This is a genomic window from Bacillus sp. ME78 (genome assembly GCF_903970865.1).
Classification (GTDB): domain Bacteria; phylum Bacillota; class Bacilli; order Bacillales; family Bacillaceae_G; genus Bacillus_A; species Bacillus_A cereus.
This window is the reverse complement of record NZ_CAJCKK010000005.1, coordinates 1-57,480: the sequence shown is the minus strand read 5'-3', so window position 1 is coordinate 57,480 and position 57,480 is coordinate 1. Positions and strand designations below refer to the sequence as shown.

Sequence of the window (57,480 nt, the reverse complement as noted above, 5' to 3'; positions counted from 1 at the left end):
AGCTGTTAAAAACCTTTTTTCCATTGGCTGCGGAAAAAAGAATGAAGAAAAAAATAAAACCGCGGTAAAAATATACATCAAAATACGTCCTTGTTTAAACATGTGTGATTACTCCTTTTTTTCAGGTTTCAAGAAAAAACCTCCTCCAAAACCTTCGTATGATGCATAAAAACCTTTCTCTTGACCCATGTGAAGCTTATACCCATAAGTCCCTACTCCCAATTCTAAGCGGATTGTTATATCGTGATCACTGAAATACGGAATAATATCCGGAACATCAATTTTCTCTAAAAGCAATTCATACTTGCGCGAACTATATTCCGCACCTACCTTGGCTGTATACTCATCATAACCTACAATACTACTAAAATCGTGCATTTTTTGAGTTACAGTTATATCTTCCATATAAGGAATATCCGTTCGTAAAGTTTATTAGTACCAAGTGCACATACCCCTAAAATAAGAACACCTATAATAAAGCCAATCTTTTTAGGTAATTCATAAGGAGACATAATAGCGACTACAAGTAATATAGCAATTGCAACATATGTAATATATTTTCCGGCCTTAAATGATTGCATATTAATATGCCCCTCTCTTAATCCTTCAATTTATTAGTATCACCTATCCTATAACCATCTCTAACGTATAATCCCGTTTCTTTCCCTAATTAATATTGAATTACCTCTATCCTTTTTCAAACTTTATTATTGTTTAAATTTGTTATGTATTCGTCCTACCACTTTATTCGCCCCCAATGAAATAGCTCCTATAATTAAAACAAAAGTAATAAGAGCAATCTTTTTAGGTAGGCTATATGGCAATAACATAGAAAATATAAGAATAGACGATGTATCGATAATTAAAAGCCGATTTAAAATCGGCTTTTATACATACTCATTTTCTTTTCTCATGCTTTCGCTTCCCTCATTCAGACTATTATACTCACTTCAAAGTCATAATTACCTGTCTTTCAACAAACCCAAACTCTTCGTACATCTCTTTTGCAAAATTCCCAGCAAATACATTCAACCTAATTTCTGAATATTTCTCCTTTAATTCCTTAATACCAGCTTCCATCAGTTCTCGCGATAATCCTCTCCCGCGATATTCTGGGAAAACGTACAATTCATATATAAATCCAAGTTTTTCACGAGAAAAATAGTCTGTATTTTCCCCTATTAATATCCATCCCATTACTTTATTTTCTTCTTTAATGATTAAATAATATGCTCCTTTTTCTACAATCGGCTTTGTAATTTCAATCGCTTTCTCGGTACTTAATTGACAATTCCCTCTCGTCCCTTCAAAAAGCGATTGAGCCGCATATTTTAATATTTCATTGGTATCTTCTTGATTCGCCTTAATTATCATTTTTTACAACTCCCCTTGAATAATAGGCATTACTATCCCTTGTTCAAGATTCTCCGCTTCCATAACAATTGCCGTTAATCCTTGTTCTGTACTTGTTTCATGGAGCTCTCCCTTCTCCCAAAACACAGCTTGTCCCGCCTCTACCTTTATCTTTTCTTTATTTGCCCCACATACATATCCTGCTCCGTCCACAATAAGAAGCAGTTGAGATACAACTGCTTCATGATTACCGATGATTCCATTCTCGTGTAAATGCATAGCACCGATATGTACATTTCCTTGATGGTTTACTATTTTCGACATTATGAAATTAGATTGAAATACTGATATGTGCTTTCCTACTTTTCACTAAAATCAAAAATTTTCATTGCTAGTCCTCCTTATACGTATAAAACCATCCTTACTGTCTGCATCATATGTCCTTCAAAGTCTTCTTCAAATTGCTCTAATTCAGCAAAACCTTTCGCTTCATAAAAGCGTTTTCCTTTTTCATTTGCTGCTTCTACATGTATGTACAATTTACGTATCCCATTTAATTCCTTAATCCCTCTTTGTAATAAAGCACTTCCGATCCCTTTTCCTTGCTGATCTGGTAACAAATAAATCGCACCTAATTCCGCTTCATTTTGTAGTCTAACAGGTGAAAAGTTAGCAAATCCTATTACTTCTCCCTCTTCTTCCGCAACGAATAAATGTGTATTTTTAAGACGATATTTCATTTTTTCATCAGAATATGCCTCGTCTAAAAAACTGTCTTGAATTTCTCTTGGAATAATGCCTTCATATGTATCATGCCAAGCTATTTTTGCTACTGATTGTACAGCGTGAATGTCTTCTTGCTTCATTTCTCTAATTACATATGTCATCTCGATGTCTCCATTCTCTTTAAATTATATTCTGCTAATATACTAGAAGAAATGGCAGAACCATTTTTATAATTCACCTTAATTAATTTTAATTTCTCAATTGAAGCTGTTGCAAAATCAAATTTTTCATAAATATATTCCATTACACTTAAAAACTGCTTTGTATGTAATCTATTTGCAATCGTACAATGCGGAACCCATTTTCCCGGTACGTAATATGAATTTGGATTGTCATGAAAATTTTAAAAATAATCATGATAAGAATGATGAAGTTTTAACAATTCATCGGTAACAATCGGTGCTAGAAAGACCGTTCCATTAGTAGGAAAAATTCCAACAGAAGGAAAAGTTACTGCGTCCATATTTTCTTGAATAGCTACAAACTCCCCTAGTTTCTCCGTATACAAATGAACATCTAACTCATTATAATCCGCAATCGTGATATGAGGTTCTACTCCAGCTAATTGATTTGTTCCCATTATATTCGTTAATTCATTTTGCAGTTCTGTAATTTTATTAGTAAATACACGATCAAATGTAGCAATAATAGCGTACAGTCTTTCTCACCCCTTCGTTACACATAGTGCTTCCCATTCTTCACGAATCATTCCCATTCGAATAGAATCATAGTATGTTCCTTTATAATAACGACACTTTCGCATTCTACCTTCTAAGCTCATTCCTATTTTCTCCGCTACTTTCATCATTCGTTCATTGCCAGACCAAGTCGTGATTCCTACTCTACCAATCTCCATTTTTTCAAATAGCAAATCTCTATATAATGTCAATGTTTCTGTACCGTATCCACCATTCCAGTATGTTGGGTCATAAATCACAAGCCCCATCTCTAACCAACGCGTCGGTTTATATTCCCAATAAAACCCGACTGTCCCAATGATTTGACCGTTATTTTCTATAATTAAATTTGACAGTGGTTCTTCTTTCAAACGAGTTTGCATCTTCTCTTTATAGGAAGAGTATTCTTGCATTGAGAACGGGAAATATGGCGCATCCCATTTCTTCCATTCTGGGCTTTCTTCTTTAAATATGATATTCCATAATGTTTCTATATCCGATTCTTCTATTGTACGAATTGTAACTTTCTTCCCCTTTAATACAACGTTTTGCATAATTCCCTCCTGCATTCACCTTTATTTCATATATAATTATAATATTTTTTCAGAAAAATCAAAACTAATATCATATATTATATTGTATAATTTTGTTATAAGATACCAATTATTGATTTAGAAAGCTGGTGATTCAATGAATAATCAATTTAGTATTGCTTTATTTCTCACTATTATTACGACAAATATTATTCTATATTTCTTCTTACCATCAAATATTGTTACGAAATGGGACTTCAATGGAACGCCTACATCAACAATGGATAAAAGCACTTTTGTAATCGTAAATATAATTATATGTTCCTTCTTATTCTTTGTATTTTTAGCTTTATCTAAAGCAGCGAGTAACCAGAAATTTCTCCATTGGATCGGCAACACAATGTTACTATTCTTATTTTTTGTCGATATTGTCATTGCCCTCATCGCTCTTGGCTTTTCACTTCCTCTTGATCATTTCATATTTTTAGCATTAGGGCTTTTATTTATATTAATAGGTTATTTCAGTTCCAAAATTGATACGACTAAATCAACCATTTCATTAGAATGGAATGATAAGCACCTCGAAAAAAGAGCTTCAAATATTAGTAGTATTTCAATGATGATAGCAGGTATTTTCCTAGCGGGGCTTCCACTTATCGTTTCTGCTCCGTATAGAGGTTATCGCATACTAGCGATTATTTTAGGAATGACGCTTATCATTCTACCAAGTACGATTTATTTACTTATTAAAGACAGCAGGCAGTCCACTCATTGAAAAGGTTAATAGGGAATAAAAAATAGGAGGTTACATCCCTCCTATTTCAGCTCAATATATTACTTTCCTTCTTATTCAGCTCAAGCAAAATGCCTTTCTCTATCCACCCCTCTACACCATCTTTTTTAATTAAATCATATCCTGAACAACTACCATCAATGAGAGAAACGATATCTCCTTTTCTAACGCTTATTTGCGCACAAGAAATATCAGTTTTCACTGTATATTCACCTGACTCAAGTTGTTTCATGTATTCATTTTTTACAGTGAGTAATTTATTTGTTTCCTTTTGCTTACATATTGTGTAATCTTGCATCTTCTCGATAGGCTCTATGTAATAATACGGATATGTCACTCCGCCCTGCATTTCTGAATTCGCATTAAAATCCGCTATTACTTCGTACCCTGGAAAATAGTCTACATATGTATAAGAAAACGTATCGCCCGTTTGTTTCCTCTGAATGATAAATGCATTTAATTGTCCTGCTTCTTTAATTGCATTTCCTCCATCTATTGCAATAATTTTTTTCTCCTCATCAATAACTGGATTGTTAGACGGTGCTTCTTCAGAATAGTTCACGACAGGCCAATGACCAACTATTACATACTTATTTGCTTTATGTGATTTATAAAAAAACTCTGGCATTGCTATCGCATTTTTGCGCTCTGTTTCTTTCCAATCTACTCTATCTTCTAGCCCGGCATGCACAAAAATATAATCTTCTGTTTCAATCGCTGTCGGTAACTCCGTTAGCCAATGTATTTCTTGTGAAAATTCACTTTGCAATGCTTCTCTCACTTCACGAATTGAAGTGCCTTCATGAACTGAAAAATCCAATTGCTCTAGCCATTCATTAAAAATCGAATGCTTTCTCGTACATAAATAATTAATAAGACGAGGATTTTCATTTAGAAGAGCATCAACTAAAACTTCACAATTTCCTTCAACAACGTGAACCTTTGAATTGTTCTTTACAAGATTCATAACATAGTTTACTACGCCTACGCTATCTCGTCCTTTCTCGCAAAGATCTCCATTAATAATTAAATAATCTTCATCTTTAAAGTTAACTTTATGTAGTGCTTCTTTTAAAAGATTTAATTCTCCATGAATATCAGATATGACGATAACTCTAGCATCATTAGGGATTGATAGTTTCTTTATTTTCTTCAAGTATAAGCGCTCCAATCATTCTCTTTATTAAATTAAAATAATTCGACAAAATACACTATATAACCTTTTCAAATACATATACCATAACTTACAACCTATTTACGGTTTAATAATAACTTAAAAAATAAGAAGAAGCTGTTCCCAACTTTTGCGGGACAACTTCTTCTTATTTTTTATAATTCTTTATGAAAAGAATAACTCACTTTATCATACCCTTCTCTTTCATAAAAACGATGCGCATCAATTCTTGCAAATGCTGATGTGAGGACGATAGATTCACATCCGTTTTCCTTTCCCCAGTTCTCTATATACGAAAGTAATACATTTCCATGTCCTTTTGAACGATGTGCGTCTGCCGTTACAAGGTCATATACGAAAACGTGCTTCTTATTATAAAAGTTCGTACAAATCGCTACACCTGCAAGGCTAACAACTTCATCCTCCTCATTACGCAGCGAAAATAGTTTATAATTTTCTTCTTTCATATTTCGAAATAAAGAGCTTGTTTCCTCTTTTGAAAGTTTCGTTCTTAATTGCTGTAAAACAGGTAATACTTCATATAATTGCTCTTCTGTTACTACTTCTTTAACATTCATTTTTAACTCTCCTCTAACTATTTATTTAATTTTCTAAATGTTGTATCATTATTATAGAAAGTAACTGCCCTTTACTTAAGTGACAGTTTAAGTATTTTTTATAAGGCCAGTTTTAAAGGAGAGTTTTATATGGATTTTACTATCCCATTGCAATTACAAAGTAACACACCTATTTACTTGCAAATTTACGACTATATAAAAGCTGAAATTATACAAGGGAGTATTTCTGTTGGCACACGTCTACCCTCACACAGAAATTTAGCATCACAACTTAATATTAGCCGCATCACTGTTGAATCAGCTTATCAACAATTATTAGCTGAAGGTTATGTAGAAAGTAAACCGAAACTTGGTATTTTTGTAGCAAATTTCGATATTGACGTTATCCCAAACAAAAAACGAAATGCAGCAATGAAGACGAGCAATTTAATAGACGAAAAATTCGAATATGATTGTAGCCAAGGGCTTATTGATCAAAATACATTTCCGATTACAAATTGGAAACGAGCATTACAAGAATCCATTCTTACATACGAAAATGCACTATTTGCCAAAGAAGACCCTCAAGGTGAATTCGCTCTTCGAGAGCATATATCAACATATTTATATCATTCTCGCGGTGTACATTCTTCACCTGATCAAATTGTGATCGGTGCCGGAACGCAGCCACTTCTCTGGCTACTACTTCAACTGCTTGGCCCTACAAAAGAATACGGCATTGAAAACCCTGGATTTCACCGTATACACGCAATCATTAAAAGCTGTGATAGACAAATTCATCCCATACCATTGGATGAAAAAGGTATTGATATTTCTAGCTTATATAATACAAATGCCAATGTCGCATACGTTACACCATCACACCAATTTCCACTCGGGATTATTATGCCTTTATCTAGAAGAACAGAATTGTTAAAGTGGGCTAATGATTGCAGCGGATACATTATTGAAGATGACTATGACGGTGAGTTTCGCTACGCTGGTAAGCCGATTCCTTCTTTGCAAAGTCTTGATTCAAATGAACGCGTTATTTATATGGGGACTTTCTCAAAATCTTTTTTACCTTCTTTACGAATGGGATATGTTGTTTTACCACCACATCTTTTAAAAATATATCAAGAACTGCATGGAATTTTTAAACAAACAGTCGCTACAATACAACAACTTGCTTTTGCTAACTTTATACAAAGCGGGAATTGGGAACGTCATCTTAACCGGAGTCGTACACTATATAAAAGAAAACATCATACGTTAGTAAAATCCATTATGAAAGAAATGGGGGCTAATGTTCAAATTCTTGGCGAACAGTCTGGACTTCATATTGTTTTATGTGTAAATAACAGTATGAATGAAAACGAACTGATTGAATCCGCTAAAAAACAAAGCGTTAAATTATACCCGCTTTCTCCATATGATTTCGTGAATGATTTACGTAAGGAATCATACGTATTACTCGGTTTTGGTAGCATTCCAGAAAATAAAATTGAAACGTTGGCTATATTATTGAAAAACGCTTGGTTCCCTAGTTGCAAGGAAACTTGTTAACAGTGGGTTTAACTTGTAACATACTAACAATTCAACAAAATAAAAAAGAAGGCTGTTCCAAAATAACTTTTTGGACAGCCTTCTGCTAGTTATTCACCTGACCTAGCTTTCCTTCCCGGACGTTTCACACCAGTCGTTTCTGTTGAATAAGAAGCTTCAATTATAGCGGTTGGATCTACAGAGAGAACGAGATCTTTCATTTTCGGATAAATGAATCGGTTTGTAATGCAATAAATGATTCTCTTATGCTCCCCTAAAAAACCACCTTCTCCATGTAGATACGTAACAGATAGTTGCAATTCTTTCATAAGTAAATCGCCTATTTCTTTATTCTTACCAGAAATAATCATAACGCTCTTACCTTGATTTATACCATCTAATATAAAATCAATCATTTTCGTAACAATATAGAAAATGGCTAATGAGAACATCGCTTGTTCGATTGAAAATAAAATGGCAACAAAGATGAAAATAACTGCATTTACTGCAAGTAAAAATGTACTAATCGGTACATTAAAGTGTTTATTCATCCAAACTGCTAACATTTCCGAACCGTCAATTGCTCCACCCATTTTAACAACAATCCCAACACCAATTCCGAACAGCACTCCACCATAAAGTACAATTAATAACTCAGAAGTCGTAATTGCTGGAAATGGTTTTAAATAAATTAATCCGAGTGTTGTAACTACATTCGCATAAGATGTACGGATAAAAAATTTCTTTCCCATTACTTTTGCAGTAAATAATAAAATTGGGATATTAATTCCTAAGAACACACCATAAAGCGGCAATCCTGCGACTTTATTTGCCATAATAGCAATAGCCGTTACCCCGCCATCTACTAATCCATTAGGTGCTAAAATAAGCTCTAATGAACCTGCTACTATAATTGAGCCAATTGTTAATAATACGTATTCAAATACTTTCTTCATTCATTACCCCCAAAACTTATATATTTTCTTAGTATTATTTTAACGTAATTTTACTACTAATTCAAAGGTATCGATTTATATACAAAAAAGTTTCACCTTTATCGCTATTTTTATGTAACACGTAATACTAGAAACACACTTACAAATTAAAAGTAAGTGTGTTTCTAACATCTATTTAATCTTTACGTATGGCTTCATTTTTAATTCAAATATTTCCTCAACTGCCCTTTGATATCCACCAGCATTTCTAAGCGAATCTCCCACTTTACGACTATTTTTCTTAAACGTCACATCATTCATTACTTTCTTTACAGTCTCACGTAACAATTCAGAAGTTAACTCGTTACGATTAAGTGTTATGCCTGCCCCTACTTCAGTCAATCGTTTTGCAACGAATGGCTGATCTCCTGTTACCGGAATTACAACTAATGGGACACCGTAATATAACGCTTCACTCGAACTATTCATACCACCATGTGTCACGAATACATCAGCATGCTGTAATACTTCTAATTGCGGGACATAATTATACAACTTAAAGTTTTTCGGAATATTTTCAAATCGACTTATATTTATCTTCTTACCAACGACTAATACGACTGTCGCATCTACATCTTTAAACGCTTCAAAACATTTGTCATAAAGAGCAGGTTGTTCATTAAAAACTGTTCCCATAGAAATGAAAATCACTTTTTTATTTTTTAAATCTTCGGTAGGAAAACTCCCCACTTCTTTTCGAGTAGCAATTGATGGACCGACAAATTTATACGATTCATCAAATACATCTGAACGCGGCTGATATTCTTTTGAAGTATATACAATCGTAATATCGCCAGGATGGTTCATAATATCATACATACTATTACATTTCATTCCATACTGCTTATTCCATCTTTCCATTCCCGATAAACAAGATTGATATAATGGATTCATTTCATCTACTTGTCTCGATTCTTGCCCATCATGAAAATTAATGTACTGATTAACAGCAAACGTTGTACAAGATGAAACGCTTGGTAATTGTAAAATATTCGCTATAATACGTCCTACTGGAAAATGATTATCATATATTAAATAATCATATTTTTCCTCTTTTGTTTCTTCTACAATTTGAGTAACAATACGCTCTGATGCTTCAATCATATGAGATAGCATCATCAAAGGGCTCCCACCTTCATTTACTCGTTCCATAATATTAATTTGAGAGAGAAAATTCTCAAACACTCGGAATTCCGCACCTGTTGCTTCAATCTTCTTTCTATAATCTTCAATACAATACGAAACAACTGTTTCTCCTCGTTGGATTAACTCACTTACAATAGCTAAAGTCGGATTAATATGACCTTCCCCAGGGAAATTTATTACGAGTACATTTGCCATAATATTCTCTCCTATCCAGTCAATCTTATAAAGTTAACAATTAATTATATTAATTAATTTATGCCTATTATAAATGAATGCATTCTACTTCTTCATGCTTTTCTCTTCATTTTATTATTGAGAAATATTTTCTATAATCTACATTATTTTGATTCACAATCTTATAAATGAATGCTTAGTTTTACTTTTACTCTTCATAGATTTAAAGATATGAGTCTTACATTCAAGTCTTACTACTATAATTTTTAGACAATTCACACAAAAATGTAGAAATATAATGTTTTTAATGAATTTTCGCTATAAATGTAACTATGCTTTCAATCTTTTTATCTTTATCCTCATAACACATCATCTGTTATATAATAAATTTATAGAATTTACAGAAAAAGGAGTCCTTTCATGCTACAACAACTATTCAATTCACCTATTCTATCCGTTCAGGCCTTGCACCCAGGTTATGAAGATCATGCAAGTGATGTTTTTCTCGTTCAAACAGAAGATACAGAAGTTATCGTTCGTACCTCTAAAATGAATGAAGAACCAAATAATGATTTTTGGTGGGGATGTAAAAATCTATTTGGAATTGATCCAAGGAACGTCCATCATTTAGAAACTGTACATACATTGCTGCAAGAACATACGAATCTTCCTATCCCAACAATATTAGAAAAACATGTTTTAAATGGCCGTGAATTTGTGGTGGTCGAAAAGTTAGTAGGTAACACAGTTCAATCTTTTATCGAGCAACCAGATTCTATTTTATTTAGCCTAGGAAAAGGACTTGCAGAAATACATAAGTTTAAAGCCGATTTTATAGGAAATCCGTCAGGCACGTTCAAAATTCCACTAAATGAATTCCAATCACATATTTTAAACGTGAGTAAAGAGCTTGTGAATATGTTTTATTCCGATGATGAACGCATACAAGATGCATTTCCTACCTTTGAATCACAGCTTTCTTCCCTGTCCGTACCAAAAGAAGCTACACTCGTCTTACTTGATATGGACCCTACCCAATTTTTATATGACGGTACAACTATTACGGGTTTAGTAGATACTGAAGCTTACGCGGTTGCCCCGCGAGAGTTTGATTTTATCGGACTAGAATATGTACTTACTGAAAAAGAAGCACATGCCTTTCAAAGTGGTTACGAAACAATTATGCCTATTCCTCATCTTGTAGAATGTAGACAACCATATCGTTATTTATACCGACTGTTATCTGTGCAAGGTAGTGTGGAATTAAAGGAATGGTTAAGTTACCCATCCTATTTTTAAATACAAATGAGAGGGAGTATACAATGGATATTCAGAAAAAGCGTTCTGTAACAGAAAGTGAAATACAGCAAATGAAGGATTTGGCTTATATTTGCGGGCAACAAGACAATCTTGATTACTCTTCAGATTTACATATCAACTTTTTAAAAAATCGAAATGAAGATCATATAAACGATTTTCTTCTTTATAACGGTACTCAATTAATTGGCACTTTAAATATGTATGATTTCGAAAGACCAACAAAGCTTGAACTAATAGGCTTTGTACATCCTCATTTTAGAAAACAACGTTTCGGAACTACCCTTTTACAAACTGCAATGAAAGAAATACAAAATAGAGAGACAGATGAAGCTCTTCTTATTATCAATGGGGATTCTATTTCTGGGAATGAATTTATAAAACATATGAAGTTACCGTATTTATATAGTGAATATAGTATGGAGTTCAAAATAAACGAAATTCAAAAAACAACAGATAATAATATACAGCTTACTCTTGCATCTTCAGAATCACTGCTTGACCTTATTGAGATTTCTAGTAAAGCTTTTGGTGATTCAGTAGACAATACGGCTACATGGTTACAAAAAATGATGACTTCACCTTCTCATAAAGTTTACAGTGCTCTTATTAACGAAAAAGCTATTGGAACAATTACAGTTACTGAGCAAGAACAATCTACTACATTATCAGGATTCGCTGTTCATCCTTCTTATCAAGGTAAAGGATATGGAAAAGATATTCTTAGTTATATGGTACATACCCTTATTACAGAAGGAACTTCAACAATTGAATTAGACGTCGAAACGAAAAATAACCATGCTTTAAAACTATATACACAATGTGGTTTTAAAATTAAAACGAAGCATGACTATTATAATTTAATGAATAGCACGGAGAATATTTATGTCTAAAAAACTTATTTATTCTGATTATGATATTTTCGCATCTATTTATAATAAACATTGGGGACATTTTGCCGAACACTCCTATCTAGCTTTTGAAAAACTCGTTTTACAATATGCACAACCACATTCTCATATTTTAGATCTTTGTTGCAGGACTGGTCATCTTACTAGGAAACTACTTGATAACAATTTTGTAGTAACTGGTATAGATGGTTCTACTCAAATGATTGAATATGCACGTGAAAATGCGCCAGATGCAACCTTTTTCGTCGATGACGCTCGCTATTTCAATATAAATGAGCAATTCCACTACGTCATCTCTGCCGGTGATAGTTTAAACCATATTATGAATTTAGATGAACTAAAAAGTGTGTTTCACAACGTTTACTCCGTATTACATAACGAGGGTATATTCGCATTTGATATGAATATGGAAAAAGGATTTCTTGAAAACTGGATTGCTTCGTTTCATATTTCAGAGAAAGAATATGTTTGTACGATTGATTCTACATTTGATAATAAAAACAAAAAAGCAGAAATGAATTTCATATTATTTACGCGTGATACAAATGATATTTGGAAAAGAAGTGACTTTTCTTTTAAAGAAACATGTTACACTAAAGACGAAATTACTCATGCATTACAATCTGTAGGTTTTAAAAATATTCAATCGTACGGTACAAATAGAGCATTTTTCACTTGCCAAAAATAAAAAAACTGAATCTAAATGATTCAGTTTTTTCTTAATATATTTACAACTGCAGTTGTTTCGTCATTTTCTTTATAAACACGCGGAATTCTTCTATCTAGCATACATGTAACTTCATAGTTTATTGTACTTAACATATCCGCTATTTCTTCTACTGTGATATTTTCTTCACCTTGTTTACCGTAGAATACTACTTCGTCTCCTACTTGTACTGGCATCGCTTTTGAAACATCCAACATTAACTGATCCATACAAACACGGCCAATTACAGGTACTCGAACCCCGTTAATTAACGCATAGCCTTTATTAGATAATTGACGATTATAACCATCAGCATAACCAATTGGTACAGTCGCAATCCATTCTTCACCAGTTGTTACATACGTATTCCCATAACTTACACCACGATTTTTCTTCGCATGTTTAATATGAGCCACTTTTGATTTTAACGACAACGCAGGCTGTAAAGAAACGACTGAATGATCCACCTCTTTTGATGGATACATACCGTACACTCCTATTCCAACGCGCACCATATTTTGAAATGTGTTACTTAATTCCATTGATCCTGCACTATTTGAACTATGAATATATGGTATTTGAATTCCTAATTCTTTCGCTGTATTAACAGCTTTTTCAAATAAACTTGTTTGCATATTCGTATATGATTTATCGATTTCATCTGCCGTAGAGTAATGCGTAAATATCCCTACTACTTCTATATACTCCATACGGTTTAATTCTTCTAAAAATGGTTTAACTTCTTCTTCTTGTAAACCGATACGACTCATTCCTGTATCAATTTTCACTTGAATTTGTACTTTCTTTTGAAGACGGTTTGCAATTTCATTTATACCATGTAAATCTTCTACTCTATAAACAGTCATCATAACGTCATATTGAATTACATCTTCTACAGCCGCTACTGGTGTGTATCCTAAAATTAAAATCGGCACAGTAATTCCTGCTTCTCTTAATTCTATTGCTTCATCTACAAATGCAACTGCAAGTTGATTTATTCCAGCTTCAATTGCAGCTTTGGCAACTTCAACTGCCCCATGGCCATACCCATTCGCTTTTACAGCAGCCATCATCTTAATTTCTTCATCATTTACATGTTTTTTAAATTCTTTTACATTATGTTTTACAGCATTTAAGTCAATTTCTACAATTGTATCTCTTCCATATTTCAAACTCATTGGTCTAACTCCTAACTCAATAATTGCATTCCATTCTATTTCACGTTTCATATGACCTTTTACAATATAATACTTTTCATTATGCTAGTCAAACTACTAGAATTTTCAGAATTTTGAGTATGATATAATATCCTCAAGAAACTATTATATACGGAGACGAGGAGAATTACAATGTTTGTTCAATCTGCATTACATCAACTAAAAGTTGCTATTGATACTTCTATTTATATGCTTAACCAATATAGTGAAAACGATTTAAAAATACAACCGATTCACTCAAAACGATCATTATTTGAAATGTGTACACATCTTTCTCTTATTTGTCATGCTGATTTGCTCATTTTAAATGGTATTCCAGAAAAAGAATTACATACCTTTTATATAGAACATACGCCCGTAACAGTTGCTCAAATGCAACAAACGATGATTGAAGGATACAACCTTCTCTCCAAAACATTTCTTTCCTACTCCCAAATAGAATTAGCAGAAGTTATGACTGCCTATTGGGGTATTTCTTATTCGCGCTTTGAATGGTTACTTGAAATCGTTGCACACTTTTATCATCATCGTGGACAAATTCATCTTTTATTATGTGAGCATATGAAAGATCCTCGCATTCCTTTATTTGAGTGATTTTCCACTTATTCATTAATTATAAATAGAGAAGCTACAAAACCAATAAAAAGTAGCATTCCTAATAAAATAAATGTTTGAGCATACCCTCCTATTTTCATTAGATAAATAGAAATAATAGGTCCTATACTAGTACCTAAAAATAAAATAAAAGTATAAATAGATACTGCTATTCCCCTCGCTTTCCCTCCTAATTGACCTACAAGAGAAACTAAAGACGGAACGGATATAGCAATACCTATTACAAAACAGACACTCATCATTACAAGTAGAGATAGATACGAAACAAAGCCCATTGAACTTAGACTAAAAATAGCGATCAACAATCCTCCCTGAAGAACTTTTCTTACTTCAAACCTCTTCGTTAAACGACCTGCAAGCGGTGACAGCAACATACCAAATAGCCCCGCTAAGCGAAAATAAAGAATTTGTTCTGCAGTTAAATTGTAAGTAGGAGAGCTCAAATAATTCCCTAAAACAGTATACATATTAACAAAAGCCATTAATAAAACAAATGCAATTATATAGCTTAATACTAAGCTTTTATTTGTAAAAACTTTACCCATCTGTTTAATTGGCCCCAAAATATCAGTATAGGATTGAGACGTCTCTCCTTTCGGAAGAGAATAATAAACCCATATAGCAGTACTTATATAGACAATGCTAAGAAGAAAGAAAACCATATGCCATCCAAAATGCTGACTAACAGTAGTACTTATTACCTGCCCTACAATTCCAGCTACTAAAAAACCAGTACTAACAAATCCTATTGTTGTAACCCTTCTTTCTACTGGGAACATTTCTACAACGTAGGCTAGCGCTACTGGAGAAAATGTAGCTGCTGCTATCCCTTGTATACCTCTAAAAATAACAAGCCAAAATAAACTATCTACAAACCCTAAGCAAAAAGAAACAATCGACAGTGCAAGCAATCCAATAAAAATCACTTTTTTTCGTCCATATTTATCAGAAATTGCCCCAAATAACAAACACCCTATAGCAAAGCCAACAGAAAATATACTTCCTGTAGCTGCCGATTGTGCTAATGACGTATTAAAAATGTTTGAAAATAGAGAGATTAAAGGTATTGTTACATATAGGCTAGACATAACTACCATACCCGACCAACATAATACCGCTGTCATTATTGTATAATTCTTTTCACTATTTACTTCCTTTCCTATTTCCATCATAAACTCTCTCCCTTATTACGATTTGTTTTTATTAGTTTAAACTCTCTAAATTACTAAAATAGCATTCCTTTAACTCTTATTTATTTTAATTACATAGCAAAAATTATCACCGTTCATAAAGTTAGTTAAGCATATAATAAGGTAAGCTAATTATATGTCCGAATAAATAAGTTGATCTTCATAATCAACTTATTTACCTACCTTCTCCTAATTTCACCTGCATAGTTGTTTGCATTTTATTTAATAGCTTTTCTAAAACTTGACGCTCTTCTTGATTAAAGCCATCAACTAACGAAGCGCAAGATAACCAAAAAGTTGGTAAAGAATGTGTAACTAGTTCTTTTCCTTTCGGAGTAATTTTCACCTTTAATCTTCTTCGATCTTCAGAATGGTGGAATCTTACGATTAACTCTCGTTTCTCCATCCAATCTAATAAGCCAGTGACAGAAGCACGTGTAATCCCTAATCGACTCGCAATATCCGAAGGACTCATGTTCACCTCTTCCCCATTCGCTTCCATTTCACGCAAAATAAACAATAGTAAAAAATCTAATTTACTCTCTGAAATACCAAGCGGAGCTAAATCTACGTCAACCGCATCAAGAACATTATCAGACGTCCATAACATTAACAAACCAAGTTTTGCTGCGATTGGATCCGTTTCCGCTGACGCTGTCTTTTTGATTAACTCTGCGTACGGCTCAATCCCTAAAGGAAGAGAATCTTTTCTTGAATCCATTCATCTTCACTCTCCTTTCTCATTAAATAATTAGCTTACCTAATTACTTTCTCATTATACTCATATTTTTCCTTTTATTGCAAGCACATTGTTGAACAAAAAAATCCTATTATTAAAACAGGATTTTTCACACTGACTAGCTATCAGTTTTAAATAATGTGCAACTTCTTTAAGGCATAAGAAATTCCGCCTTCACTCGCCTTCGTTGTAACGAAATCAGCCCTTCTCTTCAACTCCTCTCCACCATTTCCCATCGCAACCCCTAATCCTACATACTGCAACATCTCAATATCATTTCCACCATCACCAAAAGCAATGGCTTCTGATTTACTAATATTTAAATATTCCAATACTTTTTGAATTGCAGTTAGCTTCGATACTTTACTATCTTCCAATACATTCATAACGTAACCATGAAAACGGTCAAACGTAAGTGCTGGATATCTTTCAATGAATTTTTGAGCTTCTGCTTCATCAGCATACAGACATATGCAATACATCTCATCTGACAAGTTTTTAACTTTGTCAGGATACCGCTCTAAATTTAAAGTTTCATTTAACGCTCGTATGACACGTTCATCTTTGGAGGCAATATCATTCATTGCAAATTCTTCTGTAAAGTAAGAAACACTGTGACCATGTAATTCAGCAAAATTTGAAATATCATGAACGATTTCGCTTGAAAGTACTGATTTATGTATAACTTTTTCCCCACATTTTATATGTGCACCATTTGCAGAAATATACGTTTTTATGCCTAGTCCCTTAAATTGTGAGCATAAACTATATGGTCTCCCTGTTGTAACAACTACATGAACTCCATTATCTATTAACCTTCGTATCGCTTCTTTTGTACTTTCGTGCATACTTCTATCAATCTCACTTAATAACGTACCGTCAACATCGAAAAATACAACTTTGTACATAAGTTTTTACATCCCGTCCAAATGATTCGTATCATTAATGAAATGCACCGTTTTTTGTTCACCCTCAATTTCAATTAAACTTATTCCCGTATCTCCCATTTTGAAATAGTAGTCCATTGAAATTGGCATTTTGAAAAATGCACATAATAGACTTTTAATTACGCCTCCATGGGCAACAATTGCAATTCGATCATATGTATTCTCTGTCATAATTTTAGAAAAGATTCCTTCTATTCTCATTCGAAACTCAATAAATGACTCTCCGTTTTCAAAACGGTCATGAAGAAACTTTGGCTCTGGATATTTCTTTGCTTCTTCAAATGATAAACCAGCTTGTATTCCATTATTAAACTCCATTAATTCCTCTTCTAATTGAATTGGACAACCAATTGCTTCTGCTAATGTTTCACCCGTTTCGCGAGCGCGTTTTAATGTGCTTGCCCAAATGAAATCTGGTGCAAAATCTTTTTTCACTTTCTGTACAAGTCTTTGTACTTGTCGTCTTCCTTTGTCAGTCAACTCAAAATCAGCTCGTCCTTCATGCACATGTAAAATATCAGCTTCTGATTCTCCGTGGCGTATTAGTAGTATTTGCATGTTTCTCTCTCCCCCTTTATTTAACATTCACAAAATTCTATTATATCATATTTTAAGATTTCAAAATAAAAAGGAACGGTCTCCCGTCCCTCATCCATTCACTTTTTCCGCATCATTCCAATAATATTTACTAAACGCTTCTGTTAACACATCAATTGTGTTATATAATTCATCTAACGTATTATCAACACCACCAACTTCAATTAACATCGCATTTTTCGATAGATCTTGGTTATAAACGCCATTTCCATCTTTTTTATACTTCGGAAAAATCCCTCTACTTAATCCATAATAGTTTTCATCTAAATAACTATTGATCGCTCTTGCAATTTTTTCATTTTCAGCACGGCCTTCATTTTCCATCCCAATAATAAAATATAATCTTGCATACGATTTTCCATTAATTACTTTTGTTGTTACTTTCTTACGCTGATCATCACGATGTATATCAATCGGAAACGCAATTTTATTATTTTGTGCTAATGCTCCTTTTACATATTCATGAGATGCTTTATATGACTGATACCATACCCACTTTTTACTCGCTAATAAATCACCCATATTCGTTTTATCGTGAATTACTGGAATTCCTTGCCCCTCAAGTTGTTCCTTCATACGTTTTCCTAGTAAGGACACATTTACATCTGGGCTAGATGGATCAGTTGCCCCTGGTAATAATGGAAAGAAGGATTCCCAGCTATGTGTATGATAAATATATACTGCACTTTCACCTTTTTTCGCTCCGTTCTTTTTCTGAACCGGATTATTCTTTTCCGCTTCTGTAACTTTATCTTTTGCTACTTCCCGTTCTTTCGTTACTTCTTCAATCGGTACACTAGATTCATTTGGGATATTCGTCAAGTTTGTCCCTTCCCCAGCTACGATAATATTAGAATAATACTTTGACATACCAGGTACTTCTTTACCGACGAATGTTCTTAAATCTTTAATTTTCAAATCTGTCGCAATAGAGAACATTAAATTCCCAACTGACTCTCTTTTATTCTGCTTAAAATAATCAAATCCGTAATAGTGATTCTCACTTTCTATCATTTGAACAAAACCTTGCATCGATACTTTTCCAAACCATTGATTTGCATAATTCGATTTCATTGTATGTAAAAGTGACGTCAAAATCGACGCTATTATAATTACTATTAGCGCATATATAAGGAGTAACGAAATTAATTTCTTCCCATGTATTCGAGTTGCATACTTTTTCACTGCATCACCTTCTTTATACATGGATATGTACAAGCTTTTCGGAATATACGCACAAAAAAAGAGAAATGGTATCCCATTTCTCTTCCTCACTTTTATTGTTCTTTTCCTGTATCATTTGAAGGTAGTTTCTTCGCTTGTTTTTCTTTAAATATTTCTCCAATTGCCCCAAGAGTACCAAGTGTTTCAATTGCATTAGACGGAATAAAGACTTTATTTGCTGGTCCTTTTGCAACTTCAGCTAATGATTCGAATGATTTGTAAGCAAGTATGCGCTCATCCAAATTCGCTTCACGAAGCAATTCAATACGGTTTTGTTCTGCTTTTGCGATTTCTTCAATTGCTCGCGCTTCCCCTTGTGCCTCTAATTCTTTTGCTTCTCTTATACCTTCAGCTTCGCGAATACGCGCTTCTTTATCCCCTTCAGCCATCAAGATTTTACTTTGCTTTTCCCCTTCAGCACGAAGAACTTTATCTTGTTTTGCTGCTTCAGCTTCTAAAATAATTGCACGTTTATTACGCTCAGCCTTCATTTGTTTTTCCATTGATGCTTGCACATCTTTTGGCGGGTTAATATCAACAACTTCGACACGTTCAATACGTACGCCCCATTTTTCTGTTGCTTCATCAAGCGCTAAGCGGATTTCTGTTGAAATTTTTTCACGACCAGATAACGTTTCATCCAGTTCCATTTTACCGATAATTTGACGCATCGTTGCTGAAGTAATATTACGAACACCATATTCATAGTTTGAAATACCATATGTCGCAAGTTCTGGTTCAACAATTTGATAGAAAATAATTGTATCTATTTCTACTTGAACATTATCTTTCGTAATTACTTTTTGCGGTGGTACATTCGTTTGTTGAATACGTAAGTCGTGATATACACGAACACGATCTACAATTGGGATTAAAATATTTAATCCTGGGTGCATTATACGTTGAAACTTACCAAATCTTTCAACAACCCCAACTTTTTGCTGAGGAATAATTTTAATTGTTAATGCGATAAATGTAACTACAATTAGTGCGAATATAATCGTTAACGTTAATGCTACCATACTTATTCACTCTCCTTTTTTACTTGTAATATAGTACTATGCCTCTTTATAACAACGACTTTTTCTCCAGCATCAATTGAAGAATCTGCAATAGCTGTCCAAGTATCTCCATCCACCTTCACAATACCATTCGCTTCATTTGTAATCGCTTGCATAACAATCCCTTTTTTACCAACAAGCATATCTACTGTATCAGTAAAACCTTTTGCCTCTCGAAAGTTTTTGGAAATTCTTTTCGTAAAGAATGTCAAAGTTAAACTTACAATTGCGCCAACAGTAACTTGTAACAGTAGTGCATCAGGAGCAAACAAAGCAATAAGACCTCCGACAACAGCTCCAATTCCAAGCCAAAGCATGTAAAATGTAATCGACAACATTTCTGCAATAAATAAAATACCAGCTATTATAAACCAAATTACCCAAGCAGCCATATGCAACCCTCACTTTCTTTCTCATTTTCTATATGTATATGAAGAAAAGAATGGTTTATCCGCCCTTTCTTACACTTGGGCGTTTGCTACAAGCTATTGTACATACTCACTGTTACAATGATTATTAATATAATACTATATCGATATATTCTTCATTATACATGAAAATTCCTTTCAAAAAGTGACAAAAAATTAAATTCTTTAAAAATTTCATTTTTTAAATTACAATTATTCTAATTACTAAATACTATTTTTATAGAGGTGTTATTCTTATTGAGAAACCTGTCACTAACCTACTACTTAGGTTCCAAAACATGCATTACTCTCGCTGACATCGTATATGTAATGATTATTACAACTCATATTTATATAGCAACTAAATCAGCTACTATTACTGCTCTTTTTCCATTATTACAAGTTATCACAAATCTAATTGCTAACATCTCTGCACCACTAATAATAAATCGTTTTCCGTCTTATACGTTGTTATATACGCTACAATGGCTAAAAACAGTCTTTTTACTATTATTAATGATTTTGTTTCCAGTCTTATCCACAAACATTATAGCTCTATTAACTTTTATTTTTTTCATTTCATTATGTAGTGGATGGAGCGCTCCATTACTATACAGCATTCTTCCGCGCCTTACACCGAAAGAAAAATTAGTAAAAGTAAATAGTATCTTTTCCTTTTCAACACAAATTGCGCAAGCCGCCGCTTATTCATTTACGAGTGTTATCGTTCTTCTCATTGGCGCTACATCTACACTCATGATTAATAACATGTTAATGATTTTTGGATGTATTGCATTACACCTTTCATTACGTACCATACATACTGAACGAATAGCAGATCCTCCCTCTTCAAAAAGTACTGCTTTATCGGAAGGTTGGAAACTCTTATTTCAAAATCCTTCTCTCCGTACCGTTACATATATGGACTTAATTGAAACTTTCGCCGGGACAATATGGATTGGCGCTATTACGATGGCATATGTTACGACTATTCTTCATAAAGGCGAAGAATGGTGGGGATATATTAATACAAGTTATTATGTTGGCACGTTAATCGGTGGTCTATTAGCATGGAAAATGAGTTCCTATATTCAAAACAATTTAATACGATCTATGTCGATTGGCTCTCTTATATTTAGCATTCTTACATTTTTATATGGTATGACGAGCAGCGGATTTATTGCGCTTTTTCTATGTGTTCTAATGGGACCATGTTATCAAATTAGAGATATTTCCCAAACGACTGTTTTACAATCAAGTGTCGCCCCTGCTTTATTATCAAAAATGTATACAGCACATGGTGTACTTCTTTCAACAGCCTCTGGACTATCTATGCTTAGTGTTGGCATTATTACTGATATGTTCGGTGTTCGTACAATTTATATCATCGCTTCTATTCTTATTTTATGTTCCGCTTGTTTATCTTTTAGTTTATTAAAATATCATAAAACAGAGCAGAACGATATTTCACTTTAATCACTAAAACAAAAAGGACAGGCATTCCCTGTCCTTTTTATTTATTCTATTCATGACAAGTTTGGGATTTTTCTATGTTTTGTCGCCTGTTCAAAAGCATAAGCTAGCTTAATTAACATCCCTTCACTAAAGGCAGTACTTGCAATCGTAATTCCAAAAGGTCTCCCGCTTTCCATATACCCTGCAGGTATTGCTATAGACGGATAACCCGCTTTCGCACATATAGTAGAAGCTATATAGGAAGGAAACAGTATCGCATCAAGATTATATTTTTCCAATGTAAAATCAATGCCTTGTTCTTGTGAAAAATATATATCTTCTAATCTTGCATTTAAATATTCTGGATTTCGTAACGTATTAGGAAAATCTTTTCTTCCTTCTAACTTAGTTTGTCCATATTTTAAAGCTCTTTCTGCTATGTTTTTATTAAACTCCATTAACTCCGAAATAGAATGTACCGGCATAGTAGAAGGTAATTTAGAAAGATAGTTATCTAAACTATGCTTCAGTTCATAAAGCGGCACTCCCCAACTCCATTCTCTATGAAAAGAAGGCATATTAATATTTTCTACTACTGTCGCTCCTTCATTACGTAATACTTGGATCGTTTCCTTAAACAAGATTTCATCATACTCACCATTTTCGTAATAATCTTTTGGTGCATCGTTAAACACACCAATCTTCGCTCCATTTAAGCCATTAACATTAAGATATTTTGTATAATCTTGCTCTGCCCTACCTTCACTTCTATGAGTAGCAACATCTTTCTCATCTACTCCAATTAAACTCCCTAGCAAAATAGCAGCATCTGTTACCGTTCTAGCAAATGGTCCAGCTGTATCTTGCGAATAAGTAAATGGAATAATTCCTCTACGACTAATTAAACCGACAGTCGGTTTAATACCTACTACAGAATTTTGAACAGCAGGGCTCAAAATAGAAGCATCGGTTTCTGTCCCAATAGATACTACTGTAAAGTTAGCAGCAACTGCTATCGCAGATCTTGTACTAGATCCGCCAACAAACATATGGTCCTTGCCCGTTCCGTATGGATTGATTGTTTGACCACCTCTTGCACTATATCCAGCCCACATTTCAAAAGACATTGCATTTGCTAATTCTGTCATATTTGTTTTTCCTATTATTACTGCTCCGGCTTCTCGTAATTTTGTAACGAGAAATGCATCTTCACTGCTTATATTTTGTTCTAGAGCAATCGTACCTGCACTTGTATGCATGGAGTCATTCGTTTCAATATTGTCTTTAAGCAAAACAGGTATACCATGTAATGGACCCCTTATACCTTTTGTCTTTCTTTCATAATCTAACGCTTCTGCGATAAAAATAGCATCTGGATTGATTTCTAAAATAGAATTAATTTCCGGTCCGTCTTGGTCATACTTTGCGATTCTATGAAGATAATACATCACTAATTCCTTTGAAGTTAACTGCCCAGATTCCATTTCGGTTTGTATATCATGAATTGTTAATTCTTTTTTTAATACTGGATTAAACTGAATCTCCATTTATATTCTCCCTTATAGCAACTTTTTTGCGTATAACTCTTACTTTTTCATCTTTTCACCCCAACTATTCCAAACTAATATTCCTTTAAAGAAATTCAATTTATCTATTCAAAAAGCCTTTAATTTCCCGAAAAATAAAAAGAGTCTGAAACGAATGAACTTTCGCTTCAGACTCTTTTATTACTTTACATATATCTCATCTAATAAGTGTAAAAACTCTCCTTGTTTCCCTGCTAATTCAGGGCATTTTGCAATATTAACCCATTCGTAGCTAAACGCTAAACCTTGATCTTTCTTACCAGCACTTACTATATGTTCCCATGTATCTTTTACATCAGTTAGTAAAGTTACATGAAAAAAGTGACGTTTTTCATATTCCTGTTTTTCCTTCACATGTATAATGTAATCTGCTAAAAAACGCTCTATACATAAATGACGCAATCCGGATTCTTCCTGTACTTCACGCAATATAGCCGCTTCTAACGTTTCACCTTCATCAACCGTTCCCCCTGGCACTTGAATACCAGCTTCATGTATATCACAATGTTTAAAAACCAGTAATTGCATAACCCCCTCTTTTTCTCTTGTAATATATGCATGTACTTTTTTCTTATATAACATCGTCATTATACGTCTCTCCCCTCAATCATTTACTCTGTTACTTCTTCAAGCGTCAGTTGATTATCATACAAATATGTAGCTTGTGGATTTCCCACATACCTTACGTGCCATGGTTCATACCGATAGCCCGTAATCGTTTCTTTCGCTTTTGTGTATCGAATCACAAAACCAAATTTATGGGCATTTTCAGAAAGCCACTGACCTTCTTTCGTTTCCCCAAAAACCGTCTCTAACTGAAATTTAGCAGATTGAGACGTAATATCCATAGCTAATCCAGTTTGATGCTCACTTGTGCCAGGAACCGCGCTAGACATTGCTGTTTTTGCTTCCCCATCTTGTTTTTTATACATCGTATTTAATGCTTTTTGTCGATCAAAGGATCTAAATCCAGAAACTGCAAAAAGGAAAATACGCTCGTTGTTAGCTTGCTGGAACATTTCCTCAAGCGCCCTCGCTGCCTCTTTTCTCATCTTTTTCTTTTCTTGATCACCTTCACTAGAGTAGCGCACTTTCGGAATAACTAAATCTGGCGGTCTATAACCATCTGGTAAACGCCTACTTTTATTCACAAGTACAAGCATTGAATTCGGATTATTAATTACCGCAATATCCCCATCCATATTAGCAATTGTTTCTTTCGCTTTCGGAAATATACTATTTACACTTACTTCCCGCGCCTGCTTATCCTTATACATTTTATAATTGATTCCTGCTACTCCAACAATAATTATTGCAGCTACGATACCGAGTAGTGCCCATCTTTTTTTCATATAACGACCTCTTATTTTAATAATTTGGCCATTTCATACTCATCGATGTCCTTTCCATCGATAATAAGAGCAGCTTTTTTGACACCTTCCTTCTCAAATCCAGCTTTTTTATATAGTGCCTGAGCTCTTGTATTGTGGGCCATTACTGTTAATTCTAAACGCCATACATCATGTAATTTTGCCCACTTCTCAACCTCTTTAAACAATCTCGTCCCAATACCTCGCCCGTTATACTCTTGCAAAATACCAATTACAATGCTTGCCACATGCCTCTTTCTTTGAATGTTATTTCCATTCACTAATATAAAACCTATTATTCTCTCATCTTCAACTGCTACAAATATTGTTGCATATTCATTTTCTATAAATCGCTGGATCATTTTTTCTTGTTGCTCAGCTGTAGTTTTCCTTTCTCCTGGTTCATATAACATAAACTTCGTTTCTTCATCTAATTGCTTACTTAATTGCAAAAATGATGCTGCATCTTCTACTTTGATCTCCCTAATCACCTAAATCACCCTATCAATTTCATAATATAAAAATTTTCCTTGTAAAAAGATTTTCTCTGCCATTTCAAAAATCCCTTTCTAATTCTCCTATTATAATTAGACAAATTTCGATATCGCTATAATAATTATTAATCATGTCCATTTTGTGACATCTTGCTATCCACATTTCAAACCAACACAAAAAACGTAAGTATTACACTTACGCTTTTCCAAGATTGAAGTGAGCTAATAATTATCGATAGATACCCTGGCTAATTCAAGTTTCACTTTATCCATTCACTTTTTCTGCCTGCCAAAAATATTCACCAAATGCTTTAGCAAGTGCATCAATTGATCGATTCAATTCTTCCTCCGTATTATCTACACCGCCAACTTCTATTAATATCGCTTGTCCTGATAAATCTTGATTATAGATTCCATTTCCTGTTTGGAAACCTTTTTGAATGACCCCACGACTCACTCCTGGATATTTCTTATTAATCGCCTCATGTAAAGCTGTCGCTAATTGTAAGTTTTTTTCATAATTTTTATTTCCTTTCCCTACTACAAATGCAAGCTTCGCATATGATTTATCTCCAATTGTTTTTGTCGTTACATTCTTTCGAGCACTATCACGATGCAAATCAAAAAAGTATTGAAGATCTTTATTTCCAGCCATAGCTTGCTGCACAATTTCTCGTGACATTTTATACGAACTATTACTGTTTAAACCCTTACTTATTAACTTTTGACCAACATCACTCTTATCGTTAGTAGCTCCAATCCCTTCACCTTCTAGTTGTTCACGGAAACGATCTCCTAATATAGAAATATTCGATACAGAACTCGTTGCTTTATTCGGATTCGGATCATTCGTTAAGTTAAGTAAAGGTAAATAAGATTCCCAGCTATGTGTATGATAAATAAACGCAACTTGTCTTTTCCCGGTCGTTTGGGACGGCTGTTTCTTCTCTTTATTCGTATCTTGTTTAGGTGCTTGTCCAGTTCCACTAGTCCGTTCTTTCACTACTTCTTCAAGAGGTACACTCGACTCTATCGGTAAGTTAGAATAGTTTGTGCCCTCACCCGCAATAACAATTTCTGTATCGTACTTACCAAACCCGGGTAGCTCTTTCCCGACAAAACTGCGTACATCATTAAAGCGAATATTTGTAGCCATAGAAAAGAGAAAAGAAGAAATTGAAAAATCTTGATTCAAATTTCGATACTCCTGTGTAAAATAATGATTCTCTTTTCCAAGTACATACATGTAACCATTCATCGATAACTCATTTAACCAATTATATAAATACGTTGACTTCGTCTCTTTCATAGAGGTTACCATCATACTAATAAGAAAAAAAGTCGCTAGCACTGTAGTAATAACAAATAAAACTAACTTACGCATACTTGTAAACTTCATAAAAAAAAAACCCCGATTCATACTATCACCTCTCTATTTCAAGTTATGTACAAGCCCTAGAGAATAGACCGTTAAAATTTCGGCTATATTGTTAATGAGGTGAAATGAATTGAAGCTATTAATAGGAATATTACCAATCGCTCTATCATTCATTTTTTATTTGTCCGCTAAGCATCCAAAAGTCTCTATTGTACTACATATTTCTGCGTACTTGGCACTGTATGTACTCGGTACAATTATTTCCATTAATATATACGATGTTTTAATACAAGATTTAGTTTTCATGACGAGCATTCATGGGATTTTACTGAATCCATTTTTCCTTATTGCAGGAGCGTATATAGGAACATACACGTTGTACCTACTTATGTCTCACATTATTATAAAAATAAAAAATGGAGCGTAATGAAATGCAACCAACATTTATCTGTCATACATGCAAAAAAAGAATTGTGAGGAAGAAAGATCTTATTACCGCCACATGGTACTTCCGCTTTTATTTATTTCACAGTGATTGTTTTAAACGACAGCAAGTGTTCCTCTCACGATTTATCCCAGTGAATACACTTTTCAATTTCTTTCTTATTATGTATGGACTTATTTTTGGCAGCATTCTTATGATTACAGAACCATCTATTATTTGGCTGATTTTCTTATTTCCCATTTTTTATCGGTTTCTTTCTTATTATTATGTGGAACGTTTTTTCTCTACATAACGTGCAGACTGACCTCTCGGAATACTTAAACATTCCCACTCATTTTCTTTTAACATCTTCCCAATATAAATAATCTGACCAATATGCAATGCATAATGAGAAATTTGCCTTTCAATTGCTTGCATGACAGTATGTGCTTCACCGCGAATGTATACCGTCTTCAATAAGTGCTCCGGCGCTAAAGTATTCATCGTATTAAAAACATATTTCCATCCTTCTTGCCAAGCTATAAGGGCTTCTTCTTTTGAATGATAGCATCCCTCAAATTCACCATCTCGATTACGATCGGTTTTTTCACCATCAGACGTTAAAAAATCCGTCCATCTAGAACGCATATTACCGTGCAGATGCTTTATAATAATCGCTATACTATTTGTTTCTTCATGAGAATACCATTGTATTTGTTCATATGATAATTGAGAAAGTGCCCGTTCCCCTTGCTTCTTTGTTGCTTTAAAGTTCGAAATCGCACATTGTAAATATTCTCGTCCGATATCCATATTAGCCCCTACCTTCACCCTAGCTAATTTTCGTTCCATTTGGCAATTCCATATTAGGCTGAAGCAACACAACATCATCAGCTTCAGGAACGCCGCCAAGCACAAGCACTTCTGATTTGAATCCAGCTACACGCTTCGGTGGAAAGTTTACAACCGCAACGATTTGTTGACCGACTAAATCTTCTGGACTGTACCTTTTCGTAATTTGGGCACTTGACTGCTTTATCCCGATTTCTCCAAAATCTATTGCTAGTTTAATCGCTGGTACTCTCGCTTCTTTAAATTCCTCTGCATGTATTACAGTTCCAATTCTCAAATCCAAATTTAAAAAATCTTCAAAATTAGCCATTTATCATTCCCCCCAATTATTACTTAGACAAAATACAAAAATCCCCTTCAAAAAAAGAAAGGTGCCTAAGCACCTTTCTTTTGTAATTCACTTGATTCATTTGATTTATAGAAGAAGAAACCGAGAATCCCGCCAATACATGATGGAATTAACCATCCGATTCCTTCGTTATATAACGGTAACATTTGTAGTACATTAGAAATCGCGTCAATTTTAATTTTCGCACTTTCTAAACCGTTAAAGAAACTAATTAACAATGCACCTAAAATAGCTCCAATATAAATTGTATTACGCTTCCCAATCCACTTATGGAAATACGAAAGTACGATTAATACAATTGCAACTGGATAAATGATCATTAACACAGGTAATGTTACTGCGATTAATTGTGTTAAACCTAGGTTAGATACAATTAAACTAAATACACATACCATTGTTACAATCGTTTTATGCGAAAGTTTTGGGAATAAGTTTGTAAAGAAACCCGCACACGCAGATGTTAACCCAACAGAAGTTGTTAAACAAGCGAGTATAATAACAAGCCCTAATAAAATTTTACCACTCGTCCCATATAGCTCATTTACAACATTCGTTAAAATAAGACCACCGTTTTCTGAAATACCAAGTGATGTACTTGTTGAACCAAGATAAGCAAGTGATAAATAAATTAACGTTAAACCAAGTACAGCAATAATACCTGATACAACTGTTATTTTTGCAATTTGACTACTCTCTTTTATCCCTTTAGAGCGGATAACTTGTACAACGACAATTCCAAATACGAGAGCACTAATTGCATCCATCGTTAAATATCCTTGAATAAATCCACCAAAGAAAGCATTTTCTTTGTAAGCAGCTAACGGTGCAGCTGGCTCTCCAATTGGATCAATAATTGCCTTTCCGACAATAACAGCGACAATTAATACTAATAATGGTGTAAGAAACTTTCCAAACCAATCCACTAATTTAGATGGATTTAATGATAAATACCACGTTATTCCGAAGAAAACTATCGTGAAAAGAAATAGCATGTACCACTCTGAAACCATTGCCTCTGATAAAAATGGCTTCATACCCATTTCAAACGAAACAGCTCCAGTACGAGGAATCGCGAAAAATGGTCCAATTGCTAAATAACTAATCAATGGGAAAATAAACGCAAATATAGGGTGGACTCTAGAAGATAGCGCTTTCAAGTCCCCCTCTACAAACGCGACAGCTGTTACAGCTAGTAGGGGTAATCCGACTCCCGTTACAAGGAATCCTATTGTAGCAATCCAAACATTCTCTCCTGCTTGTTGACCTAAAACTGGCGGGAAAATTAAATTTCCTGCTCCTAAAAATAATGCAAATAGCATCAAACCAATTGCTACCGTATCACCTGGCCTTAAACGTCCCTTCATGCTCTTCATTTGCATAGCACTTTTTCATTGTTTATCTCTATATTTTACAATATGCTATGCATCCTCCTCTCTGCTCAAGATGATAAAATATGCCCCTTACAAAGCAGTGTCTTTCTCCATAATTTCTCCATTCCCCTTATTTTTACTCTAATCATTAATACAATTGTTATTTTTGAATTTTGAGTTTTTTGAATTTTTAAATCATTAGAGTGTTATTACGTGGAGTATAGTTGTCAGACCTCTTTGTTTTTATCACACATATAGTAACATATTTAGTTGCAAAATAAAAACATATTTTCAAATTGATTTTTTTGAAAATCGAAATTATCTACATTTTTTATTCTCTTACACAAATATTGTTATAATCTCACCTATTATCTTGTCGTTATTTTAAAATAACTTTACACGCGTAACATAACAAAAGCCATCCAAGATAATTAGATGGCTTTTGTATGTTACTCTATCGTTTCAACTTCACGTGGATTTTTCATCTCTTCCACATATACAACTCTAAATCCGTGATCTTCTAAATCTTTCAATAATGTCTCTAATTCACCGTCGTTAAACTCTTCTCCTAATGTAAACATAATTCTACGAACTAATAAGGCATCATTATCAAAAGTCATCAAACTTTGAATACCAGTGTATTTCTTTAAAACTGTCGATAACTTTTGGATTGCTCCATTATAGTCTTGCGTTCCAATCATGACAGAGTATTTACTAGAGTGAACGCCCCATGCATCCTCTAATAACTCAAAAACTTTTTTATGCGTTAAAATTCCAAGGAAAACCCCTTTTTCGTCAACTACTGATAAATAAGGCAATTTTTTTATTGTAAAAAATACTTTAAAGAAAGATGAATCTTCTCTCACAAATCCCTCTTTATCGTTTAATAATTGCATTACACTCTCGTCAAGTGATCCTTTATATTCTAAAATATCTACTTTATATATATTCCCTAAAAATTTCTCTTTTTTTTCATCTAAAACTGGTACACAACGATACCCCGTTTTATTTAAATGCTCTAACGCTTCCCCTATCGTAATCGAACTTGAGCACAGTAAAACTTCCCTTTTTGGCACGTAATTCCCTTTAATCCTCATAAAAAGCCTCCTTATGTTAAAATACTTTCTGTGCCATAACTATATTATATTTTCAGAAAAAAATAAATAATTTATTTTATTTTTCTGAAAATTATTCATTTTCTTGTCATAATTTATTCATGAATCCTTCACTTGCACTTTCTTCCGCATCCAAAACCCTCCCTCTGAATTCTGAATCACTTCAATGTATCATTGTACGGACCTAATTGTTTTTTAGAAAAGTAATAATTTGTCTCCTTACTTTTCATTAACATATTTCCTTTTATAATTAAAAAATAGGTAGCTATTAGAAAGTAGATCACCCCAAATAACCAATCCAAATTTGTAGCCAGATTGTGTAAAAGAATATACCTCATATATACATAACCAATTGGAACATGTAGTAATACAACCGCACCTAATCCCGGATTATATATTGTTTTAGCTTTTATATTCGCAAAAATACCATGCCATATGAATTGAAAAAATCCCATTAAAATAGGTGCCAACCCAAGCCATATTATATTTTGAAAGAAAACCGGGAGTAAATAAAAAACATACGCAATCAAAATATTTATTACCATAGCAGATTGCGTATTTAATGGATAACGGTCTGGTATATTACTTTTAAATATAACTACATTAAACAGACCAGCAAAATAACCTGGCCAACGATACTCTTCAAATTGATGCACTAAAATGGCCACAAAACTTAAACCTAACAGTACTTTTATTTCACTCATTTCTCCCAAATTCGCGACTAAAGAAACAACGACAACAATAGCGACAACTAACCCTATATCACACCAATGCTTTCTAAAGAAACTAGCCACCTCTATCACCCACTATCTCAATTTTTATAAAAGTAGCGTTCAAATAGGAAATCAATCTGTTTTTCTACAGATGGTACTTTTATATCTGCCCCTGATTCGAGAATTGGCATCATTAATGTGGGAAGAAAAATGGATCCAAATATTTGCACCGTCATCATCATTAAAATTTCCTGATCCTTTTCATTTGTTATCTCGCTCAAAATATTCTTCACTTTACTGAAACCTAGCCTCTTCAAAAAATCCCCATATTCGTATTGAGATGTAAATACCGTAGTTCCCATTGCAATAATCTTCCTAACTAACTCCGGATATTGCCGAATTACTAGTACATAATCCAATAAAAATATTTTTAATCTTTCTTTTGCTGGCACTGTAATATTATCTAAAATAGAAAAAGTGCCTTGAAAGCTAATTAATAAAACTCTAATCGCCTCACTAATTAACTTTTCTTTTGAAACAAAATGGTAATTTACTAGCGCTATATTTATATATAACAATTTCGCAATTTTCCTTATCGTTACCTTTTCAAAACCTTCTTTTTTAATTAATTCCAATGTTGTATTTAAAATCTTTTCTTTCGTTGATACGTTTTCATTCCCTCCCAATCTATCTCCCCCTCTAGAATGTATCAGTTAAACAACGATTTAAACATCGTTTAATTTTATGGTATCACTTTCCAATTTTAAAAATCTATTTAATCCTTTCGACATTTCCCTACATTCTCTTCATTCCACACAAAAAATAGATTTCTAAATACAATTTAAAATTATCCATATGCCCATACATGAAGAAAAATATATTGTAACTTGCTCCAAAAACGGCTAAAATAAGAATAAGAATTTTCTGAATATTCCAAGAGTAGGTGGTTTATATGTCCTTATTACGCTCACATATATGTAAATTTATAATTGGTGTTATTGTTATTTTTGCCATAAGTCCTATTCCAGCTCTTTTTATTACACACAATTACTCTTATCAAAATGGATTTATTAGCATTTTTCAAAACTTCGCACAGCTTTCTTCTATATCAATTCCAAAGGTTGATTGGATGCATGAATCTATCTTTTTCTCAGCAAATCAAATGATACATACTTCTAATCATTCAACACCATTATTCCCTTACATATGGGAAATATATTTTATATCGATTGTTCGTTTTACTTTTACCCTTGCGATCGGATTTTTCATAAGTTTGGGTATCGGCCATTTATTTTTCAAAGTACCTAACTCGTTTAAAAAGTTTACTACTGTATTGAATTGGATACCTTACTCTTTTTGCACTGTAGTATTACAATGTTCAGTCTTATTACTACTTCTATACGTCGCACAATTTATAAACCTTCCTTACTACTCATCTTTTATCATCGTATGTAGTACTTCCATGATTATCGTTATGCAAGCAGTAAAAAAATGGATTCCTTTCTTGAAAAACACAAATGAATATGAAATAAAACATGATTCTTTTCTTGTGGATACATTGTTTTTGGCGCTTACTTCGAACCATAAATCAATTTTAGGTTCCATCATTCTTTCATTCGTTTTTATGGAATGCGTTTTTCATGCAAGTGGACTGTTACAATTTATCGTTCAATTTGGCGGAAATTCACCCATAATTGTTACAATCGGCTTATTACTACTCTATATCCCATATAGCATACTTTCTTTCCTTCAAACACTATGGACCACAAACTACTCCAAGCAACAGTTATACACTTTAACGAGAAGTGTTCCAAAACCTTAATTGAAATAACCCTCTATAATCTAAAAGTAGGGGGTTATTCCTTTTGTATAGCGGACAAAATAACAGCAAATTCAAAAACTATTACAGAAACATACCAATATTTGCCCTTTTCCTTTGACTATTCTTTTCATTTGGATTTATTATAAAAGTATAACATAATTGCAGGAGGTGACATCTTTATTCCAAACCTTGGAATGGAGAACACACTTGGACATATTAAATATTTTTCTCATCTTTGTACTTATTCTTATTTCTGGCTTTTTCGTTGCATCAGAATTCGCTGTTGTAAAAGTACGAAAAAGTCGAATTGACCAACTTGCAAATGAAGGTAATAAACAAGCTTTAGCTGCAAGAAGCGTCCTATCTAATTTAGATGTTTATTTATCAGCTTGTCAGCTCGGGATTACGATCACTTCTTTAGGGCTTGGTTGGCTTGGTGAACCGACTGTGGAACATATACTACGACCGCTCTTTGAAAAAATTAATATTACTGGAACAATGGCTAACACTTTATCTTTTGTTATTGCTTTTAGTGTTATTACATTTTTCCACGTTGTATTAGGTGAGTTAGTTCCAAAGTCTTTCGCAATTCAAAAAGCAGAAGCAATCACACTCAAATTTGCAAGACCTCTTATTTTATTTGATAAAATTATGTATCCATTTATTTGGTTACTCAATAGTACAGCTATATTTTTCACAAAACTACTCGGATTAGAACCTGCCAAAGAAAATGAACTTGCTCATTCTGAAGAGGAATTGCGACTCATTTTAGGTGAAAGTTTTAAAAGCGGTGAAATAAACCAAACCGAATATAAATATGTAAATAACATTTTTGAATTTGATGATCGAGTTGCGAAAGAAATAATGGTTCCTCGTACCGAAATGATTTGCTTATCTACTGAAAATACGTTAGAAGAAAATATGGATATCGTCGCAACTGAAAAATATACACGCTATCCAATCATTGAAAAAGATAAAGATGATATCATCGGGATGATTAATACGAAAGAAGTATTCCATGATCAAACGAAAGGTATTTATAAACCACTTGAATCTTATATACATCCTGTTTTAACAGTATTTGAAACAGTTCCAATTCGTAAAACGTTAGTCCATCTTCAAAAAAATCGCGTTCAGATGGCAATCGTTATGGATGAATATGGTGGCACTGCCGGACTTTTAACGATGGAAGATATTCTTGAAGAAATCATTGGAGAAATTCAAGATGAATTCGATGCGGATGAATCACCTATGATTGAAAAACGTACACCTAAGCTTACTGTTTTAGATGGAAAGGTGCTCATTTCTGAAGTAAATGATATGTTTGGCCTACATATTGATGATAGTGATTTAGATACAATTGGAGGATGGCTTCTCTCTCAAGCAGTTGACTTAAATATTGAAGCTGGTTATTCCATTGAATATGCTGGTTTTCAATTTAAAGTATTAGAACTTGATGGACATCAAGTCAAAAAAGTTGCTGTACATAAACTAGATATTAAAAAGGAGCTATAAAGTGACTGTTTTATTAACAATTTGTATCATTGCCTGTTTCCTTGTTTCATTTCTCGCCTTTATTTATCCCATTATCCCTGGCATACTTGCTGTCTGGGCTGGATATTTAATTTACCATTTCGGTATAAATGGAGGAGAATTAACAACTTCTTTTTGGATTATTCAAGTCATTTTCACTCTTTTCATTTTCGTTGCTGATTTTATTGCAAATGGATATTTCTTAAAAAAATACGGTAGTTCTAAATGGGGCGAACGTGTCGGAATGATTTCTATCATTGTCGGATCGTTCTTCTTCCCACCATTCGGACTTATTATCATACCGTTTTTATCAGTATTTATAACAGAACTAGTGCATAAAAAAGCGCCAAAAGATGCCTTTCTAGTTGGAGTCGCTACTGTAGTTGGTTTTTTAAGCAGTACAGTAGCGAAAGCAATTCTCCAAATCATTATGATTGTCATCTTCTTGTGTTATATCATATTTTAACCATCCCGACTTCGGGATGGTTTTTTAATATGCAATACCTACTCGACTATTTTCATATATGTTTTTCTTACATAGATCCCATGCAAAGTGTGCTGTATCACCCACTGTAATTTTTGATCCACCTTCTGGCAATATATCTTTTTCAGTTCGATATACCTCTGTCGCCTCACCGTCTATTAAATGTGTCGGACAAACAACTGTCCAACATAAATTATTACTATTACTTAGTACCTTATATGCAGCCAAATGATCTTCTGCTGCTGTTGTCGTTTTCCTTTTTGATTCCGTTGATTGAAAACGATATAAATTTAGATCCGTTCTTGCTTGTAAAATACCAGCTGTTCCTATTGTTATGATCTTATGAACCCCCTCTTCTTCCATTTGCTTAATAATTTGTGGCATACTCTTCGCTAATGTTCCATTTTGATCCGTTCCAAGTGCACTAATTACTATATCGCTTCCTTCTATCGCTTTTTTTATATCATTTTCGTTCAATACATTACCTTCTATCACTCGTAACCTTTCATGTTGTATTTCTATTCTATTAAAATCACGCGCTAATGCAGTCACTTCAGCTGAATCCTTTAATGCTAAATTAATTATGTTTGAACCTACTCGTCCTGTTGCTCCCAATATACATACTTTCATTTGTTTTCCCCCTCTTTCATTCTCTTTCTATTTTTCAATAATATCAATCAATTTACAACAAAAAAGCTTCCTCATATATGAGAGGAAGCTTTATTATTACTTTATTTCTTCTCTTTAGAATCAGTAGACTTCTCGGTTCCGCTTGTTTCTTTATCCTTTTTATCCTCTTGTTGTGTTGTTGTGTCGTCTTCTTTCTTCTTGTCTTCACCTTTACTACAACCTACCATTAATAAAGAACTTGCAAGTGCCATAGCAGTTAATGATTTAACCCATTTGTTCATTTGCGTTTCCTCCCTGTGATAGAATATGTACAACCTCATATTACTCTCTATTTTTAAAGGAGAGATTGAAAAACAGTAAATACACGGTAAATTTTTGTAAATTTTCCGATAACAAAAACTAATTTAAATTTACATATTTCATTTCCAATCGATACACAATAAAACTAATTTTTTTCTCTAAATGGACATAAAAAAACTAAGGCGCATACCATTCCGCCTTAGTTTCTCATGCAAACTTTTCATTTTCATATAGATGTGTAATCTTATATTCCTTCTTCATAACATATTGCCACACACTATAAGCGTAACGGTTCATTTTCAGGAAACAATTTTCCAAAAATGAGCGGAACTCCGGATTAGCAACTTCCACTGCAACTTGAGCAAACTTTAGAGCTAATCGTTTTAAGTGCGCAATATAACATGTTGCAATATGAATATCCCCTGTATATTTACTAACTGTTTCCTTTTCCATTTCATGCAAACCAAACTCCGTTGTTTCACAGGTTATATGCTGCACATTCTCTCCTTCTTGAAAATTTACTTGTTCATTATATGCTTGTAACATATATGGTAAATGGTGCTGTAATAGATTTTTTAATTCTCCGTCTCTGACCTTTCCAGCATACTCTCCAACCTTGTATATTAGCATATAACTATATCTCATTAACTCTTTCATACAATCCATGAAAGTGCCTCCCTTCTCTAGGGTCTATATGTTATAAATATGATGCTAAAACATTCGCTATTCTTGCTAAAAACCAATCCCATCTACTAATTTTCTCAAAATCTTCTTCAGAAAATCGTTTTGATTTATGAAAGTCTACCTGTAATCGACTCCATACTTCATCAACAACTGTTTTATCATATATGATACAGTTAGACTCACAATTTAAATAAAAACTTCTATTATCAAAATTCGCTGTCCCAATATCAACAATTTCTCCATCAATGATTGTTACTTTCCCATGAAAAAATCCATTTCGATATTGATAAATCTCCGCTCCAGCATGTAACATATCTTTCAAATATGGATAGGCAGCTTGTTTTAACAATATGGCATCACTTTTAAATGGCACGAGAATTTTCACATTAACACCACGATTTAATGCAGCTTTTAACTCTTTCACCATTTCTTTACTTGGTACAAAATATGGTGTAGCGATAATTAAAGACTTTTTAGCCTTTTTTAAAAGTGCCCCATACTTTTCCCATAAGCCTTTTCCATTTGAAAATAAATATTGATATTTTACATTCCCTAATGTCGGTATACTTTCATGTATAGGCATTTTTTCTCCTGTATCTTCTTTCCAATCTTCGGCGAACTTTCTTTCCATATCCGCTGCACCCTCACCATGGATGCGCACGTGATAATCACGCCATGGCCCGAACTTCGGATCTTGTCCAAGGTACTCCTTTCCGATATTAAAACCACCGACGTATGATACCTTTCCATCTATCGTAACAATACGTCTATGATTTCGTTGATGCAAAGAATAGAAAACATTTTTCAGTTTCGGTTTTTTACTAAATGTAAACTTCACACCGTTTTCCTTTAATCGGCTAATTACCTTTTTCTTCAGCTTATATCCACCTATTCGATCGACTGACAATTTCACTTCTACTCCACTAGATGCTTTTTTCTCTAATAACTGTAAAAACTCTTCGCTTATTTCATCTTTTCCTACAATATAAAAATGGATATATATATACTTTTCTGCTTCGTTTATATCCTCAAATAATTTTCTATATAACTCTTCACCGTTCGTATATAGTTGAAATTCACCTAATCGAACTTGTCCTAATTCATATTCACTAGCCATTTCCTTCCCCATTTCCACATCGATGTTCATCCAAATGAATACACCTATTAAACAAAGGATTATAGCGAAAAAGTGCTTCATGGATAAATTCCTTTCTCCACTTACTGTTATTTCTATATCTTTCCTTTTTTATTACATTATCATTCAAGAAAATATGTCATTGCATGATATATGTCCATATCAAACAATAGCTCATTTGCATATTGTATGTTGTATCTTAAAATAAAAGGAGGAAATAACAATGGGCTTCGCACATGGTAATGGATTTGCGCTATTAGTCGTATTATTTATCCTCTTAATCATCGTCGGTGCTGCTTGCTTCTGCTAAGTAGCTACTGTCATATGATATGTGGATGAAAAAACTATAAAAGCGGACACCTATTTTTAGGTGTCCGCTTTTCATTTTAAAACCATTTCCGCCTGCTATTGTAACTTAAATGGCTAAACATTTATCTCAAAAGGTTAACAATGTGGCTACCTTCTTACTCTCTGCCTTACGTATATGACGCTGCTCTGCACGTAACACTGCAATACGATGTAATTCTTTCTCTTCTTCTGTTTCAGGGATAACACGCGGTACTGGAACTGGATTATTTCCCTTACTAAGTGCAACAAAAGTAACGAATGACGTTGCCGCTATACGCTTCTCACCTGAAATTAAATCTTCAGCCACTACCTTCACAAACACTTCCATCGAAGTTCTTCCCGTCCAAATTACGAAAGATTCATAACTAACACAATCTGAAGAACGAACAGGATGTAAGAAATCAACCCAGTCCATAGATGCTGTGACACATTCCTTTCTCGAATGTCTGGATGCTGAAATAGAAGCAACCATATCCATCTCCGCTAATATCTTCCCACCAAATAGCGTGTTATGATCATTTAAATCTGTTGGGAATACCCGGCTCGTTTTGAACACCCTTGACTCATTGGCTGTTTTCCCCTTTACTTCTGTCATTGTTATCACCCCTTTAATGATCTATCCCTAATATTTCAATAATCCCTATACTAAATGAACTACACGTTTAATATTAGCAACATTCAGAACTTTTAGTCCACAAAAAAGAACCGATTTTATCAATCGGCTCCTCTAAATACATATTGTTCTTTCGGCTGTTCAACTTTATTCCATTTTGTTACTTCTAATACAGGAATATTCGCATGAAACGGCTGATAAAACTCAGTAGTTATCTCTCCTTCTACTTGAATCCAGTCATCATTATTCCACTCTACGCCTTCTGGTTTTTTCACTAACATACCATATACACCAGAATCCGCTACACAGTGTATAATACCGAAACGGAATAAGAAATATTGTTCTTTTTTAGAAGAATCATCTCTAAAAACAAACCCTTTAAAAGATAATTTTTTCCCAGTAAACTCGCCAGGATAATTATAAATTGTTTCCATACCCTTTAGGAAGTCTTCATCTTTCAAATTAATATTGTCTTTCGTAACAAACTCTTTCTTCCCTTTTTCCATTACACCGCGGTATCCTTCTTTCCCGTAATAAATGCTCGTATCAGGTCTTAGAAATTGTCTTGTCATAAATGGATCCTTACTTTCTGCTTGTGCAACAGGAAAATGAAATCCTTTCGCCTTAACAATATCTGAATCTAACGTTGCAATCGGGAAAAATAAGCCTGAGATAATTGGAAAACAAAACAAGGAGTACGAAAATGCTTTTTTCCACCATGTATTCTCATCTTTTGAATGATCATGTCCGCAATGGCTATGGTCACAACTGCAATCATTTTTCTCTTTTTCCTTTTGGTGCTCTTTTTGGAAAACGACGATAATTTGTATAATCGTTAAGAAACCTAAAATAATTGCTGCTGTTGTTGATAAATAGGCATACTTCATATTGATATACTTCGTAATGTTACCGGAAATATGAAGCTGCGCAATTAATATTGTAAAACCTAATAATATATATGCTCGAAACATAACCTACCACCCCATCGCATAAATGAGTAGTGAGCTTGCATAAACAACAAGAGTAACTGTAACTATAACAACAATTACAAATTTAGTTTTAAATGTCGCAAGCATCATAAACATATTTTTAATATCCACCATCGGTCCGTAAACGAGGAACGCGACAAGTGAAGCTGTTGAAAACGTACTTTGGAACGAAGAAGCGATAAATGCATCTGCCTCTGAACAAAGTGATAATATATAAGCAAGTCCCATCATAACAGCTGATGAAGAAAACGGACCTTGTCCAATAGCAAGAAGTGTTGAAGTTTGTACAAACGTTTGTACCGCTGCTGCAATTAACGCACCTAGTACTAAATATTTTCCCATTGAGAAGAATTCCTCAACAGCGTGTGTACATACATCCCACATTTTTTTACGCAGTGGACGCTTATTATTCACTTCTGGGAAGTGATCATCTCTTAATTGATGTTCTTTAAACATAAAGGATAATATAATTCCAACGATAATGGCTACGATAATCGCTACAATAGAACGATACCATACCATGTGCATACTACTCCCAAAGGCAACGTATGTTGCAAATAAAACAACTGGATTAATAATTGGACCAGTTAACATAAATGCAATCCCTGCGTATGGTGGAACGCCTTTTCCGATTAATCGTCTTACAATCGGAACAATTCCACATTCACAACCTGGAAACAACATGCCTAAAAAAGTAGCTAATAAAACAGACAGAAATCGGTTCTTCGGCATCCATTTAGCCACCATATCTTCTGTCACGAACATTTGAATGAATCCTGAAATAAATACACCAATTAGCACAAACGGAAGTGCTTCGATCAATATGGAGATAAAAATTGTATTCATTTGCAGGAATGCTTTCGGTAATTGAAACAATTCCATGATGTATTTCCTCCAACTTTTCATTAACAATATGTAATTTTAACCCCATTTCATTAATTGGACAAGGTTTATATGGCATACATACCCTTTATATACATTACATTGTACAAGTTATATTCTATTCAAAATTTGAGATTTCATAGCAAAAAAGCTGCTCTAGCGTAGTTATATAACTATGCTAGAGCAGCTTTTTTATCGTTAAAAGTAACGTTTCTTCCAAAAAACAAAAGCTAACGTGAAAGATAGTGTTACACATATGATGAGTACAATTACAAAACCGTGGGCTTCCCCTTCAAACGGAACCTTTACGTTCATTCCAAAGAAACTAGAAACCATCGTCGGTAAAGATAAAATGATTGTAATTGACGTTAACAGTTTCATAACACTATTTAAATTATTTGATATAACGGAGCTAAAAGTATTCATCATTCCACTTAAAATGTGACTATATATTTCCGCCATTTCAATAGCCTGCTTATTTTCAATTAATACATCTTCTAATAAATCTTGATCGTCTTCATACATTTTTAAAAATGTACTATTACGCATTAACTTTTGAATTACAATTTTATTAGCCTTTAATGACGTTGTAAAGTATACTAAACTTTTCTCAAGGCCTAATAATGTGAAGATCTCTTTATTTTTCATTGACTGATTTAATTGATGCTCTAGATCAATTGTTTTTCGATTTATTTGCTTTAAGTATCTTAAATAATAAGTAGAAATCGTATATAAGAGCTGAAGTGCAAAGCGCGTCTTTTTAAACGTATAAAATTCTTTAATACGTTGATTAATAAAACGTTCAAAAATTGGATTCTCTTCTAAGCAGATTGTAACAAAACAATCCGGCATCACAATCATACCTATTGGAATCGTGTCATAAATCGAATTTCCTTCTTCATCATGTCTAACTGTCGGAATATCCACGATAATTAAAGTATTATTGTCTTCCTTTTCAATACGAGAGCGTTCTTCATCATCCAAAGGGTCTTTAATGAAATCTAAGTCTACATTTAAAGTTTGTACTAGATATTGAATTTCTTCTTCTGTTGGATGAAGTACATTAATCCAGCACCCCTTTTGCATTTCCTCAATCTCTTGTAGTTTTCCGTTTCGGTCTGTTAAATATATATTTAACATACTATCACCCCGATTCTTTTTACATGTAGGAATCTACCTCTCTTAAATCACAGTTTTTAAACCGCCATTCTCAGCATATGAAACATACGTTTAAATTTCAATAGAAAAATTATTTTGAAAACGTTTTTATAAGAAAAATATTATAAAGTGAAACTTTAATCAGTGGGGGGCTTCATCCTCACCAATTATTAGCCCTTACAAATCGGGCTTTTACGGGTTATCCGCCCCCAACCAAACTTCTTTTTTTCGCTGAATTTTGAGGTGAGGGTCTCACTGCCCGTTAAAGCGGGATAAACATAGAAAAAGACAGAGTGCTCTCTGCCTTAAAAGCTTATGTTGCCTTTATAACATATTTAGAAAGCATCCACAAGTTAAACCCGACTGAAATCGTATAGCCCGCGTATGTTGAAATGATAAAACTTACATAATCGAAATACGGAAGCAATACAACATTTAAAACTATCTTCACAATAATTCCAATCACTAGTCCTAGCACCGTCTTCTGCTGTTGATTGATTCCTTGTAGCATAGCAGCCGTTACTGTAAAAAGAGAAAATAGTATGCAAGCAGGAGCATAATACTGTAAAATGATTCTCCCCATCTCTGGATCATTTCCAGCACCGAATAAAAGAGTATATACAGGTTTGGCTAACACCATCATTCCAATTGCCGCCGGTACCGTAATTGCTACTACTAATACATTTGTTCTCGTAAAATGTTTGTACAATAGCTTCGTATTTCCTGCTGTGTAAGCTTTCGTCATCTCTGGTACGAGAGACATACTAAAAGCTGTCGCAACGGATACCGGGATAAGCACAACCATTTGAACAAGACCAATTATCGCATTAATTTTTTCCGCTTCTCCTTGCATATACCCTATTTGTATAAGTAGTTTATTAATTGTAAATGTATCAATCGTCTGATACAACGGAATTGCTAAGCCCACCACAACAAAAGGAATAGAATATGTAAAGAGCTCCTTATACAATGAGAAAAAAGATTTCGTTGTTTGTGGTATACTTTCCATCTCTTTTTTCTTTAAGTGCCTTCTCCTTCTCATATAATACGCACTTAAAACAGTTAATCCACCTACCGCTCCCATAAAGGCACCAAATGTTGAAATACCAACTGCTAGCGAGACAGATGCTTTTAAAATATATAAAACGACAAAGCTTCCTATTAAAATGGTTAAAACCCGAAAAAATTGCTCTACAACGACACTTAATGCAGAAGGCCCCATCGATTGGAATCCTTGAAAGAAGCCCCTTAATAAACTCATTACTGGCACAAGTATTAACGCAAAACTTACAATTCGAATATTAGTAGTAACCGCTCCTACACTATTCCCCGTTTGATCATTCCCATCGATGACAAGTTTAGCTAAATGCGGAGCTAGCATATATAACGTAAAACACGAAATGACTCCCATTATAAACATAAACACGATTCCACTTTTCAACACTCTCTTAACCGTATGATAATCATTCAGTTGATCATATTTTGATACCATCTTTGAAACAGCTAGCGGTAATCCCATTGTTGCTATACTGAGCATGATGGTATAAGGACGATATGCATATGTGTATAGAACGTAACCACTCGTACCGACCATCGCTGTAAATGGTATAACATATATAAACCCTAACATTTTTGATATCATCGTTGCCATCGTTAAAAATATCGTTCCACGTATAAACGGTGACCCTTTCATCACATTCCTCCGCTACGCTTTATTATTACACATTATGGACAACTCCTTTTCTTTAGAACCGAAACAAACAAAAAAAGCCAATGAAAAATCATTGACTTTAACGCGCTGCTGTTTTCTTTTTGAAATACTTTAAACCAAAGTATAGAGCAATAAAAAGAACAGCTCCTATAATTATGTAATGTGTGTAATCAGATGCATACTCTTTAATTTGTCGCCAATTCCCACCAAGTTTTTCACCTAAGTATATAAATAGAATTGACCACGGAATGATCGCTACAACCGTATAAAGTGTAAATAGTTTTAATGGCATCTTAGCTAGTCCTGCTGGAATAGAGATCGCATGACGTACTACTGGTATAAAGCGCGCAGAAAATATTACGCCTGCTCCATAACGTTTAAACCAACCTTCTGCTATGTCTAAATGATGTTTATTAATAAGTAGATATTTCCCGTATTTCTCTACAACCGGACGCCCTCCGTAGTATCCAAGCCAGTATAAAAAGATTTGTGCTAAAGTACCACCAATCGTTCCGGCAATAACTGCACCAACAAAACTAATTTTACCATTCGCTACTAAAAAGCCAGCATACGAAAGTACAATTTCACTTGGGATTACTTCAATCATTAAAGCAAGAGCTACTCCAAAGTAACCTAAGCTTGCAAAAAATTGCAATAACTGATCTATTATGTTTGCTAACATGTTCTTTTTTATCTCCTTTTTTCTTCACATACCATCCCATTATTACATAAAGGCTGCAATCTGCCAATATCTTCATTTTAACAATATGTACAATTCAAGCAGGATTAATCTATTAATTTCTCTTTCTGTGGGTCTTTCATGTAGGCAAACATCTCTTTAATTTGGTCTTCTGTATTTCTAGCAATTGATAAATTAGGCAATTCATTTTCACAAAAAAACTCCACCTCTTCTGTTTCAATGCTAGTTTTCTTTTCTCCACCAATAATCTCGCATCCAATGAAAATCTTATATACATGCGTCGCCGATGGAGATGGTTGATGTTTTTCTTTATCAAATATAGCTAGTAACTTAAAATGATCTACCTCATAACCAGTCTCTTCGAAAACTTCTTTTGCTGCAACTTCGGTTGGCGTATAACCGACATCAGCCCATCCACCTGGCAATGCCCATTTCCCATCGCTTTTTTCTTTCACAAATAATAACTTTTCATTTTGAAAAACAACCGCTCTTATATCAACTTTAGGTGTTTGATAGCCTGTCTCACTTGCAAATAATTTCTCTACGACTTCCCAATCTGTTTTCGTGTAATGTGACATCATTGAAATAGAAATATCTCGTAATTGCTGGAAACGCTCAATATCATACACATCCTTAGAATACGTTAAACCCGCTTGAGCTATAGATTGTATTTGTTTTACCCAATCAATCCATTTAATCGTCATATATCCGCATCCCCATTCTCTATCAAATATATTACTTCATTTTTATTGATACATCTTTATTATACAAAAAAAAGAGATTGATAACGTTTCAATCTCTTTCAAAATTAATCCAATTCATGTAAGTGGTCTTGTATATACTTTCTTCTCTTATTTATATATTCATAAATCATATCAGCCTCTTGATCAAATGTTTCTAATTTTTCTTTCATGTATGGATCTTGTAGTAAATATGGACGAATCAATTCACACAACCCTTCTACTTTCGGCCTCATAAACGAAACTGTAAATTGATCTTCTAATATTTCTTCTAAAATACTTCGATACTGCTTTCTAAATACAGGTATGTCTAGCAATCTTGCACTTAACGTATTATACCCTTGAATGCGAATATATTCATGATTAAGTGGTCTTCCTTGTACATCTCGCCCCCAAGTCGCATCATAATCCCACGGTATAACTTCAAATAAATTTGTTTCATCGTTATGATATAGTGCATAGTTATGAACGAAACCATCAAAGTTTTGTGTAAAAATAACTCCTGCTAACCATCTTAAATATTTATCGACATGTAGAAACTTCCCAATCTCTTTTTCATAGGCTTCCCTCGTCAAAGTATTCGCTTGAAATACAAATTCACTCAGTTGTTCTTCACTATTTTTATTCGAATATTTAAATTCATAACCCGCAAAGAGCTCTGTCTTAACATCTTTATCTCGTTCACTCATTAATGAAAAATTCGCATCATCATCTATCGCATAATAAATAGAACCACTCGGTAATCCTCTATTTTTCAAAAAATTTTCATCAACCGATTCTAACTGTAAATACACACCTTGAATTTGACCATTAATTTTTATAAATACATGTTGTGATTTTGGCGAAAGTACACCAATATCATGAAAAAAATCTAAAGATAATTTATTTCGTATGAGAGACGGATCCATAAACTCCGAATTTAAATGAAACTCTTTCGCACCTTGAAATTTTTTAGGCTTATAAAACATAACATGATAAGACTTTTTCTCAAATTCGCGAATATGAGCCCCACGGTATACGATATCAATGTCATACTTCTTTTTTCCATAAGTTAATTTTGCTGGCACTGGACTATCTGACCAAATGTCCTTTTTCAATTCCACTAAGTACATTGGATGAACAAAAAAATCATATGAAGGCAGCATGTTTTCTCATCCCTTCTCAGTTCTCTTCATTCAATGTATGCGCCTTGTCTTGTCCATACATCCGCAATCATCTATTTATATAAAATTACACTCTTGTCCTGTTCAGAAAGATGCCTACATACATATCATGTTAAGGAAAAAGAATACCTTTTCACTTTAATACATGATAAGGAGGATTTCTATGAAACGTGATATTAGAAAAGCTGTCGAAGAAATCAAAAGTGCTGGGATGGAGGATTTCTTACACCAAGATCCAAGTACTTTTGAATGCGATGATGATAAATTCACTCATCATCATTGTACAACTGGATGTAAATGTACAACTGGGGGTAAATGTCCAAGAACAAGATGTACTCGCGTGAAACATTGTACGTTCGTTACAAAATGTACGCATGTAAAAAAATGGACATTTGTTACGAAATGTACACGTGTACGTGTTCAAAAATGGACGTTCGTTACGAAAGTAACGCGTAGAAAAGAATGCGTATTAGTTACAAAGCGGACTCGCAGAAAACATTGTACATTCATTACAAAATGCATACGCTTTGAAAAGAAATTTTTCTGGACAAAACGAAGTTTCTGTAAAAAATGCGAATTCTTCCCTAACAGACACGGTCACTCTTGCGATGATTCATGTGATCATGGTAAAGACTGTCACGATAGCGGACACAAATGGAATGATTGCAAAGGCGGACATAAATTCCCATCTTGCAAAAATAAGAAATTCGATCACTTCTGGTATAAAAAACGTAACTGCTAGTTTTTATACCACCCAAAAAAGGCCGTTTTGCGGCCTTTTTTACATTTATTGAAAGTGACTTATATCTGCAAATTGTTTCACTTTACCAATACCCTCTTCAAATTCTATTATGCTCAAACTGGCACTATGCATAAATGGATCATCCCACACATTTTCTATTTCCATTCCCGCGAAATGCCCTATAAGTAATTTTGCTGCTGCCGCATGAGAAACAATCAATATGTTTTGTCCTTTATGCCTCTCTAAAAGAAGCTGCATCCCTTCAATTACTCTTTCATAAACGGCCTCGAAATTTTCGCCTGATGTTGACTGAAAAAGATGTGGCTCATTCCAAAATAGATGTACTTCTTCTGGAAATTGCTTTTCTATATCCGCGATTGTTTGTCCTTCCCATATACCCATGTTGATTTCATAGAAATGCTCATCCGCTATAATGGGTATATCACGTTCCCCTTTTATTAACTCTGCCGTATGAAGTGTTCTTTCGCTCGGACTACTATAGATCGCATGGATTGGTAAATCTTTCATTCGATTCCCTAATTGTTTCGCCTGAACTATACCATTTTCAGTTAAAGCAGAATTTTTTCGTCCCTGCATTCGCTTCGCTACATTCCACTCTGTTTCACCATGCCTTGTTACATATATAGTTGTTTTCATTTCTTACTCCCCCTCACCATGTTGGTCGTAATTCCCACGGTTCAACTCTCCCTACAATCCACTCCGCTCGTTTACTTTCAATCCCTTTTATAACTCCATCAGCTATCTCTTCATGAGTAAGCCATCTTCCATATGTATCTTCTAAAATAAAACCTAAAATAATTCTATAATAAATACATCGCGTACTCCCTATTTTTTGTGCAGGCATACGTGATGCTTTACTACCTAAAATATGAAATAAACTATATGTTTTAGACGACAAATCTAGTTCTTTACAAATATTTGATAGTGCATGCTTTGCACTTGTGTGTACCCATGCAACAACTAATGTGATCGGGCCATTTTTCTTAATTGTACTTTTAATAGCTAGCTTTACATCTTCATCATTATGATAATCTAACGAAAGGCATGTAATATTTTCTGGTGCAGAACTCATTCGCTTAACATTTTCTAAATTCACTTCATCTCGCCCGATAATAGAAACATAAAATCCTTTCTCACAAAGCCACATAGAAACTTTCTTTAGCATTCCTGTTCCACCAATTACAAGTGCATGCAAATGCTATCCCTCCCTAATAAAATGTCATATGAGATTTCTCATCTCTATAATAATTTAAACGGTCTTGCAGTGTCCCTGAGTGAAACTCAAATTTATGACCGTCAGGATCAACAAAGTATATAGATTCGCAATCTCTTACATCACGTTCTCTTCCTTGTAAAATATGAACATCATTTTCTTCTAATCGCTGTATTAGACATTTAAAGTCTTCTTGTTCAACAGAAAATGCAATGTGCGTATAAGATTGATGAATCTCATTTCTCGGAATATGCGTCTCTTCATTAAGCGCTATCCATACTCCACATATGTTAAAATAAGCCAATTTTCTTCCTTTAACTAATAATTCTCCTTCTAATACTTTTTCATAAAACATAATAGAGTTTTCTAAATTAGATACCGAAAAACAAATATGATTGATTCCCCTTAACAACTATAATTCCTCCTTATACAAATAAAAGATGAGCGAAAATTCACTCATCTTTTATTATACTATTTTTTTGTAATATATGCCCATTTATAACTGAAGTCCCCGCCAAACGTATGGTTAGCAATGCCTTTTACAAACGGCTTCTCTAAATAAGCTGTACTTTGTTGGTACGTAGGAGAAATTGCTGCGTCTTGACCAATTAAGATTTTTTCAGCTTCCGCAAGTGCATTCCAGCGTGCTTTATCATCTTTTAATAGCTCTCCTTTTGATTTCGCTACTAAATCATCATACTTCGGATTAGAATAATCCATTTCATTAAATGAGCTTCCAGTAACAAACATATCAATATAAGTCATTGGATCCGGATAATCAGGGCTCCATGCAGATAATGAGAATTCATATTGGAATTTCTTTTCTAAATCTAGCTTTTGCTTGTATGGTTGCTGTTTCAAATTCACTTTAATACCAGGCAAGTTTTTCTCTAGTTCTTCCTTAATAAAGTCACCCACTTTTTTCCGGCTACCGTTATCATCGTTTAGTAATTCAACTGTAATTGTATCTTGACCAAGCTCTTTCTTCGCTTCTTCCCATAATTTTTTTGCTTTCTCTGCATTATCTTTACTATCACGGAAGTTTTTATTTACAGAGCGGAAATCTTTTCCATCCGGACCTGTCGTGAATTTTTCAGGTACTAAGAAATATGCTGGCAATGAACCGTCATTTAAAATGACATCAGCAATTCCTTTTTTATCGTATGCTAAATCAATCGCTTCACGTACTTTTTGGTTTTTAAATGTTGCATTTTTTTGGTTAAAACGCAAGAAATATATGCGTGGATCTAACTTCGTTTTAAATTCATCTGGCTTATTCTTTTTATATTTATCAACAAATTCAGAAGTTAAAATAACTCGATCTGCTTGATCACTATCATATAAATTTACTCCCGTGCTTGTTTCCTTCACAATACTTACATTAATTTCGTCTAATTTTACAGTATCTTTATCCCAATAATTAGGATTTTTCTTCAACTGATAATTTTGTTCATGTTTCCATTGACTCATTGTAAATGGTCCATTATATAATAATTTATCTGCTTCTAATCCGTATTTATCTCCTTGCTCTTTCACATATTTTTCATTTAATGGGAAAAATGTAGGGAACGACGTAAGCTCAAGAAAATAAGGTGCTGGTTGCTCTAATTCTACTACCAACGTTTTATCATCCTTCGCTTTAACACCCAATTGATCTGCTGGTAATTCACCTTTATTTACTTTCTGTGCATTTTTCACATCAAATAAAATGAATGCATATTCTGCCGCTAATGCTTTATCTAATGTACGTTGCCATGCATATACAAAATCTTGTGCTCGAACTGGATCACCATTTGACCATTTCGCATCACGTAATTCAAATGTATATGTCTTTTTATCTTCACTAATCTTCACATCTTTTGCCATGCCTGGTGTTGGTTTATTATCTTTATCTAGACGATATAAACCTTCCATTGCATTTACAAATACACGGAAAGATACAGAATCCGTTGATTTAGATGTATCCATTGAAGGAATTTCAGCTGTTTCTAGTAAATTTAAAACTTGTTTATCTGCCATTCCCTTATTCGATTCTTTCTTCGTTGTCGAAGCCTTCTCACCATTCCCACATCCCGCAACCAATACACTCGTCGTTAATGCAAGTGCAGCAATTGTTGTTGTCTTTCTCTTCATTCTTCCTTCCCCCAATCTATATGTATAAGTTAAATCCTATTTAATATATTTTATTATACAAAAGATTCTGATTATTTTAAATATTTATTTTTACAAACATAGAAAAAAGCGGTTAGAAATTTCTTTCCAACCGCTTTTTTAAATAGCATTTACTTGTAATCCATCCTCTATATCAAATGGATTTTGAACTTTAAATATTTCTTCCATCAGCTTCAAAAACTCTTCTTCAGTTTTAGATTCACCATTAACCATAAGTGAGTATGGTTCCACTTCACCTAATTTATAATCGACAACAAATTGAATCTTCACCTTTTGTCTTGGCGTTCCGGTGTTATATCCTTGGAATTCTACTAATTCTAACCCTTCCGTTCCACGATAATATATCCAACCTGAATTTTGAAAATAATTTTCGAAAGATTCACCTATTGAAAAGAAAGGATATTCATAAAGCGAGCTTGTACGAACCTTTTGAATAACGTCTCGATCAGTCGGAAAAAAGAAATGACTAAAAAATATGCTAGCAACTGCTAAAATAGTAACAATTGTCGCTCCCATTTTGCTCGTTCCGCCGCTATCATTGATTAGATAGTTTTCAACTGATTTATCTTTTATTTCTCTTGCTTTTATTCGGTATATACGTCTTTCCGCAAATTGATAGTATAATCCATTTGCAAAAATCCCCATTCCAAACAGAATAAAAATGAGTAATAAAAACGTCAGAGGCACCATATTAATGATTGGCAACGCTACATTAAATCCCATATAGTACGAAAATGCATCACAAGCTACTAATAACAGCATAAATAAAGCAGCTAGTATATAATATTTACGATATCCTAGCCAGCCTATATTGAAAATAGCAGCCCAACCATTCCAGCTCCACCTAGCAATCCGCTTATTCTCAAGCTCCCATTTCCTTTGATAATACGGATATTGTCTCCCTACATATACTTCCAGTTCTTTATCTATTAACGAGCTACCTTCATCTTGTTCATTATCCAAGTTTCGCTGACAACTTGCACAATTTAACTGTTCCTCCTCGCAAGGTTGCCCACAATTTATACATTTCAAAACAATCCCTCTTCCCATCCATACGTCATTTCAAAATACCTTCGTGTTTTAATAACCACTCTTTCCTCCATAAACCACCAGCATATCCAACAAGCTTTCCACTCTTTCCTATTACACGGTGACATGGAACAATTATTGAAATTGGATTCCGACTATTCGCCCCTCCTATTGCCCGTACAGCTTTTATATTTCCAACTTTCTCTGCAATATCTAAATATGAAGCACTTACGCCGTATGGAATAGTATAAAGTGCATCCCATACATTTTTTTGAAATGCTGTTCCCTCTGCAGACAGCGGGACCGTAAACTCTTTTCTTTTCCCTTTAAAATATTCATCTAACTCATTTATACATTGTTCTATCATTTCATTTTTATTTTCTTCTTGTCGTTCATCAACAAATATAACAGACGTAATTCCTTCTTGATTCGCTGTAATTTCAAGCAAACCTACTTCGCTTTCATAATAAGCCTGGTACATATGCCATCCTCCAATTCAGTTCATATTAGTCATTGTAACACGAATATACAAAATTTTTCGTATAAGCGTTTTATTAGAGAAACAAAAAAGAGAATGGTAAAATATAAGAAAATTCAATCAAGGAGGCTATTTGATGAATTCCAAGCTTTTTTCACCTTATACAATTAAGAACGTTACACTAAAAAATCGTATCGTTATGTCGCCTATGTGTATGTATTCGTCGGAAAATGAGAATGGCCAAGTAACAAATTTCCATCTCATTCATTATGGAACAAGAGCTGCCGGTCAAGTTGGTTTAGTTATGATTGAAGCAACAGCCGTGTTACCTGAAGGTCGAATTTCTAACAAAGACTTGGGCATTTGGGATGACAACCTAATTGAAGGCTTACATAAAACGACTACTTTTATACATGATAACGGTGCAAAAGCTGCCATTCAACTCGCTCACGCCGGAAGAAAAGCTGAATTAGATACGAATGCTTTCGCTCCTTCTGCAATTCCTTTTAATGATACGATGAAAATACCAGTAGAAATGAATATACAACAAATCAAAGAGACTATATTAGCTTTTCAGAAGGCCGCGTTACGTTCAAAACAAGCCGGATTTGATGTTATCGAGCTACATGGCGCTCACGGTTACCTTATCAATGAATTCCTATCACCACTTACTAATAAACGAACGGATGAATACGGCGGCTCACCTGAAAACCGTTATCGTTTCTTACGCGAAATCATCGACTCTGTAAATGAAGTTTGGGACGGACCAATATTTGTTCGTATTTCAGCAAATGATTATCATCCTGACGGGCTAACAGTTCAAGATTATGTTCAGTATACAAAGTGGATGAAAGAACAGGGAATAGATTTAATCGATTGTAGTTCTGGTGCAGTTGTACCAGCACATATTGATGTGTATCCTGGTTACCAAGTACAATACGCCAAACATATTAAAGAGCATACTAAGATTGCAACTGGGGCAGTTGGATTGATTACGACTGGGTCACAAGCAGAGCAAATTTTAAATAATAACGAAGCAGATTTAATTTTCATCGGACGTGAATTACTTCGCAATCCGTACTTCCCAAGAATAGCGGCCAATGAACTTGGCTTTGAATTGCAAGAACCTCACCAATATAAGCGAGCACCAGGAAAAATTCATACGAATAAATAAAACCGAGAAGTCATTCTTCTCGGTTTTATTTATTCTATCGTTGTAATTTCATTTGAATTATAAGTATGGATACCCGATTCTTCTCGCAACGCGGTTATATACATACCTTTCGCCACATCTTTAGCTGAAATTGGTTTATACTTTTTGAAAGCCCCTTTAAAAATAAAAGGAATAATACGAGATAACTTTTCAGCCATTCGTTCGCCGAAACGAAATTCTTGTCGGTTTCCTACTAATAATGATGGTCTAAAAATGTGAATACCACCGATCACTAACTTTTGCAATTCTTCTTCCATTTTTCCTTTCACTTGTGAATAAAAGAAAAATGATTTAGGATTCGCTCCCATAGAAGACACAACAAGGAAATTTTGCACCCCTTGTTTTTCAGCTAAACAAGCAGCTCGTAACGTATATTCATAATCTACTTTTTTAAAATTTGCTTTTGTTTTTGCTTTTTTTATTGTTGTTCCTAAGCAACTAAAAACATCATCCACAGCAAAGAACTCTTTATATTCCTCTAATACCAAAAAATCAACTTGTTTCTGCTGTAACTTCTCATGTTGCAATTGCATTGGCTCTCTTACAAAAATAGTAACCGAATCGTAGTAATCTGATTCAAGTAATAGACGCGTTATCTCTTGTCCAACTAAACCACTTGCACCAAGTATTAACGCTGTTCGCTTATTCATATATGCATATACCTCTTATTTTACTTTTCTCTCCTTCAGTAAAATACAACCTTTAGGAGTTTCCTGCTCTTATTTTACCACAAGTAAAACACTATGCGTACGCATAGTGCTTTACTCACTCTTTTTTCTCATCTCTCTCTTGTAATTTCGTTATTGTTGTAGCGTCCCCTAAATTACTTATTAATCTTCTTAAAAAAATTAATACGAAAGATAATGGCAATACTACCGCTAATATTAATAAAATAGCTTCCATTAAGTAACCCAAGCGCTCATCCCCCTCTTTACCTCCTTTTCAATATATGAAAACAGCGTTGTCACATATGCATGCATTTGCAAAAATAATACACCTATATTTGACAACTTTATAACAAAAACAAATCGGAATGATTATTATTTATTGCAACTTCATTAAAGATGTATTATACTAAGTTCGCAAACTAAAACGTAATTATTCCGTTTTGTATTAAAATGATATTTTTCTTATATAATTGGGGAAAATATATCCGTAAAAAAGAAAAGAGGAGAACTTCATGCCTAAAAGATTGACTATATTTTCATTCTTACTTATTTTTACCTTAATTTTCGCTGGCTGCTCAAATAAAAAAGAAAGTAATGCCAAGAAAGATGGAAAGCTAACAGTTTATACAACGATTTTCCCACTTGCTGATTTCGCAAAGAAAATCGGTGGCGACTATGTAAATGTTGAAGCAATTTACCCACCTGGTGCAGATTCACATACATTTGAACCAAGTCAAAAACAAACAGTACAAGTTGCAAAAGCCAATTTATTCGTTTATAACGGCGCTGAATTAGAACCATTTGCTGAAAAAATGGAAAAAACATTACAAAAAGAAAATGTTAAAATTGTAAATGCATCTAAAGGTATTGAGCTTCGTGCTTCTACTGAAGAAGAGCATCATGATCATGGAGATGGCCATAAAGAAGATGAACATCATCACGATAAAGATCCACATGTTTGGTTAGATCCTACTCTAGCAATGAAACAGGCAGAAAAAATTAAAAATGCACTTGTAGAATTACAACCTGAACATAAAAAAGAATTCGAAAAAAACTTTGCAGCACTTCAAACTAAATTTACTGATTTAGACGATCAATTTAAGGCAGCTGTAGCGAACGCAAAAACGAAAGAAATTTTAGTTTCTCATGCTGCCTATGGTTACTGGGAACAACGATACGGCCTAAAACAAATTCCTATCGCTGGAATTTCAGCTTCTGATGAGCCATCTCAAAAACAGCTTGCTGACATTACAAAAACAGTAAAAGAACATAATCTAAAATATATTTTATTCGAAACTTTCTCTACTCCAAAAGTAGCATCTGTTATTCAAAAAGAAACTGGTACAAAAGTTTTACGCTTAAATCACTTAGCTACTGTTTCTGAAGATGATGCAAAAAATAATAAAGATTACTTCACTTTAATGGAAGAAAACGTAAACACATTGAAAGAAGCAACAAACTAATACATTATATTTTCTAGGCAGCTGAATCTAGTATTCAGCTGCCTTTTTATGTATTTATCCTTGACTTGACCAAAATAACAAGTAAAATTATCCATATTAGCTTTAAAGCTATATTAATTTAGAAGGTGAGTTGGAATTATGAATCTTCACATTTGTGAAGTAACAGCAAAAAATTGGCGTTCAGTAGTTGCTTTAGACGTCGCAAAAGATCAGCAACAATTTATTGAAAGTAACGCGTTTTCTTTAGCAGAATCATTATATGAAGGAAACGGAACGTCAGTAGGTTTATATGATGGAGAAACACTTGTAGGTTATGCAATGTATGGATGGTATTCAGTAAAACATAAAAGTGTATGGCTCGATCGCTTTATGATTGACCAACAATATCAAGGAAAAGGATACGCAAAACGTTTCCTTCGCTTACTCATTCAATTCTTACAAGAAAAATTTGAATGCAAAATAATTTACTTAAGTTTACATCCAGCCAACAAACTTGCAATGGGACTGTATGAATCATTTGGTTTCCGCTTAAATGGTGATATTGATGATGAAGGTCCAGTTGTGGGTGTTGTAATGGAGTTACTAATAGACGAAAATACAAGCCTGTGAAAACAGGCTTTTTATTATACATGTATCAATTTTTAGTTTCTTTCCCTTATTTAATTCTGTTTTGTAATCTAATAGAATGCTCATAAAAATAAGCCTGCAATTTACGCAGACTTATTTCACACACTCCTCGAAATGTTCTTGGAACCACTCTTTATTAATATCTCTTCCGATAAAAACTACTTCACTTACTCGCTCTTCACCCTCTTGCCACTCTCTATCGTACGAAGCGGCAAATAACGTATGTACACCTTGGAAAACGATACGTTTATCTACTCCGTCTATCGATAAAATTCCTTTGTAACGATATAAATATTCCCCTAGCTCTTGAACGACAGCTGACATCCACTCATTAAGCTTTTGTAAATCCAGCGGACGTTCTTCACGTAATACAAATGATTTCACACCTTCTAAGTGGTTATATTCTTTATGAGGGTAAATTTGCAACGTATCTTTCGTTTTAAACGTTTGAATTTGTAATAAAGATGGTATATCTACCTCACAGTTAGTCGCCTCGATTAACTTTGCAGTCGGGTTAATTCCTTGAAGTTCATGCAAAAGATTTTCTTTCTCACTCTCTTCAATTAAGTCTAATTTATTTACTAAAACGACATCAGCAAACGCAATTTGCTCTTTTGCTTCTAATCCTTTTTCAAAATGTTTATGTATATGATAACTATCTACCACCGTTACAACACCATTAATTTGGTATGCAGATTGAATGACTGGATCTAAAAAGAATGTTTGAATAATCGGCCCTGGATTTGCAAGGCCAGTCGTTTCAATTACTAAACCATCAAAATCCATTTTCCCTTCCGCTTTTACGTCCAGTAACTGTTTTAAAGCAACGAGTAAATCTTCACGTACAGTACAGCATAAACAGCCATTTGTCATTTCCATAATTTCTTCTTCCACATTCATAATCAACTGATTATCAATGCCAATTTGCCCTATTTCATTTACAATCACCGCTAATTTCTTACCGTGATTTTCTGATAAAATACGATTTAATAATGTCGTTTTCCCAGATCCAAGAAAACCAGTTAATATTGTTACTGGAATCATTTCGTACATCTCCTTCTAGCTATATGTTTCTACATTATAGCATATGAACACTCCCCCACTTAGCAAATCTTGAAGTGGGGGTTTCTAACGTTTCGACCTAACGGACGATTAACGTCAGGGGAGTTAACACATTAGCGAGCTGTTTCAC

At 33.9% G+C, this 57,480-nt stretch carries 67 protein-coding genes and 2 pseudogenes (1 of these 69 only partly in view); 17 read left to right on the top strand and 52 right to left on the bottom strand.

What is annotated here, in order from left to right; all coding sequences use genetic code 11:
• From H6481_RS08650 to H6481_RS08615, 8 genes and pseudogenes are all read right to left on the bottom strand, one after another.
• Positions 1–102 carry the 5' portion of a hypothetical protein gene (locus H6481_RS08650; protein ID WP_000476183.1) on the bottom strand. It extends 99 nt beyond the left edge of the window, so 102 of the gene's 201 nt are visible here — the first part of the coding sequence; its start codon is at positions 100–102; its stop codon lies off the left edge, out of view.
• 6 nt (positions 103–108) lie between these two features.
• On the bottom strand, positions 109–405 hold the full coding sequence (locus H6481_RS08645; protein ID WP_002093967.1) for a hypothetical protein: 297 nt from the start codon (positions 403–405) through the stop codon (positions 109–111).
• Positions 393–581 (bottom strand): hypothetical protein, encoded by a 189-nt coding sequence (locus tag H6481_RS08640; protein ID WP_003270359.1) that lies wholly within the window; start codon positions 579–581, stop codon positions 393–395. The genes H6481_RS08645 and H6481_RS08640 overlap by 13 nt, the downstream gene beginning before the upstream one ends.
• 364 nt (positions 582–945) lie before the next feature.
• The gene (locus H6481_RS08635; RefSeq protein ID WP_000584237.1) at positions 946–1,374 is read right to left on the bottom strand and encodes a GNAT family N-acetyltransferase; all 429 of its coding nucleotides are present in this window, start codon (positions 1,372–1,374) and stop codon (positions 946–948) included.
• A 3-nt stretch (positions 1,375–1,377) separates the two neighbouring features.
• Positions 1,378–1,742 (bottom strand): annotated as a pseudogene (locus H6481_RS08630) (cupin).
• A gap of 12 nt (positions 1,743–1,754) precedes the next feature.
• A complete protein-coding gene (locus tag H6481_RS08625) occupies positions 1,755–2,240 on the bottom strand; it encodes a GNAT family N-acetyltransferase (RefSeq protein WP_000222825.1) in 486 nt (161 codons plus the stop codon).
• Positions 2,237–2,797: pseudogene (locus H6481_RS08620) on the bottom strand (2'-5' RNA ligase family protein). The gene H6481_RS08625 and the pseudogene H6481_RS08620 overlap by 4 nt, the downstream one beginning before the upstream one ends.
• Before the next feature lie 6 nt (positions 2,798–2,803).
• Entirely contained in the window at positions 2,804–3,370 is a 567-nt protein-coding gene (locus tag H6481_RS08615; protein ID WP_001181849.1) for a GNAT family protein, read from the bottom strand.
• A 136-nt stretch (positions 3,371–3,506) separates the two neighbouring features.
• Between H6481_RS08615 and H6481_RS08610 the strand changes: the two genes are divergently transcribed.
• Entirely contained in the window at positions 3,507–4,124 is a 618-nt protein-coding gene (locus H6481_RS08610; RefSeq protein WP_182811462.1) for a DUF1648 domain-containing protein, read from the top strand.
• A 46-nt stretch (positions 4,125–4,170) separates the two neighbouring features.
• Here the strand turns inward: H6481_RS08610 and H6481_RS08605 are convergent, their stop codons facing one another.
• Entirely contained in the window at positions 4,171–5,298 is a 1,128-nt protein-coding gene (locus tag H6481_RS08605) for a metallophosphoesterase (protein WP_023521765.1), read from the bottom strand.
• Between the two features lie 173 nt (positions 5,299–5,471).
• Positions 5,472–5,894: a GNAT family N-acetyltransferase gene (locus H6481_RS08600; protein WP_023521764.1), complete on the bottom strand. Its 423-nt coding sequence runs from the start codon at positions 5,892–5,894 to the stop codon at positions 5,472–5,474.
• Positions 5,895–6,023: 129 nt separating this feature from the next.
• Here H6481_RS08600 and H6481_RS08595 point away from each other — a divergent pair, with 129 nt between their 5' ends.
• Positions 6,024–7,439, top strand: a complete 1,416-nt coding sequence (locus H6481_RS08595) for a PLP-dependent aminotransferase family protein (protein WP_182811459.1) — start codon at positions 6,024–6,026, stop codon at positions 7,437–7,439.
• Positions 7,440–7,528: 89 nt separating this feature from the next.
• On the opposite strand, the gene H6481_RS08590 is transcribed toward H6481_RS08595, so the two are convergent.
• Positions 7,529–8,374, bottom strand: coding sequence for a YitT family protein (locus H6481_RS08590; RefSeq protein ID WP_000755126.1), 846 nt, complete (start codon positions 8,372–8,374; stop codon positions 7,529–7,531).
• Between the two features lie 171 nt (positions 8,375–8,545).
• Entirely contained in the window at positions 8,546–9,754 is a 1,209-nt protein-coding gene (locus H6481_RS08585; RefSeq protein WP_182811456.1) for a macrolide family glycosyltransferase, read from the bottom strand.
• Positions 9,755–10,153: 399 nt separating this feature from the next.
• Here H6481_RS08585 and H6481_RS08580 point away from each other — a divergent pair, with 399 nt between their 5' ends.
• From H6481_RS08580 to H6481_RS08570, 3 genes are read left to right on the top strand one after another with little or no spacing between them, the layout of a single operon-like run.
• Complete coding sequence (locus H6481_RS08580) at positions 10,154–11,032, top strand: phosphotransferase (RefSeq protein WP_182811453.1); 879 nt, start codon at positions 10,154–10,156, stop codon at positions 11,030–11,032.
• A gap of 23 nt (positions 11,033–11,055) precedes the next feature.
• A complete protein-coding gene (locus H6481_RS08575; RefSeq protein WP_023521759.1) occupies positions 11,056–11,943 on the top strand; it encodes a GNAT family N-acetyltransferase in 888 nt (295 codons plus the stop codon).
• On the top strand, positions 11,936–12,649 hold the full coding sequence (locus H6481_RS08570; RefSeq protein WP_182811450.1) for a class I SAM-dependent methyltransferase: 714 nt from the start codon (positions 11,936–11,938) through the stop codon (positions 12,647–12,649). The genes H6481_RS08575 and H6481_RS08570 overlap by 8 nt, the downstream gene beginning before the upstream one ends.
• Before the next feature lie 20 nt (positions 12,650–12,669).
• On the opposite strand, the gene alr is transcribed toward H6481_RS08570, so the two are convergent.
• A complete protein-coding gene (alr, locus tag H6481_RS08565; protein ID WP_002093966.1) occupies positions 12,670–13,845 on the bottom strand; it encodes an alanine racemase in 1,176 nt (391 codons plus the stop codon).
• A gap of 171 nt (positions 13,846–14,016) precedes the next feature.
• Between alr and H6481_RS08560 the strand changes: the two genes are divergently transcribed.
• On the top strand, positions 14,017–14,478 hold the full coding sequence (locus tag H6481_RS08560; protein ID WP_000498006.1) for a hypothetical protein: 462 nt from the start codon (positions 14,017–14,019) through the stop codon (positions 14,476–14,478).
• An 8-nt stretch (positions 14,479–14,486) separates the two neighbouring features.
• Here the strand turns inward: H6481_RS08560 and H6481_RS08555 are convergent, their stop codons facing one another.
• The 7 genes from H6481_RS08555 to H6481_RS08525 form a co-directional block, all read right to left on the bottom strand.
• On the bottom strand, positions 14,487–15,668 hold the full coding sequence (locus H6481_RS08555; protein ID WP_015406471.1) for an MFS transporter: 1,182 nt from the start codon (positions 15,666–15,668) through the stop codon (positions 14,487–14,489).
• A 196-nt stretch (positions 15,669–15,864) separates the two neighbouring features.
• On the bottom strand, positions 15,865–16,410 hold the full coding sequence (locus H6481_RS08550) for a MarR family transcriptional regulator (RefSeq protein WP_000378333.1): 546 nt from the start codon (positions 16,408–16,410) through the stop codon (positions 15,865–15,867).
• Positions 16,411–16,559: 149 nt separating this feature from the next.
• A complete protein-coding gene (locus tag H6481_RS08545) occupies positions 16,560–17,336 on the bottom strand; it encodes a Cof-type HAD-IIB family hydrolase (protein ID WP_065483344.1) in 777 nt (258 codons plus the stop codon).
• 6 nt (positions 17,337–17,342) lie between these two features.
• Positions 17,343–17,933, bottom strand: coding sequence for a histidine phosphatase family protein (locus H6481_RS08540; RefSeq protein ID WP_098256523.1), 591 nt, complete (start codon positions 17,931–17,933; stop codon positions 17,343–17,345).
• A gap of 90 nt (positions 17,934–18,023) precedes the next feature.
• Positions 18,024–19,229: a stage II sporulation protein P gene (locus H6481_RS08535; protein ID WP_346655879.1), complete on the bottom strand. Its 1,206-nt coding sequence runs from the start codon at positions 19,227–19,229 to the stop codon at positions 18,024–18,026.
• A gap of 20 nt (positions 19,230–19,249) precedes the next feature.
• Entirely contained in the window at positions 19,250–20,218 is a 969-nt protein-coding gene (locus H6481_RS08530) for an SPFH domain-containing protein (protein WP_000226254.1), read from the bottom strand.
• Positions 20,219–20,220: 2 nt separating this feature from the next.
• A complete protein-coding gene (locus H6481_RS08525) occupies positions 20,221–20,649 on the bottom strand; it encodes an NfeD family protein (protein WP_000741974.1) in 429 nt (142 codons plus the stop codon).
• Positions 20,650–20,922: 273 nt separating this feature from the next.
• On the opposite strand from H6481_RS08525, the gene H6481_RS08520 reads away from it, so the two are divergent.
• Positions 20,923–22,140 carry an MFS transporter gene (locus tag H6481_RS08520; RefSeq protein WP_142254725.1) on the top strand — a complete coding sequence of 406 codons (1,218 nt, stop codon included), beginning with the start codon at positions 20,923–20,925 and terminating at the stop codon, positions 22,138–22,140.
• 50 nt (positions 22,141–22,190) lie between these two features.
• Here the strand turns inward: H6481_RS08520 and H6481_RS08515 are convergent, their stop codons facing one another.
• The 5 genes from H6481_RS08515 to H6481_RS08495 all read right to left on the bottom strand — a co-directional run bounded on the left by H6481_RS08515 (position 22,191) and on the right by H6481_RS08495 (position 26,989).
• On the bottom strand, positions 22,191–23,666 hold the full coding sequence (locus H6481_RS08515) for an amidase family protein (RefSeq protein ID WP_182811444.1): 1,476 nt from the start codon (positions 23,664–23,666) through the stop codon (positions 22,191–22,193).
• Positions 23,667–23,846: 180 nt separating this feature from the next.
• Positions 23,847–24,293, bottom strand: a complete 447-nt coding sequence (locus tag H6481_RS08510; protein WP_000178281.1) for an NUDIX domain-containing protein — start codon at positions 24,291–24,293, stop codon at positions 23,847–23,849.
• A gap of 23 nt (positions 24,294–24,316) precedes the next feature.
• Positions 24,317–25,057 carry a M15 family metallopeptidase gene (locus H6481_RS08505; protein WP_000747650.1) on the bottom strand — a complete coding sequence of 247 codons (741 nt, stop codon included), beginning with the start codon at positions 25,055–25,057 and terminating at the stop codon, positions 24,317–24,319.
• 11 nt (positions 25,058–25,068) lie between these two features.
• Positions 25,069–25,566, bottom strand: a complete 498-nt coding sequence (locus tag H6481_RS08500) for a GNAT family protein (RefSeq protein WP_002093964.1) — start codon at positions 25,564–25,566, stop codon at positions 25,069–25,071.
• Positions 25,567–25,834: 268 nt separating this feature from the next.
• On the bottom strand, positions 25,835–26,989 hold the full coding sequence (locus H6481_RS08495; protein ID WP_001079283.1) for a stage II sporulation protein P: 1,155 nt from the start codon (positions 26,987–26,989) through the stop codon (positions 25,835–25,837).
• Between the two features lie 88 nt (positions 26,990–27,077).
• On the opposite strand from H6481_RS08495, the gene H6481_RS08490 reads away from it, so the two are divergent.
• Positions 27,078–27,374, top strand: a complete 297-nt coding sequence (locus tag H6481_RS08490; protein ID WP_000770732.1) for a hypothetical protein — start codon at positions 27,078–27,080, stop codon at positions 27,372–27,374.
• A 4-nt stretch (positions 27,375–27,378) separates the two neighbouring features.
• Entirely contained in the window at positions 27,379–27,684 is a 306-nt protein-coding gene (locus H6481_RS08485; protein ID WP_071730037.1) for a permease, read from the top strand.
• Here H6481_RS08485 and H6481_RS08480 read toward each other — a convergent pair.
• The 6 genes from H6481_RS08480 to H6481_RS08455 form a co-directional block, all read right to left on the bottom strand.
• On the bottom strand, positions 27,657–28,223 hold the full coding sequence (locus tag H6481_RS08480; protein ID WP_065483331.1) for a DUF1572 domain-containing protein: 567 nt from the start codon (positions 28,221–28,223) through the stop codon (positions 27,657–27,659). The genes H6481_RS08485 and H6481_RS08480 overlap by 28 nt on opposite strands.
• A complete protein-coding gene (gene csaA / locus H6481_RS08475) occupies positions 28,204–28,533 on the bottom strand; it encodes a chaperone CsaA (protein ID WP_001263018.1) in 330 nt (109 codons plus the stop codon). The genes H6481_RS08480 and csaA overlap by 20 nt, the downstream gene beginning before the upstream one ends.
• Before the next feature lie 65 nt (positions 28,534–28,598).
• Entirely contained in the window at positions 28,599–29,951 is a 1,353-nt protein-coding gene (gene brnQ, locus H6481_RS08470) for a branched-chain amino acid transport system II carrier protein (RefSeq protein ID WP_001999653.1), read from the bottom strand.
• 440 nt (positions 29,952–30,391) lie between these two features.
• On the bottom strand, positions 30,392–31,039 hold the full coding sequence (gene cbpA / locus H6481_RS08465; RefSeq protein WP_001220528.1) for a cyclic di-AMP binding protein CbpA: 648 nt from the start codon (positions 31,037–31,039) through the stop codon (positions 30,392–30,394).
• A gap of 176 nt (positions 31,040–31,215) precedes the next feature.
• Positions 31,216–31,860, bottom strand: coding sequence for an HXXEE domain-containing protein (locus tag H6481_RS08460; RefSeq protein WP_078993393.1), 645 nt, complete (start codon positions 31,858–31,860; stop codon positions 31,216–31,218).
• An 8-nt stretch (positions 31,861–31,868) separates the two neighbouring features.
• Positions 31,869–32,456: a TetR/AcrR family transcriptional regulator gene (locus tag H6481_RS08455; RefSeq protein ID WP_182811441.1), complete on the bottom strand. Its 588-nt coding sequence runs from the start codon at positions 32,454–32,456 to the stop codon at positions 31,869–31,871.
• Between the two features lie 266 nt (positions 32,457–32,722).
• Between H6481_RS08455 and H6481_RS08450 the strand changes: the two genes are divergently transcribed.
• From H6481_RS08450 to H6481_RS08440, 3 genes are all read left to right on the top strand, one after another.
• The gene (locus tag H6481_RS08450; RefSeq protein ID WP_097987828.1) at positions 32,723–33,592 is read left to right on the top strand and encodes a hypothetical protein; all 870 of its coding nucleotides are present in this window, start codon (positions 32,723–32,725) and stop codon (positions 33,590–33,592) included.
• A gap of 207 nt (positions 33,593–33,799) precedes the next feature.
• Positions 33,800–35,107, top strand: a complete 1,308-nt coding sequence (locus H6481_RS08445) for a hemolysin family protein (RefSeq protein WP_023521750.1) — start codon at positions 33,800–33,802, stop codon at positions 35,105–35,107.
• A 1-nt stretch (position 35,108) separates the two neighbouring features.
• Positions 35,109–35,591, top strand: a complete 483-nt coding sequence (locus H6481_RS08440) for a DUF456 domain-containing protein (RefSeq protein ID WP_000217336.1) — start codon at positions 35,109–35,111, stop codon at positions 35,589–35,591.
• 24 nt (positions 35,592–35,615) lie between these two features.
• Here H6481_RS08440 and H6481_RS08435 read toward each other — a convergent pair whose 3' ends face one another.
• The 4 genes from H6481_RS08435 to cls all read right to left on the bottom strand — a co-directional run bounded on the left by H6481_RS08435 (position 35,616) and on the right by cls (position 38,421).
• Complete coding sequence (locus H6481_RS08435; protein ID WP_053564686.1) at positions 35,616–36,239, bottom strand: SDR family oxidoreductase; 624 nt, start codon at positions 36,237–36,239, stop codon at positions 35,616–35,618.
• Positions 36,240–36,340: 101 nt separating this feature from the next.
• Positions 36,341–36,520, bottom strand: coding sequence for a hypothetical protein (locus H6481_RS08430; protein ID WP_001045960.1), 180 nt, complete (start codon positions 36,518–36,520; stop codon positions 36,341–36,343).
• Between the two features lie 226 nt (positions 36,521–36,746).
• Positions 36,747–37,205, bottom strand: a complete 459-nt coding sequence (locus H6481_RS08425; RefSeq protein ID WP_182811438.1) for a spore coat protein — start codon at positions 37,203–37,205, stop codon at positions 36,747–36,749.
• A 31-nt stretch (positions 37,206–37,236) separates the two neighbouring features.
• The gene (gene cls, locus H6481_RS08420) at positions 37,237–38,421 is read right to left on the bottom strand and encodes a cardiolipin synthase (RefSeq protein WP_142343932.1); all 1,185 of its coding nucleotides are present in this window, start codon (positions 38,419–38,421) and stop codon (positions 37,237–37,239) included.
• A 160-nt stretch (positions 38,422–38,581) separates the two neighbouring features.
• Here cls and H6481_RS08415 point away from each other — a divergent pair, with 160 nt between their 5' ends.
• The gene (locus tag H6481_RS08415) at positions 38,582–38,668 is read left to right on the top strand and encodes a YjcZ family sporulation protein (RefSeq protein ID WP_000505094.1); all 87 of its coding nucleotides are present in this window, start codon (positions 38,582–38,584) and stop codon (positions 38,666–38,668) included.
• A gap of 126 nt (positions 38,669–38,794) precedes the next feature.
• On the opposite strand, the gene H6481_RS08410 is transcribed toward H6481_RS08415, so the two are convergent.
• From H6481_RS08410 to cotH, 8 genes are all read right to left on the bottom strand, one after another.
• Positions 38,795–39,301 carry an acyl-CoA thioesterase gene (locus tag H6481_RS08410; RefSeq protein ID WP_053564687.1) on the bottom strand — a complete coding sequence of 169 codons (507 nt, stop codon included), beginning with the start codon at positions 39,299–39,301 and terminating at the stop codon, positions 38,795–38,797.
• A gap of 119 nt (positions 39,302–39,420) precedes the next feature.
• The gene (locus H6481_RS08405; protein WP_000488043.1) at positions 39,421–40,290 is read right to left on the bottom strand and encodes a TIGR03943 family protein; all 870 of its coding nucleotides are present in this window, start codon (positions 40,288–40,290) and stop codon (positions 39,421–39,423) included.
• Positions 40,291–40,293: 3 nt separating this feature from the next.
• The gene (locus H6481_RS08400; protein WP_000418716.1) at positions 40,294–41,190 is read right to left on the bottom strand and encodes a permease; all 897 of its coding nucleotides are present in this window, start codon (positions 41,188–41,190) and stop codon (positions 40,294–40,296) included.
• A gap of 198 nt (positions 41,191–41,388) precedes the next feature.
• Positions 41,389–42,330, bottom strand: a complete 942-nt coding sequence (locus H6481_RS08395; RefSeq protein WP_000932389.1) for a magnesium transporter CorA family protein — start codon at positions 42,328–42,330, stop codon at positions 41,389–41,391.
• Between the two features lie 331 nt (positions 42,331–42,661).
• The gene (locus tag H6481_RS08390; protein ID WP_182811435.1) at positions 42,662–44,041 is read right to left on the bottom strand and encodes a polysaccharide biosynthesis protein; all 1,380 of its coding nucleotides are present in this window, start codon (positions 44,039–44,041) and stop codon (positions 42,662–42,664) included.
• A 97-nt stretch (positions 44,042–44,138) separates the two neighbouring features.
• A complete protein-coding gene (locus H6481_RS08385) occupies positions 44,139–44,741 on the bottom strand; it encodes a DedA family protein (protein ID WP_063547101.1) in 603 nt (200 codons plus the stop codon).
• A gap of 104 nt (positions 44,742–44,845) precedes the next feature.
• Positions 44,846–45,463 (bottom strand): NUDIX hydrolase, encoded by a 618-nt coding sequence (locus H6481_RS08380; RefSeq protein ID WP_069355460.1) that lies wholly within the window; start codon positions 45,461–45,463, stop codon positions 44,846–44,848.
• 104 nt (positions 45,464–45,567) lie between these two features.
• Complete coding sequence (gene cotH / locus H6481_RS08375; protein WP_000937999.1) at positions 45,568–46,644, bottom strand: spore coat protein CotH; 1,077 nt, start codon at positions 46,642–46,644, stop codon at positions 45,568–45,570.
• 181 nt (positions 46,645–46,825) lie between these two features.
• Between cotH and exsB the strand changes: the two genes are divergently transcribed.
• Complete coding sequence (gene exsB / locus H6481_RS08370; protein ID WP_000817498.1) at positions 46,826–47,404, top strand: exosporium protein ExsB; 579 nt, start codon at positions 46,826–46,828, stop codon at positions 47,402–47,404.
• A gap of 45 nt (positions 47,405–47,449) precedes the next feature.
• Here exsB and H6481_RS08365 read toward each other — a convergent pair whose 3' ends face one another.
• The 6 genes from H6481_RS08365 to H6481_RS08340 form a co-directional block, all read right to left on the bottom strand.
• Positions 47,450–48,061: a phosphoserine phosphatase 1 gene (locus tag H6481_RS08365; protein ID WP_000858830.1), complete on the bottom strand. Its 612-nt coding sequence runs from the start codon at positions 48,059–48,061 to the stop codon at positions 47,450–47,452.
• Between the two features lie 13 nt (positions 48,062–48,074).
• Positions 48,075–48,620: a short-chain dehydrogenase gene (locus tag H6481_RS08360; protein WP_000543127.1), complete on the bottom strand. Its 546-nt coding sequence runs from the start codon at positions 48,618–48,620 to the stop codon at positions 48,075–48,077.
• 13 nt (positions 48,621–48,633) lie between these two features.
• Positions 48,634–49,050, bottom strand: coding sequence for a FosBx1 family fosfomycin resistance bacillithiol transferase (gene fosB, locus H6481_RS08355; RefSeq protein WP_000943770.1), 417 nt, complete (start codon positions 49,048–49,050; stop codon positions 48,634–48,636).
• A 59-nt stretch (positions 49,051–49,109) separates the two neighbouring features.
• Entirely contained in the window at positions 49,110–50,771 is a 1,662-nt protein-coding gene (locus H6481_RS08350; protein WP_000824276.1) for a peptide ABC transporter substrate-binding protein, read from the bottom strand.
• A gap of 138 nt (positions 50,772–50,909) precedes the next feature.
• Positions 50,910–51,860, bottom strand: coding sequence for a DUF2628 domain-containing protein (locus H6481_RS08345; protein WP_097987829.1), 951 nt, complete (start codon positions 51,858–51,860; stop codon positions 50,910–50,912).
• 7 nt (positions 51,861–51,867) lie between these two features.
• Positions 51,868–52,320, bottom strand: coding sequence for a methylated-DNA--[protein]-cysteine S-methyltransferase (locus H6481_RS08340; RefSeq protein WP_000283912.1), 453 nt, complete (start codon positions 52,318–52,320; stop codon positions 51,868–51,870).
• A 133-nt stretch (positions 52,321–52,453) separates the two neighbouring features.
• On the opposite strand from H6481_RS08340, the gene namA reads away from it, so the two are divergent.
• Complete coding sequence (gene namA, locus H6481_RS08335) at positions 52,454–53,491, top strand: NADPH dehydrogenase NamA (protein ID WP_097987830.1); 1,038 nt, start codon at positions 52,454–52,456, stop codon at positions 53,489–53,491.
• A 29-nt stretch (positions 53,492–53,520) separates the two neighbouring features.
• On the opposite strand, the gene H6481_RS08330 is transcribed toward namA, so the two are convergent.
• Together H6481_RS08330 and H6481_RS08325 are read right to left on the bottom strand one after the other, a co-directional pair.
• Positions 53,521–54,180 carry an oxidoreductase gene (locus H6481_RS08330; protein WP_075720185.1) on the bottom strand — a complete coding sequence of 220 codons (660 nt, stop codon included), beginning with the start codon at positions 54,178–54,180 and terminating at the stop codon, positions 53,521–53,523.
• Between the two features lie 115 nt (positions 54,181–54,295).
• Entirely contained in the window at positions 54,296–54,445 is a 150-nt protein-coding gene (locus H6481_RS08325) for a hypothetical protein (protein WP_000540932.1), read from the bottom strand.
• A 265-nt stretch (positions 54,446–54,710) separates the two neighbouring features.
• Between H6481_RS08325 and H6481_RS08320 the strand changes: the two genes are divergently transcribed.
• Positions 54,711–55,661 carry a metal ABC transporter substrate-binding protein gene (locus H6481_RS08320; RefSeq protein ID WP_001126154.1) on the top strand — a complete coding sequence of 317 codons (951 nt, stop codon included), beginning with the start codon at positions 54,711–54,713 and terminating at the stop codon, positions 55,659–55,661.
• Positions 55,662–55,799: 138 nt separating this feature from the next.
• Entirely contained in the window at positions 55,800–56,270 is a 471-nt protein-coding gene (locus H6481_RS08315; RefSeq protein WP_050843336.1) for a GNAT family N-acetyltransferase, read from the top strand.
• 111 nt (positions 56,271–56,381) lie between these two features.
• Here H6481_RS08315 and H6481_RS08310 read toward each other — a convergent pair whose 3' ends face one another.
• Positions 56,382–57,332 (bottom strand): GTP-binding protein, encoded by a 951-nt coding sequence (locus H6481_RS08310; protein WP_097987831.1) that lies wholly within the window; start codon positions 57,330–57,332, stop codon positions 56,382–56,384.
• Positions 57,333–57,480: the final 148 nt, after the last annotated feature.

Bases quoted from the DNA above. Each gene is read 5' to 3' on its own strand.
- H6481_RS08450 (WP_097987828.1), top strand. From the start codon at position 32,723: ATGTCCTTATTACGCTCACATATATGTAAATTTATAATTGGTGTTATT.
- H6481_RS08400 (WP_000418716.1), bottom strand. From the start codon at position 41,190: ATGGAATTGTTTCAATTACCGAAAGCATTCCTGCAAATGAATACAATT.
- csaA (WP_001263018.1), bottom strand. From the start codon at position 28,533: ATGGCTAATTTTGAAGATTTTTTAAATTTGGATTTGAGAATTGGAACT.
- H6481_RS08640 (WP_003270359.1), bottom strand. From the start codon at position 581: ATGCAATCATTTAAGGCCGGAAAATATATTACATATGTTGCAATTGCT.
- H6481_RS08330 (WP_075720185.1), bottom strand. From the start codon at position 54,180: ATGAATAAGCGAACAGCGTTAATACTTGGTGCAAGTGGTTTAGTTGGA.
- H6481_RS08410 (WP_053564687.1), bottom strand. From the start codon at position 39,301: ATGACAGAAGTAAAGGGGAAAACAGCCAATGAGTCAAGGGTGTTCAAA.
- H6481_RS08635 (WP_000584237.1), bottom strand. From the start codon at position 1,374: ATGATAATTAAGGCGAATCAAGAAGATACCAATGAAATATTAAAATAT.
- H6481_RS08600 (WP_023521764.1), bottom strand. From the start codon at position 5,894: ATGAATGTTAAAGAAGTAGTAACAGAAGAGCAATTATATGAAGTATTA.
- H6481_RS08580 (WP_182811453.1), top strand. From the start codon at position 10,154: ATGCTACAACAACTATTCAATTCACCTATTCTATCCGTTCAGGCCTTG.
- H6481_RS08555 (WP_015406471.1), bottom strand. From the start codon at position 15,668: ATGGAAATAGGAAAGGAAGTAAATAGTGAAAAGAATTATACAATAATG.
- H6481_RS08405 (WP_000488043.1), bottom strand. From the start codon at position 40,290: ATGTTTCGAGCATATATATTATTAGGTTTTACAATATTAATTGCGCAG.
- H6481_RS08365 (WP_000858830.1), bottom strand. From the start codon at position 48,061: ATGAAAACAACTATATATGTAACAAGGCATGGTGAAACAGAGTGGAAT.
- H6481_RS08425 (WP_182811438.1), bottom strand. From the start codon at position 37,205: ATGGATTGTATGAAAGAGTTAATGAGATATAGTTATATGCTAATATAC.
- H6481_RS08625 (WP_000222825.1), bottom strand. From the start codon at position 2,240: ATGACATATGTAATTAGAGAAATGAAGCAAGAAGACATTCACGCTGTA.
- H6481_RS08550 (WP_000378333.1), bottom strand. From the start codon at position 16,410: ATGGATTCAAGAAAAGATTCTCTTCCTTTAGGGATTGAGCCGTACGCA.
- cls (WP_142343932.1), bottom strand. From the start codon at position 38,421: ATGAAGCACTTTTTCGCTATAATCCTTTGTTTAATAGGTGTATTCATT.
- H6481_RS08390 (WP_182811435.1), bottom strand. From the start codon at position 44,041: ATGAAAGGGTCACCGTTTATACGTGGAACGATATTTTTAACGATGGCA.
- H6481_RS08515 (WP_182811444.1), bottom strand. From the start codon at position 23,666: ATGGAGATTCAGTTTAATCCAGTATTAAAAAAAGAATTAACAATTCAT.
- brnQ (WP_001999653.1), bottom strand. From the start codon at position 29,951: ATGCAAATGAAGAGCATGAAGGGACGTTTAAGGCCAGGTGATACGGTA.
- H6481_RS08435 (WP_053564686.1), bottom strand. From the start codon at position 36,239: ATGAAAGTATGTATATTGGGAGCAACAGGACGAGTAGGTTCAAACATA.
- H6481_RS08645 (WP_002093967.1), bottom strand. From the start codon at position 405: ATGGAAGATATAACTGTAACTCAAAAAATGCACGATTTTAGTAGTATT.
- H6481_RS08485 (WP_071730037.1), top strand. From the start codon at position 27,379: ATGCAACCAACATTTATCTGTCATACATGCAAAAAAAGAATTGTGAGG.
- H6481_RS08525 (WP_000741974.1), bottom strand. From the start codon at position 20,649: ATGGCTGCTTGGGTAATTTGGTTTATAATAGCTGGTATTTTATTTATT.
- exsB (WP_000817498.1), top strand. From the start codon at position 46,826: ATGAAACGTGATATTAGAAAAGCTGTCGAAGAAATCAAAAGTGCTGGG.
- H6481_RS08430 (WP_001045960.1), bottom strand. From the start codon at position 36,520: ATGAACAAATGGGTTAAATCATTAACTGCTATGGCACTTGCAAGTTCT.
- H6481_RS08310 (WP_097987831.1), bottom strand. From the start codon at position 57,332: ATGATTCCAGTAACAATATTAACTGGTTTTCTTGGATCTGGGAAAACG.
- alr (WP_002093966.1), bottom strand. From the start codon at position 13,845: ATGAGTTTGAAATATGGAAGAGATACAATTGTAGAAATTGACTTAAAT.
- H6481_RS08320 (WP_001126154.1), top strand. From the start codon at position 54,711: ATGCCTAAAAGATTGACTATATTTTCATTCTTACTTATTTTTACCTTA.
- H6481_RS08610 (WP_182811462.1), top strand. From the start codon at position 3,507: ATGAATAATCAATTTAGTATTGCTTTATTTCTCACTATTATTACGACA.
- H6481_RS08570 (WP_182811450.1), top strand. From the start codon at position 11,936: ATGTCTAAAAAACTTATTTATTCTGATTATGATATTTTCGCATCTATT.
- namA (WP_097987830.1), top strand. From the start codon at position 52,454: ATGAATTCCAAGCTTTTTTCACCTTATACAATTAAGAACGTTACACTA.
- H6481_RS08595 (WP_182811459.1), top strand. From the start codon at position 6,024: ATGGATTTTACTATCCCATTGCAATTACAAAGTAACACACCTATTTAC.
- H6481_RS08585 (WP_182811456.1), bottom strand. From the start codon at position 9,754: ATGGCAAATGTACTCGTAATAAATTTCCCTGGGGAAGGTCATATTAAT.
- H6481_RS08560 (WP_000498006.1), top strand. From the start codon at position 14,017: ATGTTTGTTCAATCTGCATTACATCAACTAAAAGTTGCTATTGATACT.
- H6481_RS08350 (WP_000824276.1), bottom strand. From the start codon at position 50,771: ATGAAGAGAAAGACAACAACAATTGCTGCACTTGCATTAACGACGAGT.
- H6481_RS08340 (WP_000283912.1), bottom strand. From the start codon at position 52,320: ATGTACCAGGCTTATTATGAAAGCGAAGTAGGTTTGCTTGAAATTACA.
- H6481_RS08530 (WP_000226254.1), bottom strand. From the start codon at position 20,218: ATGGTAGCATTAACGTTAACGATTATATTCGCACTAATTGTAGTTACA.
- H6481_RS08505 (WP_000747650.1), bottom strand. From the start codon at position 25,057: ATGAAAAAAAGATGGGCACTACTCGGTATCGTAGCTGCAATAATTATT.
- H6481_RS08615 (WP_001181849.1), bottom strand. From the start codon at position 3,370: ATGCAAAACGTTGTATTAAAGGGGAAGAAAGTTACAATTCGTACAATA.
- H6481_RS08510 (WP_000178281.1), bottom strand. From the start codon at position 24,293: ATGACGATGTTATATAAGAAAAAAGTACATGCATATATTACAAGAGAA.
- H6481_RS08480 (WP_065483331.1), bottom strand. From the start codon at position 28,223: ATGGAACGAAAATTAGCTAGGGTGAAGGTAGGGGCTAATATGGATATC.
- H6481_RS08315 (WP_050843336.1), top strand. From the start codon at position 55,800: ATGAATCTTCACATTTGTGAAGTAACAGCAAAAAATTGGCGTTCAGTA.
- H6481_RS08590 (WP_000755126.1), bottom strand. From the start codon at position 8,374: ATGAAGAAAGTATTTGAATACGTATTATTAACAATTGGCTCAATTATA.
- H6481_RS08495 (WP_001079283.1), bottom strand. From the start codon at position 26,989: ATGAATCGGGGTTTTTTTTTTATGAAGTTTACAAGTATGCGTAAGTTA.
- H6481_RS08385 (WP_063547101.1), bottom strand. From the start codon at position 44,741: ATGTTAGCAAACATAATAGATCAGTTATTGCAATTTTTTGCAAGCTTA.
- H6481_RS08345 (WP_097987829.1), bottom strand. From the start codon at position 51,860: ATGGGAAGAGGGATTGTTTTGAAATGTATAAATTGTGGGCAACCTTGC.
- H6481_RS08380 (WP_069355460.1), bottom strand. From the start codon at position 45,463: ATGACGATTAAATGGATTGATTGGGTAAAACAAATACAATCTATAGCT.
- H6481_RS08415 (WP_000505094.1), top strand. From the start codon at position 38,582: ATGGGCTTCGCACATGGTAATGGATTTGCGCTATTAGTCGTATTATTT.
- H6481_RS08395 (WP_000932389.1), bottom strand. From the start codon at position 42,330: ATGTTAAATATATATTTAACAGACCGAAACGGAAAACTACAAGAGATT.
- cbpA (WP_001220528.1), bottom strand. From the start codon at position 31,039: ATGAGGATTAAAGGGAATTACGTGCCAAAAAGGGAAGTTTTACTGTGC.
- cotH (WP_000937999.1), bottom strand. From the start codon at position 46,644: ATGCTGCCTTCATATGATTTTTTTGTTCATCCAATGTACTTAGTGGAA.
- H6481_RS08545 (WP_065483344.1), bottom strand. From the start codon at position 17,336: ATGTACAAAGTTGTATTTTTCGATGTTGACGGTACGTTATTAAGTGAG.
- H6481_RS08575 (WP_023521759.1), top strand. From the start codon at position 11,056: ATGGATATTCAGAAAAAGCGTTCTGTAACAGAAAGTGAAATACAGCAA.
- H6481_RS08540 (WP_098256523.1), bottom strand. From the start codon at position 17,933: ATGCAAATACTACTAATACGCCACGGAGAATCAGAAGCTGATATTTTA.